Origin of the sequence: Roseovarius sp. MMSF_3359 (assembly GCF_030733385.1) — a bacterium.
Classification (GTDB): domain Bacteria; phylum Pseudomonadota; class Alphaproteobacteria; order Rhodobacterales; family Rhodobacteraceae; genus Roseovarius.
In genome coordinates, this window is the sequence record NZ_JASHJC010000019.1 from 1 (window position 1) to 55,861 (window position 55,861).

53 protein-coding genes are annotated in these 55,861 nt (G+C 62.2%); 20 read left to right on the plus strand and 33 right to left on the minus strand.

Going from position 1 to position 55,861, the window contains the following annotated elements; genetic code table 11:
• Nucleotides 1–75 precede the first annotated feature (75 nt).
• Nucleotides 76–1,302: an OmpA family protein gene (locus RBB29_RS19985; RefSeq protein ID WP_306116744.1), complete on the minus strand. Its 1,227-nt coding sequence runs from the start codon at nt 1,300–1,302 to the stop codon at nt 76–78.
• 208 nt (nt 1,303–1,510) lie between these two features.
• On the opposite strand from RBB29_RS19985, the gene RBB29_RS19990 reads away from it, so the two are divergent.
• The 3 genes from RBB29_RS19990 to RBB29_RS20000 all read left to right on the plus strand — a co-directional run bounded on the left by RBB29_RS19990 (nt 1,511) and on the right by RBB29_RS20000 (nt 4,606).
• Nucleotides 1,511–3,313, plus strand: coding sequence for an aminopeptidase P family protein (locus RBB29_RS19990; protein WP_306116743.1), 1,803 nt, complete (start codon nt 1,511–1,513; stop codon nt 3,311–3,313).
• A gap of 57 nt (nt 3,314–3,370) precedes the next feature.
• The gene (locus RBB29_RS19995) at nt 3,371–3,712 is read left to right on the plus strand and encodes a DUF427 domain-containing protein (protein ID WP_306116742.1); all 342 of its coding nucleotides are present in this window, start codon (nt 3,371–3,373) and stop codon (nt 3,710–3,712) included.
• A 123-nt stretch (nt 3,713–3,835) separates the two neighbouring features.
• The gene (locus tag RBB29_RS20000; RefSeq protein WP_306116741.1) at nt 3,836–4,606 is read left to right on the plus strand and encodes a DUF1194 domain-containing protein; all 771 of its coding nucleotides are present in this window, start codon (nt 3,836–3,838) and stop codon (nt 4,604–4,606) included.
• 16 nt (nt 4,607–4,622) lie between these two features.
• Here RBB29_RS20000 and RBB29_RS20005 read toward each other — a convergent pair whose 3' ends face one another.
• Nucleotides 4,623–6,311: a chloride channel protein gene (locus tag RBB29_RS20005; RefSeq protein WP_306116740.1), complete on the minus strand. Its 1,689-nt coding sequence runs from the start codon at nt 6,309–6,311 to the stop codon at nt 4,623–4,625.
• A gap of 87 nt (nt 6,312–6,398) precedes the next feature.
• Here RBB29_RS20005 and RBB29_RS20010 point away from each other — a divergent pair, with 87 nt between their 5' ends.
• Nucleotides 6,399–7,775 (plus strand): FAD-binding oxidoreductase, encoded by a 1,377-nt coding sequence (locus tag RBB29_RS20010; protein WP_306116739.1) that lies wholly within the window; start codon nt 6,399–6,401, stop codon nt 7,773–7,775.
• 62 nt (nt 7,776–7,837) lie between these two features.
• Here the strand turns inward: RBB29_RS20010 and RBB29_RS20015 are convergent, their stop codons facing one another.
• The 15 genes from RBB29_RS20015 to ftsW all read right to left on the minus strand — a co-directional run bounded on the left by RBB29_RS20015 (nt 7,838) and on the right by ftsW (nt 22,832).
• A complete protein-coding gene (locus RBB29_RS20015) occupies nt 7,838–8,179 on the minus strand; it encodes a hypothetical protein (protein WP_306116738.1) in 342 nt (113 codons plus the stop codon).
• Nucleotides 8,180–8,344: 165 nt separating this feature from the next.
• Nucleotides 8,345–9,994, minus strand: coding sequence for a DNA repair protein RecN (recN, locus tag RBB29_RS20020; RefSeq protein ID WP_306116737.1), 1,650 nt, complete (start codon nt 9,992–9,994; stop codon nt 8,345–8,347).
• Between the two features lie 22 nt (nt 9,995–10,016).
• On the minus strand, nt 10,017–10,868 hold the full coding sequence (locus RBB29_RS20025) for an outer membrane protein assembly factor BamD (RefSeq protein ID WP_306116736.1): 852 nt from the start codon (nt 10,866–10,868) through the stop codon (nt 10,017–10,019).
• A gap of 112 nt (nt 10,869–10,980) precedes the next feature.
• On the minus strand, nt 10,981–11,901 hold the full coding sequence (lpxC, locus tag RBB29_RS20030) for a UDP-3-O-acyl-N-acetylglucosamine deacetylase (RefSeq protein ID WP_306116735.1): 921 nt from the start codon (nt 11,899–11,901) through the stop codon (nt 10,981–10,983).
• 227 nt (nt 11,902–12,128) lie between these two features.
• Complete coding sequence (gene ftsZ / locus RBB29_RS20035; protein WP_306116734.1) at nt 12,129–13,745, minus strand: cell division protein FtsZ; 1,617 nt, start codon at nt 13,743–13,745, stop codon at nt 12,129–12,131.
• A gap of 454 nt (nt 13,746–14,199) precedes the next feature.
• Nucleotides 14,200–15,534, minus strand: a complete 1,335-nt coding sequence (ftsA, locus tag RBB29_RS20040) for a cell division protein FtsA (protein WP_306116733.1) — start codon at nt 15,532–15,534, stop codon at nt 14,200–14,202.
• The gene (locus RBB29_RS20045) at nt 15,534–16,406 is read right to left on the minus strand and encodes a cell division protein FtsQ/DivIB (RefSeq protein WP_306116732.1); all 873 of its coding nucleotides are present in this window, start codon (nt 16,404–16,406) and stop codon (nt 15,534–15,536) included. Before RBB29_RS20045 ends, ftsA begins: the two co-directional genes overlap by 1 nt.
• Nucleotides 16,394–17,272, minus strand: a complete 879-nt coding sequence (locus RBB29_RS20050; RefSeq protein WP_371931530.1) for a D-alanine--D-alanine ligase — start codon at nt 17,270–17,272, stop codon at nt 16,394–16,396. Before RBB29_RS20050 ends, RBB29_RS20045 begins: the two co-directional genes overlap by 13 nt.
• 105 nt (nt 17,273–17,377) lie before the next feature.
• Nucleotides 17,378–18,292 carry a UDP-N-acetylmuramate dehydrogenase gene (murB, locus tag RBB29_RS20055; protein WP_371931531.1) on the minus strand — a complete coding sequence of 305 codons (915 nt, stop codon included), beginning with the start codon at nt 18,290–18,292 and terminating at the stop codon, nt 17,378–17,380.
• Between the two features lie 68 nt (nt 18,293–18,360).
• On the minus strand, nt 18,361–18,621 hold the full coding sequence (locus tag RBB29_RS20060; RefSeq protein ID WP_306116729.1) for a hypothetical protein: 261 nt from the start codon (nt 18,619–18,621) through the stop codon (nt 18,361–18,363).
• A gap of 18 nt (nt 18,622–18,639) precedes the next feature.
• Nucleotides 18,640–18,903 carry a DUF2484 family protein gene (locus RBB29_RS20065; protein WP_306116728.1) on the minus strand — a complete coding sequence of 88 codons (264 nt, stop codon included), beginning with the start codon at nt 18,901–18,903 and terminating at the stop codon, nt 18,640–18,642.
• A complete protein-coding gene (locus tag RBB29_RS20070; RefSeq protein ID WP_306116727.1) occupies nt 18,900–19,151 on the minus strand; it encodes a DUF2484 family protein in 252 nt (83 codons plus the stop codon). The genes RBB29_RS20065 and RBB29_RS20070 overlap by 4 nt, the downstream gene beginning before the upstream one ends.
• Entirely contained in the window at nt 19,148–20,554 is a 1,407-nt protein-coding gene (murC, locus tag RBB29_RS20075; protein WP_306116726.1) for a UDP-N-acetylmuramate--L-alanine ligase, read from the minus strand. The genes RBB29_RS20070 and murC overlap by 4 nt, the downstream gene beginning before the upstream one ends.
• Nucleotides 20,551–21,669, minus strand: a complete 1,119-nt coding sequence (locus RBB29_RS20080) for a glycosyltransferase (RefSeq protein ID WP_306116725.1) — start codon at nt 21,667–21,669, stop codon at nt 20,551–20,553. Before RBB29_RS20080 ends, murC begins: the two co-directional genes overlap by 4 nt.
• Nucleotides 21,666–22,832, minus strand: coding sequence for a putative lipid II flippase FtsW (gene ftsW / locus RBB29_RS20085; protein WP_306116724.1), 1,167 nt, complete (start codon nt 22,830–22,832; stop codon nt 21,666–21,668). The genes RBB29_RS20080 and ftsW overlap by 4 nt, the downstream gene beginning before the upstream one ends.
• A 205-nt stretch (nt 22,833–23,037) precedes the next feature.
• Here ftsW and RBB29_RS20090 point away from each other — a divergent pair, with 205 nt between their 5' ends.
• A complete protein-coding gene (locus tag RBB29_RS20090; RefSeq protein ID WP_306116723.1) occupies nt 23,038–24,216 on the plus strand; it encodes an NAD(P)/FAD-dependent oxidoreductase in 1,179 nt (392 codons plus the stop codon).
• A gap of 35 nt (nt 24,217–24,251) precedes the next feature.
• Here RBB29_RS20090 and RBB29_RS20095 read toward each other — a convergent pair whose 3' ends face one another.
• The 3 genes from RBB29_RS20095 to RBB29_RS20105 are packed head-to-tail and all read right to left on the minus strand — an operon-like array spanning nt 24,252 to nt 27,753.
• The gene (locus RBB29_RS20095) at nt 24,252–24,680 is read right to left on the minus strand and encodes a diol dehydratase small subunit (RefSeq protein WP_306116722.1); all 429 of its coding nucleotides are present in this window, start codon (nt 24,678–24,680) and stop codon (nt 24,252–24,254) included.
• Nucleotides 24,680–26,953, minus strand: a complete 2,274-nt coding sequence (locus RBB29_RS20100) for a propanediol/glycerol family dehydratase large subunit (protein WP_306116721.1) — start codon at nt 26,951–26,953, stop codon at nt 24,680–24,682. The genes RBB29_RS20095 and RBB29_RS20100 overlap by 1 nt, the downstream gene beginning before the upstream one ends.
• A gap of 23 nt (nt 26,954–26,976) precedes the next feature.
• Nucleotides 26,977–27,753 carry a DeoR/GlpR family DNA-binding transcription regulator gene (locus RBB29_RS20105; protein ID WP_306116720.1) on the minus strand — a complete coding sequence of 259 codons (777 nt, stop codon included), beginning with the start codon at nt 27,751–27,753 and terminating at the stop codon, nt 26,977–26,979.
• A gap of 188 nt (nt 27,754–27,941) precedes the next feature.
• Between RBB29_RS20105 and RBB29_RS20110 the strand changes: the two genes are divergently transcribed.
• The 14 genes from RBB29_RS20110 to RBB29_RS20175 all read left to right on the plus strand — a co-directional run bounded on the left by RBB29_RS20110 (nt 27,942) and on the right by RBB29_RS20175 (nt 39,470).
• Nucleotides 27,942–29,177 carry an aspartate aminotransferase family protein gene (locus tag RBB29_RS20110; RefSeq protein ID WP_306121210.1) on the plus strand — a complete coding sequence of 412 codons (1,236 nt, stop codon included), beginning with the start codon at nt 27,942–27,944 and terminating at the stop codon, nt 29,175–29,177.
• Nucleotides 29,174–30,703: an aldehyde dehydrogenase family protein gene (locus RBB29_RS20115; protein ID WP_306116718.1), complete on the plus strand. Its 1,530-nt coding sequence runs from the start codon at nt 29,174–29,176 to the stop codon at nt 30,701–30,703. Before RBB29_RS20110 ends, RBB29_RS20115 begins: the two co-directional genes overlap by 4 nt.
• Nucleotides 30,703–31,314, plus strand: coding sequence for a BMC domain-containing protein (locus tag RBB29_RS20120; protein ID WP_306116717.1), 612 nt, complete (start codon nt 30,703–30,705; stop codon nt 31,312–31,314). Before RBB29_RS20115 ends, RBB29_RS20120 begins: the two co-directional genes overlap by 1 nt.
• Nucleotides 31,314–31,739 (plus strand): hypothetical protein, encoded by a 426-nt coding sequence (locus RBB29_RS20125; protein ID WP_306116716.1) that lies wholly within the window; start codon nt 31,314–31,316, stop codon nt 31,737–31,739. The genes RBB29_RS20120 and RBB29_RS20125 overlap by 1 nt, the downstream gene beginning before the upstream one ends.
• Nucleotides 31,736–32,002 (plus strand): EutN/CcmL family microcompartment protein, encoded by a 267-nt coding sequence (locus tag RBB29_RS20130; protein WP_306116715.1) that lies wholly within the window; start codon nt 31,736–31,738, stop codon nt 32,000–32,002. Before RBB29_RS20125 ends, RBB29_RS20130 begins: the two co-directional genes overlap by 4 nt.
• A gap of 12 nt (nt 32,003–32,014) precedes the next feature.
• Entirely contained in the window at nt 32,015–32,299 is a 285-nt protein-coding gene (locus tag RBB29_RS20135) for a BMC domain-containing protein (protein ID WP_306116714.1), read from the plus strand.
• Nucleotides 32,300–32,333: 34 nt separating this feature from the next.
• Entirely contained in the window at nt 32,334–32,963 is a 630-nt protein-coding gene (locus RBB29_RS20140; protein ID WP_306116713.1) for a hypothetical protein, read from the plus strand.
• 56 nt (nt 32,964–33,019) lie between these two features.
• Nucleotides 33,020–34,156 (plus strand): PotD/PotF family extracellular solute-binding protein, encoded by a 1,137-nt coding sequence (locus RBB29_RS20145; RefSeq protein WP_306116712.1) that lies wholly within the window; start codon nt 33,020–33,022, stop codon nt 34,154–34,156.
• A gap of 70 nt (nt 34,157–34,226) precedes the next feature.
• Entirely contained in the window at nt 34,227–35,300 is a 1,074-nt protein-coding gene (locus tag RBB29_RS20150) for an ABC transporter ATP-binding protein (RefSeq protein WP_306116711.1), read from the plus strand.
• Nucleotides 35,297–36,151, plus strand: coding sequence for an ABC transporter permease (locus tag RBB29_RS20155; protein WP_306116710.1), 855 nt, complete (start codon nt 35,297–35,299; stop codon nt 36,149–36,151). Before RBB29_RS20150 ends, RBB29_RS20155 begins: the two co-directional genes overlap by 4 nt.
• Nucleotides 36,151–36,963 carry an ABC transporter permease gene (locus RBB29_RS20160; RefSeq protein ID WP_306116709.1) on the plus strand — a complete coding sequence of 271 codons (813 nt, stop codon included), beginning with the start codon at nt 36,151–36,153 and terminating at the stop codon, nt 36,961–36,963. Before RBB29_RS20155 ends, RBB29_RS20160 begins: the two co-directional genes overlap by 1 nt.
• Before the next feature lie 20 nt (nt 36,964–36,983).
• Nucleotides 36,984–37,754: a 3-oxoacyl-ACP reductase FabG gene (fabG, locus tag RBB29_RS20165; RefSeq protein WP_306116708.1), complete on the plus strand. Its 771-nt coding sequence runs from the start codon at nt 36,984–36,986 to the stop codon at nt 37,752–37,754.
• A 21-nt stretch (nt 37,755–37,775) separates the two neighbouring features.
• Nucleotides 37,776–38,783 (plus strand): phosphotransferase enzyme family protein, encoded by a 1,008-nt coding sequence (locus tag RBB29_RS20170; RefSeq protein WP_306116707.1) that lies wholly within the window; start codon nt 37,776–37,778, stop codon nt 38,781–38,783.
• A gap of 9 nt (nt 38,784–38,792) precedes the next feature.
• Nucleotides 38,793–39,470, plus strand: coding sequence for a cysteine hydrolase family protein (locus tag RBB29_RS20175; protein ID WP_306116706.1), 678 nt, complete (start codon nt 38,793–38,795; stop codon nt 39,468–39,470).
• Nucleotides 39,471–39,571: 101 nt separating this feature from the next.
• Here RBB29_RS20175 and murD read toward each other — a convergent pair whose 3' ends face one another.
• The 13 genes from murD to RBB29_RS20240 all read right to left on the minus strand — a co-directional run bounded on the left by murD (nt 39,572) and on the right by RBB29_RS20240 (nt 53,950).
• The gene (gene murD / locus RBB29_RS20180) at nt 39,572–40,969 is read right to left on the minus strand and encodes a UDP-N-acetylmuramoyl-L-alanine--D-glutamate ligase (protein WP_306116705.1); all 1,398 of its coding nucleotides are present in this window, start codon (nt 40,967–40,969) and stop codon (nt 39,572–39,574) included.
• Nucleotides 40,970–41,008: 39 nt separating this feature from the next.
• Entirely contained in the window at nt 41,009–41,413 is a 405-nt protein-coding gene (locus RBB29_RS20185) for an ACT domain-containing protein (RefSeq protein ID WP_306116704.1), read from the minus strand.
• Nucleotides 41,413–42,495 (minus strand): phospho-N-acetylmuramoyl-pentapeptide-transferase, encoded by a 1,083-nt coding sequence (gene mraY, locus RBB29_RS20190; RefSeq protein WP_306116703.1) that lies wholly within the window; start codon nt 42,493–42,495, stop codon nt 41,413–41,415. The genes RBB29_RS20185 and mraY overlap by 1 nt, the downstream gene beginning before the upstream one ends.
• Nucleotides 42,496–43,935 carry a UDP-N-acetylmuramoyl-tripeptide--D-alanyl-D-alanine ligase gene (gene murF, locus RBB29_RS20195; protein ID WP_306116702.1) on the minus strand — a complete coding sequence of 480 codons (1,440 nt, stop codon included), beginning with the start codon at nt 43,933–43,935 and terminating at the stop codon, nt 42,496–42,498.
• Nucleotides 43,932–45,416, minus strand: coding sequence for a UDP-N-acetylmuramoyl-L-alanyl-D-glutamate--2,6-diaminopimelate ligase (locus tag RBB29_RS20200; RefSeq protein ID WP_371931532.1), 1,485 nt, complete (start codon nt 45,414–45,416; stop codon nt 43,932–43,934). The genes murF and RBB29_RS20200 overlap by 4 nt, the downstream gene beginning before the upstream one ends.
• Nucleotides 45,417–45,437: 21 nt before the next feature.
• Complete coding sequence (locus tag RBB29_RS20205; protein WP_306116700.1) at nt 45,438–47,222, minus strand: penicillin-binding protein 2; 1,785 nt, start codon at nt 47,220–47,222, stop codon at nt 45,438–45,440.
• Complete coding sequence (locus RBB29_RS20210; RefSeq protein ID WP_306116699.1) at nt 47,219–47,563, minus strand: cell division protein FtsL; 345 nt, start codon at nt 47,561–47,563, stop codon at nt 47,219–47,221. The genes RBB29_RS20205 and RBB29_RS20210 overlap by 4 nt, the downstream gene beginning before the upstream one ends.
• On the minus strand, nt 47,563–48,546 hold the full coding sequence (gene rsmH, locus RBB29_RS20215; RefSeq protein ID WP_306116698.1) for a 16S rRNA (cytosine(1402)-N(4))-methyltransferase RsmH: 984 nt from the start codon (nt 48,544–48,546) through the stop codon (nt 47,563–47,565). The genes RBB29_RS20210 and rsmH overlap by 1 nt, the downstream gene beginning before the upstream one ends.
• 3 nt (nt 48,547–48,549) lie before the next feature.
• Complete coding sequence (locus RBB29_RS20220; protein WP_371931533.1) at nt 48,550–48,999, minus strand: division/cell wall cluster transcriptional repressor MraZ; 450 nt, start codon at nt 48,997–48,999, stop codon at nt 48,550–48,552.
• Between the two features lie 693 nt (nt 49,000–49,692).
• Nucleotides 49,693–50,472, minus strand: a complete 780-nt coding sequence (locus tag RBB29_RS20225) for an IclR family transcriptional regulator (protein WP_306116696.1) — start codon at nt 50,470–50,472, stop codon at nt 49,693–49,695.
• Nucleotides 50,473–50,487: 15 nt separating this feature from the next.
• Nucleotides 50,488–51,843 (minus strand): TRAP transporter large permease, encoded by a 1,356-nt coding sequence (locus RBB29_RS20230; RefSeq protein ID WP_306116695.1) that lies wholly within the window; start codon nt 51,841–51,843, stop codon nt 50,488–50,490.
• Nucleotides 51,843–52,514 carry a TRAP transporter small permease gene (locus RBB29_RS20235; RefSeq protein ID WP_306116694.1) on the minus strand — a complete coding sequence of 224 codons (672 nt, stop codon included), beginning with the start codon at nt 52,512–52,514 and terminating at the stop codon, nt 51,843–51,845. Before RBB29_RS20235 ends, RBB29_RS20230 begins: the two co-directional genes overlap by 1 nt.
• Before the next feature lie 203 nt (nt 52,515–52,717).
• Nucleotides 52,718–53,950 carry a TRAP transporter substrate-binding protein gene (locus RBB29_RS20240; protein WP_306116693.1) on the minus strand — a complete coding sequence of 411 codons (1,233 nt, stop codon included), beginning with the start codon at nt 53,948–53,950 and terminating at the stop codon, nt 52,718–52,720.
• A 115-nt stretch (nt 53,951–54,065) separates the two neighbouring features.
• Between RBB29_RS20240 and RBB29_RS20245 the strand changes: the two genes are divergently transcribed.
• Nucleotides 54,066–55,661, plus strand: coding sequence for a GMC family oxidoreductase (locus RBB29_RS20245; protein ID WP_306116692.1), 1,596 nt, complete (start codon nt 54,066–54,068; stop codon nt 55,659–55,661).
• Nucleotides 55,662–55,861 lie beyond the last annotated feature (200 nt).

Genomic DNA, 55,861 nt, shown 5'->3' on the forward strand with positions numbered 1-55,861 from the left:
GGGGGCTTTGCCCCCACCCCGGTCGGGCGCTGCCCTATGCGATCACGCCCTTAGCGCGGATCAAAGGACCATCATTTAACCCGCACATCTCACTTCGACCCGCCGGTTGAGCGACCGGCCCGCCTCATCTTCATTGCTGGCAATCGGCTCCTCCTCGCCCCGACCGCTGGCCGAAATCCGGGCCACATCAAGCCCGAGGCCCACCAGCGCATCGACAACCGATTGCGCCCGGCGCTGCGACAGGTCGCGGTTATAGTCCGCGGCGCCCTCACTGGAAGAATGACCGACGATCTCGATCCCGCTGCTGCTTTCTGCGGAAAGCCCGTCAAAGAGGGAGGCGATAATCACCTGCGATTCAGGACGGATCACATCGGAATCGTAACCAAACCCGATCCCGTGCAGGACCGCGCCACACCCCAGGCTAGGCGGTTCCGGCGCTTCGCAGACCGTCTTGTCCGATGCCGCGCCATCATAGGGTTTGAACGGTGCGCCATTGGTGGACCTCAGCCCGTGCAGCGCCCCATCTTCGCCGGCGATCAGGATGAATTGCGACGCGATCCCCGCCTCGTTCCGACCAAGCGCGCGCAGGACATTCCCCGACACGGTACCGGCAAGTTTGCCATCGGTGTCGTAACACCCGGTCACGGTGGCGGCCTCCTGCGACAACTCGATCTTCACGCCGCGCCCCTTCCAGTTGCCGCTAAATCCCTCGGAAAGCGCCGAGGCCTGCTGCGTGCCGTTGCCGATGATCTCGGAGAACTCGAAGAACGTCTGATCCCGCTCCACGCTGATCCCGCCCGAAAGGCGCAGCTTGACCCAGGACACTTCGGGCTGATCCGACGCGAGCGGCACCTCCGTTTCCATGCCCTTTTCGGCATGGACGCCCAACGCTCCATCGGCCAGCGGCACATATGGCCCGTCGACCGAGGCGCTGGCGCCCGAAATCTCGACCCGGCGAAAGAATGTCTGCGACGGGCTGGGCGTCTCGAAAATGCCGGGCACGGCGAACCGGGTGAACCGCGTCGGCGCGGGCAAGGCATAGATGACCTCGACCGCATCCCCGTCCGCCCCGGGTTTCTTGGTCACGATGAAGCCCACCGGATTGCCGTCAATCGCCGAAATCGCCGCTTCCGGTTTTGGCGCCATCGCCTCGTTGCTTGTCGTGATCGACACCGGCAGAACACCATTGGCAAAGGACAAAAGATCCGGCGCGGGGTCGGCCTGCGCCTTGGCCTGCGGCGCCGGGAACAGGCCCGCAACAAGCACCACAAGTGTCTGAACAAGAAATCGGTGAATATACATACCGGCCCCCCAACGAAACAAAATTAATATATGCCATTCTGAGCAGTTGGCGCGATGACATGCAAGGATCATGGCAAATGGCGGGCCTTGTGGTTCCGTCACCTACCGAGCCGCTGAGGGGAAAGTCAGGTCAGTGGCGCCATCCCCTCTGGTCATTTTCCGCGCGGTAAGAGAGAGTTGCGCCAACACCACTGCACGGGATGCCGCCATGTTCCAATCCTTCGATGACACCGCCAACCCCGAGGACGGCCCCGCGCGGCTCAGCGCGTTGCGCGAGGTGATGACCGCCGAGGGTCTCGCCGGGTTCATGGTCCCGCGCGCGGATGCGCATCAGGGGGAGTATGTCGCGGAGCGCGACGCGCGGCTGGCCTGGCTCACCGGGTTCACCGGGTCCGCGGGGTTCTGCATCGCGCTGCCCGACATCGCGGGTGTCTTTGTCGATGGGCGCTACCGGGTGCAGGTCAAGGTGCAGGTCGATACCGGACATTTCACACCGGTGGACTGGCCCGAAACGAAACCCGCCGATTGGCTGAAAGAGCACCTGCCGCGCGGTGGAACCGTCGGGTTTGATCCGTGGCTCTACACCGCTGAGCAGATCGAGACCCTGGAAAAGGGACTTGAGGGGAGCGGGATTACGCTGCGCCCCTGCGCCAACCTCATCGACCGCATCTGGCCCGATCAACCGGCGGCGCCTCAGGGCCCCGTTTCCCCCTACCCGCTTGAATTTGCGGGCCGCGATCATGGCGACAAACTCAATGAGATGGCCGAAGGGCTGCGCCAATCCGGCCACCGCGCCGCCGTCATCACCCTGCCCGACTCGATTGCCTGGGCGCTCAACATCCGTGGCCGCGATATCCCGCGTAATCCGGTCGCCCACGGGTTTGCCATCCTGCATGACAGCGGCGAGATGACCCTTTTCATCGACCCGGCGAAGCTCGATGACGCAGTGCGCGCGCATCTGGGTGGGGATGTGGCCTGCGAACCGGTCGGCACCTTTGGCGCGGCGCTGCGTGGCCTCACCGGGCCGGTGCGGCTCGACAAATCCTGGGTGCCGGTCTGGGTTGTGCAGCAGCTCGACGAAGCGGGCGTGAGCTATCAATGGGGGGACGAGCCGCCGATCCTGCCCAAGGCCTGCAAACACGCAGCCGAGATCGCAGCAACACGCGAGGCGCATTTGCGCGACGGCGCGGCGCTCTGCGAATTCCTAACCTGGTTCGACGCGCAGCCCCCCGGCACATTGTCCGAGATCGACGTGGTTACCAAGCTCGAAACCTGCCGCGCCGCCACGGGCAAGCTGCTCGATATCAGCTTCGACACCATCGCTGGCAGCGGCCCCCATGGCGCATTGGCCCATTACCGGGTCACGCACAAGACCAACCGGACGCTGGTTGACGGTGATCTGCTGGTGCTGGATGGGGGGGGTCAATACCTCGACGGGACGACCGATATCACCCGCACCCTGCCCGTTGGCACCGTCGGCGACGACGAACGTGCGGCCTTCACCCGGGTGCTGCAGGGCATGATCGCGATCAGCCGCCTGCGCTGGCCCGCGGGGCTGGCCGGGCGGGACCTGGACGCCATCGCGCGTTATCCGCTTTGGCTGGCCGATCAGGATTACAACCACGGCACCGGCCATGGCGTGGGGGTGCATCTTTGCGTTCATGAGGGGCCACAGCGCCTTTCGCGGATCAGTCACGTGCCATTCAAACCCGGTATGATCGTCTCGAACGAGCCGGGATATTACCGCGAGGGGGCCTTTGGCATCCGCATCGAAAACCTCGTGGTGGTGACCAAAGCGGAACCGATTGCCGGGGGGGATCAGACCGGCAAGCTCTGTTTCGAGACGCTGAACTGGGTGCCGATCGACCGGCGCCTAATTGATGTGGCGATGCTCAGCGCGCCGGAACGCGCATGGCTCGATGACTATCACGCCACCTGCCGCGCCAAGATCGAGGGGCGGTTGTCGACGGATGCGGCGAAATGGCTGGCCCGGGCCACTGCCCCTTTGTGACATATTCGTGTAACACTGCACGCCGAAGATAAGAAAACCGAACGGGAGGGATAGAGAATGACGGAAATCCGGATACGCAAGGCCGATGGCACATGGACCGTGCGCGCAGGCGGAGCCGTACTGGCTGAAAGCAAGAACGCACTCGAGTTGAGCGAAGGCGATTATCCGGCCGTGATCTATTTTCCCCGTAACGATATCGCGATGGCTTTCCTCGACGAGACCGACCATAGCACCCATTGCCCACACAAAGGCGACGCAAGCTATTTCTCGATTATCACCAAAAGCCAAACGCTTGAAAACGCCGCCTGGAGCTATGAAGATCCCAAGGACGATGTGGCGCGGATCAAGAATCACCTGGCGTTCTATGCCTCCGACACCGTCGCGGTGGAGCAGATCTAGGCAGTCCCCGGGTCGGCACTTTGTGATTTGCGCAAGCCCGGCATCCAGCTACGGTTAAGCGATGATCGTGGATTTCGAGGACCGGAGAGACCGCAGGATGGTACCGGACGGCATTGGCACATCATGACAAGGCTGGCGGTTGCGCTCGTCACTCTCTGGCTGGGCATCATGCCTCAGATTGCTGCGGCTCAATCCTGTCGGCTTGCTTTGGTGCTTGGGCTCGATGTGTCGCTTTCGGTCAACACCTTCGATTTCGATCTGCAACGCGGCGGGCTTGCCGGCGCCCTGACCGATGACGCGGTGACCGACGCGATCCTGGGGACGCCCGGTCACCATATCGAACTGGCGGTTTTCGAATGGAGCGGACAGTATAATCAAAACCTGCTGCTTGACTGGACCATCGTCGAGACACGGCAACAGCTTGACCGGATCGCCCGCACGTTGCGATCAGAGCCGCAGGGCCTCAGGTCCGGGCGCACGGCCATTGGCGCCGCGATGCTCTATGCCCGCAACAAGTTGCGCGAGCGCCCCCATTGCGCCAGTTGGACCCTGGATATCTCTGGCGATGGACCAAACAACAACGGGACCGCGCCCGAAGATCTTCGGGCAAAGATGCACGCCGCGGGCATCATCGTGAATGGGTTGGTCATCGAGCCCGAACAGCGGCCGCAGGAGGCAAGCTACGAAGGCAGCCTGAGCGATTATTTCCGTGCCAATGTCATCGTCGGCCCCGCATCTTTCGTGCAGACGATCACCGGGTTCAAGGCGTATAAGGAGGCCATCACCCGAAAGCTGTTGCGCGAGTTGCTGCCAGCAATTGCCCAGGACACGCCCGCTCTGCGCCCCGGCCCAACGGTCGATACTGCCCCCTACCGGCCACGGCCCAGGGGGTGATCCGGGGGGGCTTCGTCTAGCTGTGCTCTTCCTCGGACACTGCCGCAAGGGCGCGGTTATAGGCCTTGAGCGCGTCGACATGAAAGATCGCCCCGAGGAGTTCGGGCGGCTGATCTTCTCCGCCGAGCGTGACCACCGGGATGAACCGCGTGCCGACGCGGTCAAAGACCGGCATGGCGAACTCCAGCGTCGCATTCGCGTCGATATAGACGCCGTTTTCGATCAGCTCCCAGCATTCGGCTTCGGATGCGGCCCGTTCGTGATCGGGCGCGCGCATCAGCTTGGTGACCCGGAACATGGCCAGCAGATAGGCCTGCGGTCCCGCGGCGAGGCGGATGTTGCGCCGATCAAGCTGCGTGAGGAAAAACGACCGCCGCACCAGGCGCGATCCAAGCGCCGTGGAGATCGACACCGCGACCATCACCGCGATCCCGGTCTGCCAGTCGCCGGTGAGTTCGAATACGATCAGTGTGGTCGAAATCGGCGCGCCCAGCACTGCCGCGGCCACCGCGCCCATCCCCGCCAGCGCATAGAGCGTGACCGAGCCCGATACGTCCGGCAGGATCGCCGTGGCGATCAGGCCAAAGGCCAGGCCGGTCAGCGCGCCCAGCATCAGCGAGGGCGAAAACACCCCGCCCCCCATGCGCCCCCCAAAGGTGATGGCGACGGCCACAACCTTGAGCACGGCAAAGACAACCGCCTCGTGGAAAAGCAACTCGCCCGATAGCGCCGCCGTGGTGGTCTCATACCCCACACCGATGATGTGCGGAAACCAGATCGCCAGGAGGCCCAGAAGCGCGCCCGATACCGCCGGGCGCAACCACCGCGGCATGCGGGTTCGCCGCTGCACATGGGTGGCCAGATCCTCGGCGAAAAAGATCGCGTGCATCAGCGCCGTGGCCACCAACCCGCAGATCAGCCCGAGGATCAGGAAGGCGGGCAGTTCCACGTAGAATTCCAGCGCCGAGGATTGCAGCAGGTTGAATTCGGTAATGTCCCCGAATTCGAGCCGGCTGATGACCGTGCCGGCGACGGAGGCGATGACGATAGGTGCAAAGGCGTGGACGGCGAAATGACGCAACACGACTTCAAGCGCGAAGAGCGCCCCCGCAATCGGCGCGTTGAACGAGGCCGATACGGCAGCGGCCACGGCGCAGCCAAGCAGGTCACGCCCGGTGATGCCGTTTGCGTTGATACGGTTGCTGACCCAGCTCGAGATGACCCCCGCCATGTGCACGACCGGCCCTTCGCGTCCGGTCGAGCCGCCCGTGCCGAGCGTAATGAGCGAGGCGAAGACAGACGCGATGCCAGCGCGTTTTTCCACCCGGCCTTCGTTGAGCGCCGCGCCCTCGATCACATCGGCAACAGACCGCGCCCGCGCATCGGGGGTGAAATGATGCAGGATGAGACCCACGGCCAGCCCGCCCAGGATCGGCACAATCAGGACCCAATACCAGGGCAGTGAAGCGGCATGGCTATGGATCCTTGCCATATCTTCTGTCCCATAGGCCAGGTATTGCAAGGCGTTGATCCCCTTGCGGAAAAGCAAGGCAGCGAACCCCGCCGCGATTCCGATGATCAGCGCGATGATCCAGAACTGGAACTGGCTGGGCCCGCGGGTGCGCAAGACGTTCCACGCCTTTTGCAACGAGGCGATGGCGGCGCGGCGTTTTTCCGTCCAGATCGAGGTTTCTGGTTCTGACATCCGCCGTTTCTTTCCTGACCCACCGTCCTTCTTCCCCCCGGCCCGCAACTCCCCTAGACTGCAATGAAATCGTCAGAGAGGCCGCCGATGGGTATAGAGACCGTCATTACCGAGTTGACTTCGTTTCTAGGACAACGGCTGAGCCGGTCCAAGTCTGATCTGGAATTACACGGTCAAAGTGAAACCCATTTCCCACTGATGCCGCCGGATGCCGTGGCCTATCCCGAAAACACCCAGGAAGTGGCCGAAATCGTGCGGATTTGCGCCCGCAATCAGGTGCCCGTGATCGGCTGGGGCGTCGGCACATCGCTTGAGGGTCAGGCGCAGGCACCGTCAGGTGGCATCTGCGTCGATTTCGTCCGGATGAATCGCATTCGCAAGATCCGCCAGGCGGATATGGACGTCACGGTCGAACCCGGCGTCACCCGCGAGGCGCTGAACGAAGAACTTCGCGCCACCGGCCTTTTCTTTCCGGTCGACCCCGGTGCCAACGCGACGCTTGGCGGGATGGCCTCGACCCGGGCGAGCGGAACGACCACCGTCCGGTATGGCGGTATGCGGCAGAATGTGCTTGCCTTGGAGGTCGTGACCGCCGATGGCGAGATCATCCGCACCGGCAGCCGGGCGCGCAAGACCTCGTCGGGCTACGACCTGACGGGCCTTTTCATCGGCGCGGAGGGGACGTTGGGCCTTATCACCGAATTGACCCTGCGCCTGCAGGGACAGCCCGAGGCGGTCGCAAGCGCCGTCTGCGCTTTTCCCAGCATCAAACACGCCGTCGCGGCGGTGATCGACACGATCCAGATGGGCATCCCGATGGCGCGGATCGAACTGGTCGATGTGGCAACGGTGCAGGCCGTCAACGCCTATTCAGGCAGCGAGCTTGCCGAGGCCCCTCACCTTCTGCTGGAGTTTCACGGCTCGGACTCCGGTGTTGCCGAGCAATCGCAGAGTTTCGGAGAGATCGCCGAAAGCCATGGCGGTGCGGGGTTCGATTGGGCCACGAAGGCCGAGGACCGGAATGCCCTTTGGGCCATGCGTCACAACGCTTATCACGCGATCAAGGCCACCCGCCCCGGCGCCCAGGTGCTGGTGACCGATGTCTGCGTGCCGATCTCGAAACTGGCCGATGTGATCGAGGAAACCCTGGCGGATATCGAGAATGCGGGCATCTATGCACCGCTTGTGGGCCATGTGGGCGACGGCAATTTCCACACGTCCATGATGTGGGAGAAAGGCGATGACGACCAACTCGCCACGATCGAAGCCGCCTCGCACCGGATGGTAGAGCGCGCCCTGGCCAATGGCGGCACGGCCACGGGGGAACATGGCGTGGGCCTTGGCAAGAAACGCTACATGGATCGCGAACACGGTCCGGGATGGGCCGTGATGGGCGCGATCAAACAGGCGCTCGACCCCGATAACATCATGAACCCGGGCAAGCTGGTGCCGCCCCGAAACTAAGCGCCCGGCGCAGCCAAGATAAGATGAGGATGGGGGCGTAACCCGTTGTTACGCCTCAACAGTCAGCAGGATTCGTATTTGCCGCCGGTGCAGATATCATCCGAAATCACGAAGCCCGTGGGCGCCTGATTTGTCTGCGCACGTGTCACAAGTTCGTCGTTGCTGCCGGTGAAGACGCCATCGTCACGGCCGCCACGGTCACCGGGACCACCGTTGTTGCCGCCACCGCCAGCGTTACCGCCGGAATTGCCGCCGCCGCTATTGCCGCCCGAGTTGCCGCCACTGTTACCGCCGCCAGACGACAACGCCTGCGCGTCAGTGACCCAAAGCGCGAACACCGCGATCAAAATAAGAGAGAGGAAAGTGCGCACCACATTGGCCGCTTTTCTGCTTACAGCAGTCATTTTGGTAACCCCCAAATACTCGTTACAAGCCCGCATCTACCACAGATTTAGGCTAATTCAAGGCAAATTTACACCAATTACGGCACAAATGGGGCGAAATGTGGCAAAATGGTTAACCCCCATGATGCGCAAGTCATCGGGAAAATAGTTATGTTTTTCCGGGGTTTAGCTTGTCAGAAGTGCCTTTGCCGCGCTGCGTGCCTCGGGGGTGATTGTGTCGCCGGACAGCATCCGCGCGATTTCATCCACACGGTCATCGCTTTGCAGTTCGGTGACCGTCGACAGGGTCTGGTTGCGCGAGACCCGCTTTTCCACCCGCCAGTGATGCGCGGCAAGGGCTGCGACCTGGGGTGAATGGGTGACGACCAACACCTGCCCGCCCGCCGCCAATTGCGCCAACCGACGCCCAACGGCATCCGCCGTGGCGCCGCCGACCCCTCGGTCGATCTCATCGAAAATCAGGGTCAGGCCGCTTTCGCTGCCGGTCAGGCACACCTTGAGCGCCAGTAGGAACCGGCTGAGTTCGCCCCCCGAAGCGATGCGCGCCAGCGGCCCCGATGGCGCGCCGGGATTGGTAGCCACGGTAAACACCGCCTCGTCCCGCCCCGTCGGGCCGGGCTCCGCCGGGGTGATTGCCGTCTCGAACACGGCGCGGTCCATCTTGAGGGGCGCGAGTTCGGCCATCACGGCCTTGTCGAGCCGTTTCGCCGCCTTGATCCGCGCATCGCTCAGGGCTTGAGCCGCCTTGTCATACGCCGCCTCGGCATCCGCCACCTCTTGTCGCAGCGCGCGGAGATCGGCATCGCCCTGATCCAAAGCCGCCAGCTTGCCGCGCAATTCGTCGGCCAGGGCGCCAAGATCGTCAGGGGCCACGTCATGTTTGCGCGCGAGCGCCCGGATCGCGAACAGGCGCTCTTCGACCTGCTCCAACTCCAACGGGTTGTAGCTCAGCGTCTCAAGACAGCGGGTCACACCGGTCGCCGCCTCGTCCAATTCGACCAAGGCACGGCCCAGAGCGGCAATCGGTTCGTCCAATCGCCCCTCCGCATCGCCCGCCGCATCCTCGAGCCAGCGCAGCGCATCCCCCGCGCGGCCCTCGGCCCCTTCCGAGCCAAGCGCCTGCGCCGCCTTGGCGATGTCTTCGCGGATCCGCTCCGCCCCCTGCATCAGCCGCCGACGCCCGTCAAGCTCCGCATCCTCCTGCGGCTGCGGGTCAAGCGCATCGAGCTCCGCCACCGCATGGCGCAGAAACTCTTCTTCGGCCCGCACCTGCTCCAGCGCCGCCTCTGCCTGCTCTAGCGATTTGCGGGCCTGCGCGACGGCGCGCCAATGCCCACGGACCTTGTCGCGCTTGTCCTCCAGCCCGCCGAAATCATCGAGCAACCCGCGATGCCCCTTGGGGTCAAGAAGCCCGCGATCATCATGTTGCCCGTGCAGTTCGATCAACGTCTCGGAGAGCCGCCGCAGGACCTCGCCCGAGCAGCGGCGATCGTTGACCCATGCCGTCTTGCGCCCGTCGGCCGTGTTGATGCGGCGCAGGATCAGCTCATCCTCGTCCGGCAACCCGGCGTCCTGCAGAACCTCATGCGCCGGATGGCCGGGCGGCAGATCAAAAACCGCCTGCACCTCGCCCTGATCGGCACCGCTGCGAACCAGTTCGGCCCGCCCGCGCCAACCCAGCACGAAGCCCAGGGAATCAAGCAGGATGGACTTGCCCGCGCCGGTCTCGCCAGTGAGCACGTTCAATCCCGGCTGAAACGACAGTTCCAGCCGGTCGATGATGAGCATGTCGCGAATGTCGAGAGCCCTGAGCACCCTGCCCCCCTTAGGCGTGGATCTAGAGCCAGCGCCCCTGGATCATCTGACGATAGATCTGGCGCAGCCAACTGTCGCCCGCGGCCTCAAGTTCCAGCCCGCGTCCGGTCAGCAGCTTGTAACTGTCCTCGTACCACTCCGTGGACCGGAAATTGTGGCCCAGGATCGCCCCCGCGGTCTGTGCCTCTTTCGTCAGCCCAAGGGAAAGATAGGCTTCGACCAGACGATGCAGCGCCTCGGCGGTATGGGTGGTGGTCTGGAAATCCTCGACCACGACGCGGAACCGGTTGATCGCGGCACCAAAATGGTCGCGGCGCAGGTAATACCGGCCGATTTCCATTTCTTTCGCGGCCAGGTGATCGAAGGCAAGGTCGAATTTCAGCACCGCAGAACTGGCATATTCACTATCGGGATAGCGTTCGATCACTTCGCGCAGCGATTGCAGCGCCTGGAAGGTCAGCCCCTGATCGCGGCCGACCTCGTCAATCTGGTCGTAATAGCTGAGCGCCAGCAGATATTGCGCATAGGCCGCGTCTTCATCCGAGGGATAGAAATCAATGAACCGTTGGGCGGCAGAGCGGCTGTTTTCGTAATCTTTGTCCTGGTGATAGGCAAAGGCCTGCATGATGACCGCGCGCTTGGCCCATTCCGAATAGGGATAAAGCCGCTCGACCTCAGCGAAATGCTGCGCCGCCAGATCGGCGTCGTTGCGCGCCAAGTCATACTCGGCACGCTCGAAAATCTGCTTGGCAGTGAAGTTCTCAAAGTCAACGTCGCCGCGGTCGATCTTGCCCCTGATTCCGCCACATCCCGCGACGATCAAAGCAATTGCCAACGCACCTACCCACTGTGCCCGGAACTTGCGGACTGTCATTTATGAACTCACTTCTGTTGCGCCTTCACGGGTATCTACCCCACTCTTGCCCATGGTCCTAGCACAGAATTTTCCGGGGCAAAACGCCTTTGGCACAATTGCGCGCGAGAGTTCAGGCGACGTCGGGAATTTCGCCCCAATGCACGCCGGCACCCGGCAGGCGCGCGGCCATATCCGGATCGCATTCGACGATCTCATAGGCGCTCTGATCCGCGAAAAGGGCATGCAAAAGGTCGTTGGTCAGCGAGTGGCCTGCACGGAACCCGTGGTAGTGGCCCAGGATCGGCATGCCAGCCAGCCCCAGATCGCCCACCGCATCAAGCATCTTGTGGCGCACTGCTTCGTCCTGATGGCGCAACCCGCCAGGGCTCAGGACATGGGCACCGTCCACGACAACCGCGTTCTCCAGCGTCCCGCCAAGGGCAAGTCCGTTGGCGCGCATCTGATCCACATCCGCCTTGCGGCAGAAGGTGCGGCTGTTCGACAACTCGCGCACGAAGCTGCCGTTGGACATGTTCAGGGTCTTTTTCTGTTCGCCAATCGCGGCGTCTTCGAATTCAATGTTAAATTCGATCAGCAGCGTCTCATGCGGTGTCAGGCGCGCTGTGGCCTGACCCTTGCGCACTTCGACCGGCTTCAGGACGCGGAGCGCGCGGACCGGCACATCCTGCCGTTCGATGCCAATGCCCAGGATACCGCGCACGAAAACAGCCGAGCTACCATCGAGGATCGGCACTTCGGGGCCGTCCACCTCAACCACCGCATTGTGAATGCCGCAACCGACAAGCGCCGCCATGATATGTTCAACGGTCGAGATGGAGACGCCATCATCGTTCACCAGGCGGGTGCAGAGGGGGGATTGACGTACATTGTGCCACAGCGCCGGGATGGTGCTGCAGGAATCGGCCACATCAATACGACGGAAAACCACACCGTGCGATGCCGGTGCAGGCAATACCGTCAGACGGGTCGGCGCGCCCGAATGCAGGCCTACCCCATCGAAGGAGAGTGGTGATTTGATCGTATTCTGCAAGTTTGCCCTCAAGTATCCCCGCGCAAAGAGTGGCTTGCGCTTGGTCACCGGACTTAATGCTGCACCTGCAAATGCTCAACTCAAACTTTGCAACGGACTGAAACATGCCGTATCAGCACGGTGGCGATTATCCGCCGACACGGTTTTTTTCACCCCTAACCTGTTGAATGCAAATGAAAAGGGCCGCCCTTCGGCAGCCCCTTAAAGGTTTCTTAATTGACCGTTAATCAGTTCGCTTGACGGCGCAGGAAGGCAGGAATTTCGATCTGCTCTTCTTCCTCTTCGTAGGATTCCACCGGCGCACGCTGCGCTTGCGGCGCCTGGACCGAGGGTTGCTGCCGAACCGGGCGCGGTGCCGGGGCTGCTTCGTTATCGCCGGACTGACCGGTCATGCGGTTGATAAGCGTGTTGATCCCGAAGCGTGGACGCTCGGCACTTGCGGGCGCCTCTGCGGCCGGGGCGCTGCGGCGCTCCTGCGGGCGGCTGTAGCCCCCTTGCGGCACCTTCGCGACGGCGGCCTGCAGGCGCGCCATGGCATCCGGTGACGGTGTGCCTGCTGCGCGCGGCGCGACGAACTCTTCAAGGTTGCTGTCGTCGTCGCTGGCCGTCGGGTCAAACTCCTCAACGCGCGGCTGATAGGCCGGCGGCGGCACATCGTCTTCGGCCCGTTCGGCACGACGCTCGGCTACCGGCTCGAAGATGTCTTCCATCTGCTCTTCCGCAGCGGCGCGTTCGGCATCCATGTCGTTGAAGAGCGAGGGTTCGTCCTCGGTCCGGGCAACGGCTGCGGGGGCGTCTTCAACTTCTTCCACCTCGGCGGCCGGTTGCAGCGGTTGCGCGAGCGAGCGGCGCGGCACCGGGATGTCGGTGACAACTTCGCTTGCGTCGATGCCGGTGGCAACAACGCTCACGCGCATCGCGCCTTCCATCTCCGTGTCGAGGGTCGAGCCGACGATGATGTTGGCATCGCTGTCCACTTCCTCGCGGATCCGGTTGGCCGCCTCGTCCAGTTCGAACAGGGTGAGATCGTGACCGCCGGTGATGTTGATGAGGACACCTTTCGCACCGCGCAGGCTGATCTCGTCCAGAAGCGGGTTCGCGATGGCCTTCTCGGCGGCTTGGATCGCGCGGTCTTCGCCCGCATCCTCGCCGGTGCCCATCATTGCCTTGCCCATCTCGTCCATCACCGCGCGGACATCGGCGAAGTCGAGGTTGATAAGACCAGGGCGCACCATCAGGTCGGTGACACCTTTGACGCCTTGATAAAGGACGTCATCAGCCATCGAAAACGCTTCGGTAAAGGTGGTTTTCTCGTTCGCCAGACGGAACAGGTTCTGGTTCGGAATGATGATCAGCGTATCGACCATTTTCTGAAGGGATTCAACACCTTCCTCGGCTTGCCTCATGCGCTTGGCGCCTTCGAACTGGAACGGCTTTGTCACCACGCCGACGGTCAGGACACCCAGCTCACGCGCGGCCTGCGCGATGATCGGTGCCGCACCGGTGCCGGTGCCGCCGCCCATGCCAGCGGTGATGAAGCACATATGCGCGCCCGCCAGGTGATCGACGATCTGTTCAATGCTCTCTTCGGCGGCCGCGGCGCCCACACTCGGGCGGGCCCCTGCGCCCAGGCCTTCGGTGACTTTCACGCCCAGCTGGACCCGGTTATCCGCGTCGCTCTGGCTCAGTGCCTGCGCGTCGGTATTGGCCACGACGAAATCAACACCATCGAGCTGTTTCTCGATCATGTTGTTCACGGCGTTGCCGCCTGCGCCGCCCACACCAAATACGGTAATCCTGGGTTTTAACTCTTCATGTCCTGGCATTGTCAGGTTCAATGTCATTTTGTGTTCCGCCTGCTGTTAAGCCTGCCCGCGCAGGCCGATGTTCCGCTTAATGAGGGGTATCATTACCCGTCGTTAACAATTCAGTCACGAAAAAACCACCCTTCAGACACAAAATATGGGTCGTTTCTTGTGATTTACCGCGTTATTTCGCCATTTCGGCCAGATTTCGCGGTTCCGGTCTTCGGGTACACAACGGCTCCTCATCTCAGAAAACACGCGACGCGCGTATCTTCGCAACCAATGGATGTAGGGATGTCTGCTCATCCTACGTGTCGGCCTCTACGTGCCTTGGCAAAAATTGTATCACAACAAATGCTTAGGGTCACGCGATTCGTGGAAAACAGGCATAAAACTGCGTTTCCGAATCGGAAACACTGGTTTAGAGACGCGCAACAGCCCGCCCCAGAGCAGATCAGCGCCGGGAAATGTGCAATTCAGGCGTGTATTTGGCCTACCAGTTGTCCTTGAACCACTTGACCGCCCGCCGCAGCGAGCGTGCCGGGTACCGGTCGACCGGGATTTCGAAATCCCACCATTCATCCTGCGGGTTGGCGGCAAAAAGGCACATGCCGACGGCACTGGCAAAGCCCGGTCCGGTCGCCGCCTGCGGCAGGCCATGCACCCGCAGCGGACGGCCAAGGCGGACCTGCTGGCCCAATATCTTGCTCGCCAGACCATCCAGCCCCGGGATCTGACTGCCGCCCCCGGTCAGCACGATCTGCTGGCTCGGCAGATGTTCAAAACCGGCGGCATCCAGCCGCGCGCGCACCTCTTCCAATATCTCTTCGACCCGTGGCCGCATGATACCGATCAACTCCGCGCGGCTGACCGTGCGGCGGTCATGTTCATAATCGCCCGTATCGCCGCCGATCTCGATCATTTCGCGGTCGTCCATGCCGGTGGCCACAACGCCGCCATAGAATGTCTTGATCCGCTCGGCGGTCGCAGTAGGCACCTGCAGGCCCATCGAAATATCCCCGGTGACGTGATCGCCCCCCATGCGGACACTGTCGGCATAGATCATGTGCTTTTTCATGAAGATCGACACGCCCGCCGATCCCCCGCCCAGATCAACGCAGGCGGCACCGAGCTCCTGCTCGTCCTCCACCAGCGAGGCGATGCCGGCCACATAGGCGGAACTGGCCAGCCCTGCGAGTTCGAGGTCGCAGCGTTTGACGCAATGGGCCAGGTTCTGCACCGCGATCTCATCGACGGTCAGCATGTGCATATCGGTCGAAAGCACCTGCCCCAACTGCCCACGCGGATCAATCAGGCCAGAGCGGTGATCCAGCGCGAAATTCACCGGCTGCGCATGTAGTACCTCGCGCCCCTCGCCATAATCCGGCACATCGCAGGCGCTGAGCACACGGCTCACGTCCTGTTCATCGACGGTTTCGCCCTCAAGGTCGATTGACCCGGCCAACCCGTAGGATCGCGGCTGCGCCCCCGAGAAACAGGCAATCACATGATCGACGCGGATGTTGGCCATCTTCTGCGCCGCCTGAAGCGCGGTGCGAATGGCGCGCTCGGTCTCCTGCATCGCTTCGATCTCGCCGAAGCGGACGCCACGGGACCGGGTCGTTGCGGCGCCGATCACCCGGAACCCCGCCTGCCCCGCCATGGCGCCGATCCCCTCGGCCTCGGCCAGGCGGTCAGTGCCGTCAAACCGCAACACCAGGCAGGCGATCTTCGACGTCCCCACGTCGAGAACCGCTACGACGCCACGCTGCATCGCGGCCTTTCGCATGTTGCGCATCGCGCGCTGTGTTTCATAAAGCTCGATCATTACCCGTCATCCCCTGCCGTATAATTCGTGACGCGCCACCATTCTTCGACGGCCCGCGCGTTCATTCTTATGGTTGGCCGCGCCCCGAGCCGCATATCGACGGCCACGAGGTCACGCTCCAGCATGTCCTGCACATCGCCCAGGACGATGACCCGCTCGATCGCCCGGACGGGGGTGCGCTCGGGCAGCAGGATGCGCTGATCCCGGTCAAGGACCAGGTCCCACCGCCGTTCACCGATGCGGACGATGCCCCGCACACGCCCCTCAAGCGGTGCAGCCGCTGCCAGAATATTGAGCGCCTCGGGGATCGCCTGATCCGCACCCTTGCCCGCCACCACCGGCAGGTCGGGCCGCGCCGTGCGGCTTTCAATTGCGGCGATCCGGACCCCTTCGAGGTCAACAACCGACAGGCCGTCACGTGTCCGCCAAAGGGCGACCGGCTGGCGCTCAGTCACTTCGGCCACCAACACGCCGCCATTGCGGATCCGCACATCGACATCGGCCACCGCGGGCAGCGCCTTGATCGTCTGGCGCACGTCGTTGAGGTCGAGATCAAAGGAACTGACCGGGAATTCGATCGGAAACACTTCGCGTATCTCCCCGGCCACGGCGGTACTGGCCCCCTCGACCGCCAGCAGGTTCACCATGAATTCCGGGCGCGTTTCGATCTGGTGGCGGATGTCGGCATAGGTCAGCAACACCTGCTCGCGCCGCGCCTCGTCCGAAAGATAGGCCGTGGCCAGACCAAAACTCAGGCCAAACGGCACACCCACCCGCAAAACCTTGCGGAAGAGCGGGGTCAGCATCAACCGCTGATACCGGTAGGACCAGCGCGAGGGGGCGGGATCATTGCGGGGCGTCATCGGTCGCATGAGGCATCCTCGATCATCCAGCGGCACAGCTCGGGAAAAGACATGCCCAATTGCTCCGCCTGCTCGGGGCTGAGCGATGTGGGGGTCATGCCGGGTTGTGTATTGGTCTCCAGCAGGATGAGGCCCTCAATCCCGCGCGCCTCGTCCCACCGGAAATCCGTCCGGCTCAGCCCGCGACAGCCCAGCACCTGATGCGCGCGCAGGGCATAATCGAGGCAGGCATCGAAAATCTCTTGCGGGACCTGCGCCGGCACCTCATGGCGCGACCCGCCCTCGGCGTATTTGGCGTGATAGTCGTACCAGCCATCGGTGATGATATCGGTGACGGTCAGCGCCTTATCGCCCATCACTGTCGCGGTCAATTCACGCCCGGGCACGAAAGCCTCGACCATGACGGTTTGCGGCATCTCCTCGGACAATTGCGGCGGTGAATTCGCCGCTTCGTTGACGATGTAGACGCCAACCGACGACCCCTCGTTATAAGGCTTCACGACATAAGGCGGGGCCATCACGTGACGCGCGGCGACCTCCTCCTTGTCGGCCAGAAGACTATCGACCACTGGCAATCCCGCGGCGCGATAGGCGGCCTTGGTCTTTTCCTTGTCCATAGCCAAGGCCGAGGCCAGAACCCCGGAATGGGTATAAGGGATGCGCAGCCACTCCAGCACGCCCTGCACGCAGCCATCCTCGCCCCAGCGGCCGTGAAGCGCATTGAAAACCACATCCGGAGAAAGATCGGCAAGTTGCATGGCAAGGTCGTGGCCCGCATCGACCTCAACCACCTCATACCCTGCTTCCCGCAATGCGGCGGCGCATTCGCGCCCTGACGACAGTGACACCTCGCGTTCAGCCGAGGGGCCACCCATTATCACCGCCACTTTCGGGTTTGTTCTGCTCGAACGAACCACCTTGTGCCTCAAATTCCCGGGCCTGTTTTGCGGCCCTTGTTTTTGTTAACTGCCTAACTGACTTTACGGGGCCGTTTCGCCGACCCTCATGATTTCCCAATGTAACTCTATTCCACTGGTTTGGAAAACCTTTTTTCGTACTTCTTCGCCCAAACCTTCGAGGTCGGCGGCAGTGGCGTCGCCGGTGTTGACGAGGAAGTTCGAATGCTTGGGGCTCATCTGCGCGCCGCCCCGCGTGGCCCCGCGCATGCCCGCGTCGTCGATCACCTTCCACGCCTTGAGATCATGCACATCATCGTCCCGACCCGTGGAGCTGAACCCCGCCGGATTGCGGAAGGTGCTGCCCGCGGTACGATCCTTGGTGGGCTGCGTCTCGTCGCGCTTTTTCAACTGCGCCTCCATGCGGGCATGAAGCGTCGCGGGATCAGCGGCCGCGCCTTCGAACGTGGCCTCGGTGATGACCCACCCCTCTGGCAGCTCTGTCTGACGGTATTGAAAGCGCAGGTCTTCGGGGGTGAGCGTCACCATCTCTCCCGCCCGCGTGACCGCCTTGGCCGCGACCAGATGATCCGCCGTATAGCTGCCATAGCAGCCCGCATTCATCCGCACCGCGCCACCAATGGCCCCGGGGATCGTGCGTAGGAAGGTCAGGTCGATGCCCGCATCGGCGGCCTTGCGGGCCACATGGGCATCAAGCGCCGCCGCGCCTGCCGTCACACGGTTACCGTCCAACTCGATCCCGTTGAAACCACGCCCCAGCCGGATCACCACCGCACGCAAGCCCCCGTCGCGCACAATGAGGTTCGACCCAACACCCATCGGGAAAACGGGAACCGCCGGGTCGAGCTTTGCGAGGAAATTCGCCAGGTCCTCAACATCCGCCGGTTGGAACAACCAATCCGCAGGCCCGCCCACGCGCAGCCAGGTGAGGTCGTCCAAGGGGCGGTGTTCGGTGAGTTTGCCGCGTGTGTCAGGCATATTCTGGGTCATGACCGGGCTTTTGCCTGCAGACGCAGCCAAGGTAAAGCCCTGCCGTTCACTCCCCCCTAGGCGCGCGCGCGAGTCAGGCCCCAAATAGCACCAACAATCAAGCCAAGCAATGTAGGCAGGCCGATGAGATTGGACAGGATCATGTATCCAAAGGCGTCCCATCCCTGCGACTGAGATCCTTGGAAAATTCCCCATACGGTCAATCCGAACAGGCAGAGGACGACGATCCAGACAGCTCTGTCTTTGTGGTACTTGATGGCAAACCGGGCGGCGATGAGGGACAGGATGAAACAGGTGAGCGGGAGGACATAGACCATGACCCGCCCCGCCCGCGATCAGGCGCCCGCGCCGCGGCGGGTGAAGAGGCCCTTGATCCAGCGGCCCAGATAGATCACCGGCCAGCGCAACATGCTCATGCCCGCAACCAGCACCGCGAAGCCCATGATCGGGCCGTTTTCATAAGTCACATAGCCAAGGATCGGCACGCCGACAGCGATCAGGAAATAGGCGCGGCGCCAGTGGTTGTCCCCCGACGGGATCATGGCCAGGACATTGGCAATCAGGGCCCAGATACAGGCAAGAATCAGCGACACACTCATTTCGGCACCTCCACCGGCAGGCCCATAGCCCGACGCGCGAAATAGCGCAATGGTTTCCGGAACATGGAAAGAAAAGCTAACCCCGCGGCAATCCCCGCCCAGAGCGCCACTTCGCGCCCGATCAGGTAGATCAGGACCGGCGCGGCCAGAAGCAGGACGATCCCCGGCGCGTATTGGTACCGCATCGGCAGGAATGCCACGAAGGTCGCGGCCAAAACGCATCCGCAGGAGGCGAGCAAAAGCGTCATGCGGCGCCTTTCATCAGACGGGCCGGCAAACCGTTGGCCCAGGCGCTGATCGTCCCGGCGCCAAGGCATACCACGAGGTCACCCGATTTGGCCTGCTCGCGCACCAGCCGTTCAAGATCATCTTCGTTCTGGATCGCACGGGCGTGGCGATGCCCGTGGCGAATGAGCCCCGCCACCAGATCATCGCGGCTTGCGCCCTCAATCGGGTCTTCACCGGCGGCAAAGACCTCGGCGATGGCCACAACGTCCGCCTCGTTGAAACAGGCGCAGAAATCTTCGAAATGATGGCTGAGGCGGGTGTAGCGGTGCGGTTGGTGCACGGCAATCACGCGCCCCTCGGTCGCCTGCCGGGCGGCCTTGAGCACGGCGGCAATTTCCACCGGGTGATGGCCGTAATCGTCGATAATGGTCACGCCGCCAACTTCACCGACGCGGGTAAACCGCCGGTTAACGCCGCCGAAAGCCGCAAGCCCTTCGCGAATCTCGTCGCGCTTCATGCCCAGATGGCGGGCGACCGCCACCGCCGACAGCGCGTTGGAAACGTTGTGATCGCCGGGCATCGGCAGGGTGCAGCCTTCGATCAGCATCCCCTCGGCCTGCAACACGATGTCGAAATGCGCGATGCCTTTTTCGTATCTCAGATTGACCGCACGCACATCGGCCTGCGCGTTGAATCCATAGGTCACGATGCGCCGGTCACTGATCTTGCCCACCAGGGTCTGCACATCCGGGTCATCGGTGCAGCAGACCGCAACGCCGTAGAACGGGATGTTGGAGACAAAATCCAGAAACCCCTGGTGCAGCGCCTCTTCGGTACCCCAGTGCTCCATATGCTCGGGGTCGATATTGGTCACGATCGCAATCGTCGCAGGCAACCGGTTGAAGGTGCCGTCGCTTTCATCGGCCTCGACCACCATCCATTCGCCGTCCCCCACCCGGGCGTTAGAATCGTAGGCGTGGATGATGCCGCCATTGACCACCGTCGGGTCAAACTGCCCGTGGTCGAGAAGCGCCGCGACCATCGTGGTCGTCGTCGTCTTGCCATGGGTGCCGGCCACCGCGACGTTGGATTTCAATCGCATCAGCTCGGCCAGCATCTCGGCCCGGCGCACCACCGGCAGGCCGCGCGCACGCGCCTCATCCAGCTCTGGATTGCCGGGTTTGATCGCAGAGGAAATCACCACCACCTCGGCATTTTCGAGGTTCTCGGCGCGCTGCCCTTCAAAAATCGTCGCCCCCGCCTTTTCAAGCCGGTCGGTGAGTTTGGAGCGTTTCAGGTCCGACCCCTGCACCGTGTAGCCGTGATTGAGCAGCACCTCGGCGATGCCCGACATGCCGATGCCGCCGATGCCGACAAAATGGATCGGGCCGACATCGCCGGGAAGTTTGGTTGCCGCATTCATGTCTCTGCCCTCGTTTCTGCTCTCTGGCCCGCCAGATCTTCGACCATGTTCGCCAGTGTCTCCGGCGCATCGGTCATGGCGCAGGAAAACGCCGCCCGTGCCATGCGCGAAGACCCGTCGGGATGTTCGATCACGTTGGATATCTGCGCGGCCAGCGCCTCGACCTGAAGCCGCTTTTCGGGGATCAGGATCGCGGCACCTGCATCGACAAGCCCGCGCGCATTGGCGGTTTGGTGATCGCCCGTGGCCGCCGCAAGGGGGATCAGGATCGACGGGCGTCCAATCACGCTGATATCCGCCACCGACGAGGCGCCCGAGCGGCTGATGACCAGTTGCGCCTCGCTCATCCGTCGAGGCACATCGCGGAAAAACGGCTGCACATCGGCGTTGATGTCATGATCGGCATAGAATTGCGCCACGCGGTGGCCATCCTCGTCGCGGGCCTGATGGCTGACGCGGATGTTGCGCAGCACGTCCATCGGCAGCGCCGCAATCGCAGGCGGCACCACGTCCGACAGGATACGCGCGCCCTGACTGCCGCCGATGACCAGGATCGACATCGGGTAATCACCGGGGCTGATGTAAGGGGAATTGGCCCGGTCGAGCACCGCAGAGCGCACCGGGTTGCCGACATGCACCCCCTCCACCCCGTCGGGCAATTGCGTGGGCCATGTCCCGCAGGCAACGCGATCGACACGGGAGGCGAAGAACGTGTTCACCTTGCCGAGGATGCCGTTTTGTTCGTGAATCATGGTCGGGCGGCGAAGGATGCGGGCGGCGGCGAGTGCGGGAATGGTCGGATAGCCGCCAAAACCTACCACCACGGTGGGGCGTTGCGACATCATCTGCATCGTGGCGCGGATGATGCCGCCCACGATCATGAAGGGTGCCGTCAGTTTCGACAGGATGCCACCCCGGGCGAATGTCGCGCTGGAGATCTGCTCGATCTCGACCGTGTGGGGAAAGCCGCCGGTATAGCGCGCGCCGCGGGCATCGGTTGACAGTTTGACCCGCCAGCCTCGGTTGAGCATCACTTCGGCCAGGGCCTGCGCGGGAAACATGTGACCGCCGGTCCCCCCCGCTGCGATCACCAGCAGCGGCGCGTTGTCGCTCATCTGACCCGCCCCCGCAGGATATCACCGATCTCGCCCTGTGGCCGCGACCGGGTGAAGGCAAAGAGCATGCCGACCGCAATGCCCGTCGCAATGAGCGATGAGCCGCCGTAGCTCACGAAGGGAAGCGTCATGCCCTTGGCGGGCAGGAGGCGCACGGCAACGCCCATGTTGATCATCGCCTGCACGCCGAAGGTGGCAACCAACCCGGTCCCGGCAAGGCGAATGAACGGATCGCGTTCCCGCATCAGCCGCGTCAGCGAACGAAGCACGATCACCGTGTAGAGCGCGATGATGCAAAGCACGAGGATGAGGCCGTATTCCTCGGCCGCGACCGCGATGATGAAATCCGTATGCGCGTCCGGCAGCGACCATTTCACCTGCCCCTCGCCCACGCCCACGCCAAAGAAACCGCCTTCGCGGATGGCGTTGGTGGCAAAGCCAAGCTGCGTGTTGGGATCGACATCGGCACTCAGGAAGCCGTCAATGCGGCGGGCGAAGTGTTCGGAATTCGAATAGGCAAAGCTGCCGGCCAGCACCACAAGCCCCGCCATGATCATCAGCAGAAGGATCGGCGCACCGGCCACGAAATACATCACACCCCAGCCGAAAAGCACCAGGCAGGCCTGCCCGAAATCCGGTTGCAGCGCCAGGAGCGTCACGATCACGATCGCCAGAAGGAACGACATTCGAAGGCCGGGCGGGCCGTTGATCTCCTGGCTGGCGGCCATCATCCAGGCGGCGATCACAACGAACCCGGGCTTGAGAAACTCGGATGGTTGGATACTGGCGAAGCCCAGTGAATACCAACGCACCGCGCCCTTGCCGAAGTCCGTTCCGAAAAATGGTAGCAAAAGCAGGGAGATAAACGCCGCAATGAAACCAACCACCGCAAGGCGCCGGACCAGTTGCGGGTTCATCATCGAGGTCAGCATCATCGCGAGAAGGGCAAGGCAGCCGAAAAACGCTTGTCGCTGGACGTAGTGGAAGGGTTGAAATCCGTTCTTTTCGGCCAGGGGCGGAGACGCCGCCAACCCAAGAAGGATACCGATACCGAAAAGGATCAACACGCAGGAGACCGACCATTTATCGATCGTCCGCCACCATTTCGGCAGAATGGGCTCTCCGTCCCGCACCGGGACCGCCCCATACACCATCTCTGTCATCTGTACCGCCTAGAGCCTCGGGTTGCGCCCCGTTTTCGGGGTCGTTATCGGCACCATAGCAGGACGGGGTCTTTTTGGGAAGGGTTTCAGGGCGGTTTTCATGCCGGTTTCAGTCAGGTCAACAAGGGGTTAGGCGCGGCACTTGACACATTGCATGCCTGCGGGGTGCTTGACGGCGCGAACGCTCTCAGGCAGGGCTGCGGCCATGCAGGTGGAAACGCTGATATTGGGCGCCGGAGCGGCGGGAATGATGTGCGCGGCCCATGCCGGTCCGGGCGTCCTCATCATCGACCACGCCAAATCCCCAGGCGAGAAAATCCGCATCTCGGGCGGCGGACGCTGCAATTTCACCAATCTTCACGCCGGACCGGCGAATTTCATCTCGGAAAACCCGCATTTCTGCAAATCCGCGCTGAGCCGCTATACCCAGTGGGATTTCATCGACCTCTTGGCGCAACATGGCGTCACCTGGCATGAAAAGACGCTGGGGCAGCTCTTTTGCGATGGAAAATCGCCTCAGATCATCGCTCTTCTGCGCGATGAGATGGCACGCGCCGGGGCGGAACTTTGGCTAGAGACGTCCCTGTCGGATTTCTCCCATGACGGCGGCAGGTTCAACGCGCGTCTCGACCGCGGCGGCAACGAGACCACCGTCAGCGCCCGTAACCTCGTGGTGGCGACCGGTGGCAAATCCATTCCCAAGATGGGCGCAACCGGGCTGGCCTATGACATTGCAGGTCGGTTCGGCCACCGCGTCACAGACACCCGCCCTGCCCTTGTGCCACTGATGTTTTCCGACAATCCCTTTGCCGGGCTTTCCGGCGTCGCAACGCCTGCGCATGTGTCGAACATCCGTGCGGGCTTTGACGAGGCGGTGCTTTTCACCCATCGCGGCCTTTCCGGCCCCGCGATCCTGCAAATCTCGTCCTACTGGCGCGAGGGCGAGGAGATCACGCTCGACCTGCTGCCGGGCGTGGCGCTCTTTGAGCAGTTGCGCGCGCAGCGGCAAAGCGCCGGGCGCCGGCACCTGACCTCGGAACTCGCGCAGCACCTGCCCGCGCGCCTCGTCGATCACCTGGCACCGCAATTGGCGCTGACGGGCAATCTTGCGGACCAATCGGACAAAAGACTGCAAGAGCTTGAGGCTGCGTTGCGGCAGATGACCCTGAAACCCACCGGTTCCGAAGGTTACCGCACGGCCGAGGTCACCCTGGGCGGGATCGACACCGATGGGCTGTCGTCGCGGACCATGATGTCGAAAACCGTGCCGGGGCTTTATTTCGTCGGCGAGGCCGTGGATGTGACCGGCTGGCTCGGCGGGTACAATTTCCAATGGGCGTGGAGCTCGGGCTGGGCCGCCGGACAGGCCATCCAGGGCGCCTGAGCACCCCCACACCACCTTGGGATCCCTTTCGACCGCTAGAAGCGTTTGCGAAATAGTCCACGTTTTTCATAAAACTCGGCGGCTTCTTCGATGAACGCCGCCAATTGCTGCGCATCGTATTCTGCGCGGATCCTGTTGGCCGCCTCGACAAGTGTCTCCTTGGACGCCGCCCGCCCGGGACGCAGGATTTCGTAGATGGCCATCACCTCGTCCTGCGGCAGCCGGGTCATCTCCGCTGCCCGCTCAAGGTTGCCCGCGAGTGTTGCACGGCCAACCGATCGGGAAATCTGCGCCTGCTGCAAAAGCGCCTGTGGCGTGATCCGCAGATCCTCCATCTCCACGTCACCGGCAATGACCGCGTCCAGCGTCAGGGCCGAAAGCGGTTTGCCGCGGCCGCCGACCACCTGTTCGGGGCGGGTCTCTGCGGTGGGATAATCCTTGGCGTTCAGGGGCTTGTCAGTCATCAACTTGGGTCCAGAAAGGTTACTTCCAAATCTTCGGGCGTGGCATCGTCCTCAGTCATCGCGGTTTCGATCGCATAGGTCAGCGCCACGCGGGCGTGGAACCGCGCGCCCAATGCCTCCCCCTTGGTCGGCACGACGACCGGTTCCGGCAAATCGCCCTTCGCATAGACCGTCGCGTTGAACCCCATTTCTTCGTAATGCGCGAGCGTCGTGATCGGCGCGTTCGAGAAAAGCTCCAGGTTGTTATGCGGCAGCCGGTCCTTGTGATGAATGACCGCGGTGCCTTTGGACTGAATGCCGATCCCGAGGCCCGAGCCGGAGAGCCGCGCCGCACTGAGGCCCAGGAAAGATGTATCCGCCGTGTGCCAGAACCGCACCAGCCGCATGGTGCCGCCGCCGCGTTCGATCCCCGATTGCAGGGCGCGCAGAACGGCGCTCAGCTTGTGGCCCGCGAGGGTCCGGAAAATCCTGGAGCCAAAGCCGGGGCTGAGGCCAACAACGATCTCCGTCGGATCGGTGCCCGGGTCCGCCGCGCCCATCGTCTGATACCGGATTGCCTTTGCCTCGCTCATCTCGCTCGCGGCCTCCGCACGCAGCACCTCGTCGCGGTCCAGGACGTCGCGGATGGCGGCAAGCTCCTTGCGGCGCGCCTCGGTCAGGCGGTGGCCCGTGCCGGGGCCGCGATACTCATTGGGATCATTGATCGCGCTGATCACACGTCCCTCGCGCACCACCGCAGAGGTTTGCAGGTAGTCCCCCGAGACCCGCAGTTTGACCAGGAAGAGCAGGTTTTCCGCCTCGTCGCGGAACCCGCCGCGTTGGAGCGACCGGATGACGTCGAGGACCGTGACACCATTGTCCGCGATCTTGTCGCTGATCCGGGCCACGTCGCGCGGGGCGAAACTCGCCGTGTCGTTGGACCCGGAGGCGACGGCCACGGAGCGTTTCATCACCTCGGTCGCCTCGGCCAGCCCGAGATCCTTAAGCACATGGGAGAGCGCATCAATCGCCCGGCGGCGCAGGTCGAGGGCGCGGGCATCTTCGACCGCGGTCAACCCGCCATCGGCCTCGAAATCCCGTTGCAGAACAAGGAATTCCTCGAGTTCTTCGCCGTTGAAGGACGACGGATTGAACGAGTTGTCGTATTTCAGGATCGACCCGAAACCCGAGCAAATGAGGTCTGAGCCGCCGATCAGGTAGGGCAAGACCTTGGCCGCAACGCGCATGTCCGATTCCGAATGGCGCGCGTCATTGCCCGAGGCGCATTCCAGATCAAGCCAGACCGCGATGAGGTTCTCGGCCAGGATTTCACGCACCCCGCCTGGTACCGATGCCGCAAGCGGTGCACCGTCGATGCCGCCATTTTGCGTACCCTGCGATCCCATGCCCCGCTGCAGGCAGAGGCAGCGCGCTTCGAGATAGAGCAGCGATTTGGCCTCGTGAAATCCCATCAGCAGTTCTGCCGCGGCGCCCGAAGTGCAGCGCATCTTGATCCCGCGCGAGGCATAGGCGGCCGCAAGCCACGCCTTGGACCAGGGCGTGTCGTCCCCGTCGATAAACGCGCTTTCGGTGCCATAGACCGAGACGGTTTCGGCATAGGAGGTGAAACCCGCCATGCCGATCTCAAGCTCCTCGGCCTCTTCACTTGAGCACTGGAAAAGGGTCCCTGCCCGGCCAACAGCGGAGCCCACGCAACAGGCCAGCGCGTTGGACCAGGAATTGCGCGCCACCCGCATGGTGGTTTCGATCTCATCAAACCCGAGGGCCACGGCAACCGCCGCATCGGCGGCCAGTTGCAGCGGATCATCCTTGGCATTTGTCACATGTGCCTGGTTGCCGGGGGTCTGCCGCGCGCGCATCTTGGAATAGGCAAAGGCGATTTCCATCGCGTTGAGCTGTGCCACCGCCTCGGCCAGCTTGGCGGGTGTGAGGCCCCGCGCCAGCCGCGTCAACTCGGTGCGCGGGACGTTCATGTCGACCAGCATCCGGGCGAGCTCTTCCGAGGGGATCGCCATGGCCTCTTCCGCGATGGCCGGGTCGATGTGATAGGTCGCAATGAAGGCGTCGATCAGGTCGAAATCCTGGGCCACCACGCCATCCATCGCCATCACCCTGCCGTCCTTTACCGACAGGCCAGGCTTGGGATCCGCGGCACCGTGAAAGGCGGAAAAACCGTTTTCGGGATCCTCGACCGCAAATTTATCCAGCCTCAGCGCCCGTGCATCCCAATCGTCGAAACGCTTCCAACGGTTTGCGTCATAGCTCTGGCTCATGGGCGGGGGCTCCTGTCAGGCGGTCATGGCGACGCGGCAGTGGCGTCGAACAAAAGCTCGGCACCGCTCCGCTCGATCGCCTCGACCATCAGCGCGTCGGGCGCTTTTTCCGTGATGATACTCAGGTTTTTCCGCAAGGCGGTGATCTGCTGCAGCGACCGTGAGCCGAATTTGGAATTATCCGCGAGCACCAGCGTTTCATCCGCGTTGTCGACCATCGCCGAATAGACCTGCGCCGCGTTGAGCAAGGCTTCGCTGACCCCCTGGTTGTCGATGGCCGACGCCCCGACCACGGCCAGGGGCGTCCTGAACTTGGCAATGCAGTCAAGCGTCTCACCGCCTGAGACCATCCCCTCATTCGGATCGACGATGCCGGGCAGTGACATCACCTCGATAAGCGGATTTCGGGACAGCTCCGTCGCGATTGAAAAGGCCGGCGTCAGGACGGTGATCTTGCGGTCGATCTGCCGCAGGGCGCGCGCGAAATGCAGAAGTGTCGCCCCGCCGCCGATGAAAAGGCTGTTGGCGTCGCCAATCCGCTCGACGGCAAGCTGCGCGATGGCCTCTCTGGCTTCGATATGCAGTTTGGAGCGTTCCGCCAGCGCCGGCTCGAAGGTCTTGGTCAGGACCGCACCGCCATAGGTGCGCTTGATCCGGCCGGTATCGTCCAGCTCCGACAGGTCGCGCCGCACGGTTTCCGTGGACACGCCCAACTCCCCGGCAAGTTCGTTCACGCGAATCGACGGATTGACGTCCAGCACGCTCAAAATCCGGTCATGGCGTTGTGTTTTCTTGGACATTTTCGCTCTCAAAAGGCCTCTTTTGTGGGCAAGTATATCAATATTTACGGCAGTTTCGACAATATTTTGACCGAAGTCCCACAAAAAATGTTGTAAGGCAAAAATTTTTGGATAGCATTTGAGCAACTTCAAAGGGGAATCAGGTGTTCAACTACGGTTACTTTTCCTTCGATTCGAAAGAGTCGTTGATGCAGAAGGCGGCGGAATATTGGAATCCCGGGAAGGTCAGTTTCTGGACCGAGGCGGGGACGCCGATGGTGATCGACCGGCGCGAGGGATATTTCCTCTATGACATGTCCGGCAAACGGCTGATCGACCTGCATCTGAACGGCGGCACCTATAATTTTGGCCACCGCCACCCGGAGTTGGTCGAGGTGCTGAAATCCGGGCTCGATTACTTCGACATGGGCAATCACTGGTTCCCATCCGTCGCAAGAGCCGCCTTTGCCGAGCAACTGGTCAAGACCGCGCCACATACGCGGTACGCCATCTTTGGCGCGGGCGGGGCCGAGGCGGTGGAGATCGCGCTCAAAACCGCGCGGTATGCCACCAAACGCAAGAAGATCGTGTCGATCATCAAGGGCTATCACGGCCATTCCGGCCTGTCGGTGGCCACGGGCGATGAACGGTTTTCCAAGATTTTCCTGGCCGACAAGCCGGATGAGTTCGTGCAGGTGCCGTTCAACGATGCCGATGCGTTGGAAGATGTCCTCAAGGGTGGCGATGTGGCGGCCTTCATCATCGAAACGATCCCGGCCACCTACGGCTTCCCCCTGCCCGACGACGGGTACCTCAAGACCTGTCAGGATCTCTGCCACAAATACGGCGCCAAGTTCATCTCGGACGAGGTACAGACCGGGTTGATGCGCACGGGCGTGATGTGGGGCTGGCAGGGCTACGGGCTGAAACCCGACATCTTTGTCTGCGGCAAGGGCCTTGGTGGCGGCATCTACCCGATCAGCGCGTGCCTTGTAACCGAAGAATGCGGCCAATGGCTGATCGAAGATGGGGCCGCGCATATCTCGACCGCAGGCGGCTCCGAGCTTGGCTGTCTTGTGGGGCATCACGTCATGGAGATGTTGCAGCGCCCCGAAGTGATCTCGAACGTGCAATTCGTGGCAGAGTATTTTGCCCAAAGCATGAAAGAGATGATGGCGCGGCATTCGGATATCTTCGTGGGTGTGCGACAGCGTGGGGTCGTGCTGGGTCTTGAATTTGACCATCCCGAGGGGGCCGTGGCGGTCTCCCGCGCGCTTTATGAAAACGGGGTCTGGGCGATCTTCTCCTCGCTCGACAAGCGCGTATTGCAGTTCAAGCCGGGCGTGGTTCTCGATGTGGACACCTGCCAGGAAATCATGGACCGGTTTGACGCCGCCATGCCGCGCGCGCGCCAACTCCTCAAATCAGGGCGGCGCGCGGCATGAGCGAACATCAGACATTCGACACACCACGCCTCGCGGTTCCGGACCGGGCCTTGTCACGCGCCCGGATGAAAGTGGGTCGGGCGGCCTGGGCCGCGCGGTATTACAAGAGCTTCAGTCGCGAAGCGGTGATGGCCATTGCCGAGGCTATGGCCAAAGCGGGACATGACCGTGCGGCGGAATTCGCCGATCTTGCCGTCAGCGAGACCGGATATGGCGTGGTCGAACACAAGGCGCTGAAGAACCGGCTTTGCACTCACGAGTTGCTCGATCACTACCGCGATCTGGATCTGGTCACGCCGCGGGTGGACACAGAGCGCAAGATCATCGAACTGCCCAAACCCGCTGGCGTGATCTTTGCCCTTGCCCCGGCAACCAACCCGGTTGCGACAGTGTACTACAAGGCGATGCTGGCCGTTTTGAGCCGGAACGCCATTGTCATCAGCCCGCATCCGGCGGCCAAGAAGGTCTCGGCACAGGCGGCCCGGCACCTGGCCGAAGCAGCCGAAGCCGCAGGCGCGCCCGCAGGCCTGATCCAATGTGTCGAAGAGCCGTCGATTCCGCTCGTGCAGGACATCATGGCGTCGGATCGCATCAACGTCATCATCGCCACCGGCGGCACCGCCATGGTCCGCGCGGCTTATTCCTCGGGCAATCCGGCATTGGGCGTCGGCCCGGGCAATGCGGTTGCGTATGTTGATCCGTCGGCCAGTGTCGATGCCGCAGCGCGTTGCCTTGTCGAGAGCAAGAGTTTCGACAATTCGGTGCTCTGCACCAACGAAAGTGTGGTTGTCACGCTCGACGGAAATCGCAGCAATCTCGAACGCGCGCTGCGCTCTGCCGGGGCGCATCTGTGCAACGAGACGGACACCGACAAGCTGCGGCAGTACCTCTTTGGCGGTGAGGGCTTCACGCTGGAGGCGATCGGCAAAAGCGCACAATGGATTGCCGAACGCGCGGGCATTCGCGTCAGCCCGTCGACCAAAATCCTGGTGCCCGTCGTGGTGACACCGGGGCAGGATGACCTTCTTTTCCGCGAAAAACTCTGTCCGGTGCTGACGCTCACCGCCGCGGTTGATTTCGAACAGGCGGTGACATTTGCCAAACATACCACCCGTCGCGGGGCCGGCCATTCGGCGGCGTTCCACGGTGACGACAGCGACCGGCTGGTTGCCTTTTCGCAGGACATGCCGGTCTACCGCGTCGTGGTGAACGCGCCCTGTTCACAAGGGGCTGCGGGGTTTGCCACGCATCTGCCGCCGACCTTCACCATTGGCACCGGGTTCGCCGGGCGTTCGTCCGTCGGGGAAAATGTCGGGCCGCAGCACCTGGTGCATTGGACGCGGATTGCCTACGCCAAGGATCTGCCTGCCGATCTTGCGGGCGTGGACCTGAGCCATGTGTCGTCAGACCGGCCAAAGATGGCGGTGCCTGCGCCAACCGCGCCTGAACCTGCGGGTGACGTCTCGCGTGACGAGCTCAGGCGCCTGATCCTCGAAGAACTGCGCAGCCTGAAAGGAGACGTCTGATGACCGATCTCCGGGCGTCGATCTTCATTGATCAGCTACAGCCGCAAACCCTGGCCTATATCGCGACCTGGATGCGCGGCACCCTGCCCCGCCTGCGCATGGCCGCGCAGATCGTCGAGATTGCACCGGGGCTGGATGTGGAGGCGCTGACCGACACGGTGCTCAAAAGCGCCGAGGTGCGCGCGGGCCTTCTGGTGGTCGAGCGTCAGTTCGGCACGTTGCAGTTCCATTCCCATTCCACCGCGGAGGTGCATTCCGGTGCGGCGGCCATTCTTGAGACCCTGGGCAAGACGATGGACGATGTCGCCCCGCCCAAGATCCTCGCGTCGAAACTGGTCACCAATGTGGATGACCAGCACGCATTCCTGATGAACCGCAACAAGCTGGGCTCGATGGTTCTGGGCGGTGACAGCATCTACCTGCTGGAATGCCAGTCCGCCGCCTACGCCATCCTTGCCAGCAACGAGGCTGAAAAAGAGGCAGATGTGAAATTGATCGACATGCGCATGATCGGTGCCAACGGGCGGCTCTATCTGGCCGGGACCGAGGCCGATGTGCGAAATGCCAGAGAGGCCGCCGAAGGCGCGCTCCGTGATGCAGGGGCGGCGTGATGTCAGGCCTGCGGGACGAAATTCGCGCCATTTTGCGCGAGGAAATTGCTGCGCTCACGACAGGTGCGCAGGTGGCGCCCGTGCCCGCGCGGGAACGGGTGCAGATTGCCACAAGCGCCGATCTCAACCGGTTCGCGCAGGATCTTGTTGCGCGGGCAGCGATGCCGGGGTTTGCCGAGCAGGTCGCGCGGGGCGAGATCAGTTTCGAACTGGCCGCGCAAAGACCTGTTGGCGGCCCGATCGTACGTGGCGTGCCGAAAGCCGCACCGGATGTGCTCGACAAGCCGTTGGTGACCGAGCGCGATATCGCGGCCCTTTCGCGGGGCGCACGCACGCTCAGACTGGGCAAGTCATCCCGGCTGACGCCTCTGGCGCGCGACGAGGCGCGGCGCAGGGGCATACGGATCGAAAGGAGTGAGACATGATTAGAGGTCGTGTCATCGGCAAGATCTGGTCGTCGCGCAGGGTCGATGCGATGCCGAGCGGTGCATTGCTCAACGTGGAGCTGGACGGCGGCGGGAACCTGATCGCGTTCGACCCGCTCGGCTGCAACACCGGCGAGGCGGTCCTGATCACCCAAGGGTCGGTCGCCGCGGGGTACTTCACCGGCCGGACCGCACCCATCGACGCGCTCATCATCGGCTCCATCGACGAAGAAACACCAAGCAAAACCCGAAAGAAATCATGAAGGAAGATACTCATGGCTAATCAAGCAATCGGAATGATCGAAACCAAGGGATACGTGCCCGCGCTATCGGCGGCGGATGCCATGGTCAAGGCGGCGAATGTCGAGATCGTGTCGCGTAACGAGGTGGGCGGCGGCCTCGTCTCGGTCATCGTCAAGGGCGATGTGGGCGCGGTCAAGGCCGCGACAGAGGCCGGTGCCGAGGCTGGCAGCCAGGTGGGCGAAGTGACCGCCGTGCATGTCATTCCGCGGCCGCATGCCGATCTGGGCAAGCATTTCTCAGCGGCGGCGGTGAAGTGACACAGGCCGCAAGCAGGTGGGAGATGCGCGCGATATGACGGAACTGAGGGTCTATCTGCCGATCGAGGATTTGCAGCCGCAATTCGCGGCCTGGCTGTCCTCGCCCACCCGCGCGCGCGCCTATCCGCCGTTTCGGGGGCAGAACTCGCTTATCATCGAGGTGGCACCGGCCCTGTCGATCCACCGGATCACCGATCTGGCGCTCAAGGTGGCGCCGGATATGGAGCCGGGCATTCTCTTTACCGAGCGGCAATTCGGGCTCTTGGAGCTTCATGCCGATGACATGGCCGACCTGGACGCCGCCGGAAAGGCGATCCTCAAGGGGATCAAGGCCAAGGCCGGCGATCAACTCGCGCCCAAGATCCTTTTTCACGACATCATCGAGGATCTCTCGGATCAGCACGCGATCATCCTGAACCGGTCGCGCGACGGGTCGATCCTCGTGCCGGGTGTGGCGCTCTTGATTTACGAAATGACCCCGGCGCTTTTTGCCTGCGTTGCGGCGAACGAGGCCGAAAAGGCCGCGCCGGATGCCACGATCAACGATGTGCAGATGATGGGCGCCTCGGGCCGGATCTTCATGTCCGGCTCGGTGAAAGACATGGAAATTGCAAGGGACAGGATCACAGAAGTTCTGACCGGAATCAAAGGACGCTCTGCCTGAACGGGGCGCAGAACTTTAAGGGGGATGATCCCCCGATAACACGACAGGAGGATATGATGACTTCAAGACTGAACAGACGGCAATTTGTGGGCCGTACCGCGGCGCTGGCGGGCCTTGCCGCCGCCGGACCGCTGAGCCCGGCATTTGCCATGCGGGCCGACCGGATGAACATCCTGTGCTGGGAAGGGTACAACTCGGACGAGGTGCTTGGCCCCTTCCGCGATGCCAATCCTGACGCCACGGTGCGCGCCGAAAGCGGCACGTCCGATCCGGACATGATCAACAAGCTGCGGGCGGGGGAAACATCCGTTTGGGACCTGATCAACGTGAACCAGCCCTGGGCGCGCGATCAGCTTTATCCCGAAGGGCTGATCAAGCCGCTGAACAAAGACCGGTTCATGCCGTACTTTGAAAAGATGCTGCCGGAATTTGCGAATTATTCGTTGTCCTTTGCCGATGATGGCGAATTGATCGGCCTGCCGCAGCGGTATGGCCCGTTCAGCTTCGTGGTGAATACCGACAAGATCAGCCGCGAGATGGCCGAAGATCAGGGCTGGAACCTGTTCCTCGACCCGGCGATGAAGGATCGTTACGGCGTTCTGACCTATGACAACTGGAACGTCATCCACATGTGCCTGACCGCCGGGCTGAACCCCTTCGCGCCGGTCGAAGGCGACGATATCGGCAAGTTCACCGAGACGGCGAATGCGATCTTCGGCGGGGCGAAACTCCTGACCGATGATCTGGTGGCGATGAACACCGCGCTCATCAATGGCGAGATTGACGCCTATTTCACCGGCGGCACCTACACGGCCTCGCCCGCGCGCTATGACGGCGCGACGAATGTGCGGGGCATCACGCCCAAGTCCGGCCCGGTCGATGGCAAGGGCGGTGTGGTCTGGGTCGAGCTGACCTCGGTCGTCAACAACCCCGACCCAAGCAGCCTGGCCGAGGATTTCCTCGAATTCGTGCAGGATCCGGAGATTTCCAAGGCGGTGGCCTTCACCGAAGGCACCTATAACCCGGTCACCCAGATGGGCGATCCCGCGGTGATGGGCAAGTTCGACGAGGAGGAACTCGACGCCATCCAGATGGATAGCCTTGCCGATGAAATGGCCCGCTCGCTCGATTATCAGGTCGTCGCCTCATACGACACGCTGATCGACATTTACACGCAAGCGCGCCGCTCCTAAGGCCGATGGCTCCGGGGCGTAGATGCGCCGGGGCCATCCAACCAAAACCTTGAAGCCACTGGGGATGGGTATGTCAGGACAGGCACTTTTGCGCCTTGAGGGTATTGTCAAGAAATTTGGCGACTTTACCGCGCTTGATGGCATTGATCTGGATATCAATGAAGGCGAGTTCTTCACCATTGTCGGCCCGTCGGGCAGCGGCAAATCCACGCTGATCCGGCTGCTGGTCGGGATGGATGATGTGACGTCGGGCGAGATCCGCCTCAATGGTGCGCGGATCGACCAGACCCCGGCCAACCTGCGCCCGACCTGCATGGTGTTCCAGTCGCTCGCGCTCTTCCCGCATATGTCCGTGGGGCAGAACATCGAATTCCCGCTCAAGCTGCGCAAGGAAGACCCCGCCGCCCGCCGCACCCGCGCGCTTGAGCTTCTCGACCTCCTGCGCCTGCCGCGGGACTATTATGACAAACGCATTTCGCAATGTTCCGGCGGCGAGCGGCAGCGCGTGGCGCTGGCCCGCGCACTGGCGTTTGATCCCGAAATCCTGTTTTTTGACGAACCTCTCTCGGCCCTTGACTACCGGCTGCGCAAGACGTTGGAGAAGGAACTGAAAGACCTGCACGCCCGCACTGGCAAGACCTTTGTCTACATTACCCATTCGCTGGAAGAGGCGATGGTGATGTCGGATCGGATTGCCATCATGAAGGACGGGCGCTTTGAACAGATTGCCGTGGCGGATGAAATCTATGGCCAGCCCGTCAGCCGCTTCGTGGCCGAATTCATGGGCGAGGTGAACCTTTTCGCCCTCGACACCGGCACCGACGGGACATTGTCCAGCGATATCCTGTCGATCCGCGAGGGTGCGCGGCTATCGGCGGTCACGCCGGGCGCAAGCGGCCTGCTGATGGTGCGGCCCGAATACGTGCGCTTTGCCGAAACCGGGGAAAGCTATGATTTTACCCTTTCGGGCAAACTGCATGGCGAATACGCGCTCGGGTCCCGCATCCAGTACGAGCTTGAAACGCCGGCCGGCATGGTCACCGTGGAGAAACTGCGCGAGGATCGGCTGAGCGCCCGCGAAGGCGACGACATTGCCATCGGGTTCAACGCGGATGTCACCCATTTTATCGGGGACACGCCATGAACACGCTTGATCGCAAACTCGGGTTCCTGTCCTCCCTGCCGCTGACGGTGGTGCTGTTGGCCTCGTTCCTGGCGCCGATGGTGGTGGTGGCGCTCTTTTCGATCATGCCGGCCAAGGTGTTTTCGCTGGCCAACATGCCGGATTTCTCGGCCTATTCCGTGTTCTTCAGCCAGGGCTATTACAAGTCACTGCTGTGGTCGCTCGGTATGGCATTGGCCTCGACCGCGATCCTTCTGTTGGTCTGCTGGCCGCTGGCCTATGGCATGGCCAAGGTGTTCGGCCGCTTCACGCTGGTCCTGACGATCGCCGTGGTGATGAGCCTTTTCGTGTCGGAAAACATCCGCCTTTTCGGCTGGGTGCTGACCCTGATGAAAGGCGGGTTGATCGAAGGCCATTTCCGCGCCTTCACCGGTGTCGGCTTCGAAAGCCCGCTTTACGGCGTCGGAATCATCGTCTTCGGGCTGGTTTATGTCTACCTGCCCTTCATGTTGTTTCCGCTGGCGCAGGGCATCGCCATGGTGCCCGACGACACGCGGCAAGCGGCCTATGACCTTGGCGCGACCCGTTGGCAGGTGCTCTGGCAGATCGAGGTACCGCTGGCGGCCCCCGGCATTGTCGTGGGCTCGCTTCTGAGTTTCGTGCTGGCCGCGGGGGCCCTGGCCGAATCCAAGATCCTCGGTGGCCAGGCGGTGATTGCCATTGCCGATGATATAGAAACCGCCTTCACCTTCGGTCAAAACTGGCCCTTGGGTTCGGCCCTGTCGATGATCCTGATCGTCATCATCGGGGGGCTGGCGCTCTTCGGGGTGAGCAAGGTTGATCTCGATGCGATCATGGGGAGGAAACGCTGATGCCGGCCTCCCGCTCCACCCGCATTGCGCTTTACGTCTATGGCGTGCTGGTCATTTTCTTCCTCTACCTGCCGCTGGTCTCGGTGGCCTTCGCGTCGGTTTCGCGCGCCCGCTACCTCAGCTTTCCCATCAAACGCTATTCGACCAAATGGTATGGCGAGGCGCTTGAAAGCAGCACGGTAAGCGACCTGCTGACCACGTCGCTCTCGGTTGCGGTTCTCGTCACCGTCATCTCGGTCGTGATCGCGTTCTTCGGCGCGCTGGCCTTTGCCCGGTATCAATGGCGCTACCGCACGACGTTCCAGAAACTGATCCTGCTGCCGATTTTCTTTCCGCAGACCGTGCTGGGCCTAGCCCTGCTGATGTGGTTCAACTCCCTTGGTGTGATCCCAAGCTGGAAAACCGCGGTGGTCGCGCATCTGGTCTGGATCGCGCCGATTGCCACGCTCATCGTCGCCATCCGCGCCTACAGCTTCGATCCCGCCCTCGAAGAGGCCGCGCGCGACATGGGGGCTGGCACCTGGACGATCCTGCGCGAGATCACCCTGCCCTTGCTGATGCCGGGGCTGGTTTCAGCCGGTCTTTTCGCCTTCCTGCTGAGCTGGGGCAATTTCCCGCTCTCGCTCTTCACCACCGGGGCCGACAGCACCCTGCCGGAATGGCTCTATGCCAAGATGGTCTCGGGCTATTCACCACTGGTACCCACGCTCGGCGTCATGTCGGTGGTAGGCTCGTTCCTGCTTATTCTCACCGCGCTGGCCGTGGCCTGGCTGATCCGGGCCAATCGCGAGGCCCGCGCGGCACAAAACTGAAAAACTCGGAGGATTTCATCATGCTCACATCTCTCAAAGGCAAAAGCGTCATCGTCACCGGCGGCTCCAAAGGTATCGGCCGCGGCATCGCGCAGGTGTTTGCGCGACAAGGTGCCAAGGTCACCATCGCCGCCCGGAACGAGGCCGACCTCAAATCCGCCGCCAGCGAGATCGAGGGCGATGTACGCTACGAGACCTGCGATGTGGCCGATTGGGCCTCGGTCAAGGCCATGGTCGACAGCACTGTCGCGGCACAGGGCGGGCTTGATGTGATGTGCGCCAATGCCGGGGCCTTCCCGCAGACCAAGATGGTGGATATGGACCCCGCCGAATGGGATCAGGTGATGGCGACCAACCTCAAATCCTCGTTTCTCTGCGTCAAGGCGTCGATCCCCCATTTCGAGAGGGTCGGCAAGGGCCGCGTCGTGCTGACCTCATCCATCACCGGGCCGGTTACGGGTTTCCCCGGCTGGTCGCATTACGGCGCTTCGAAATCCGGACAGCTTGGGTTCCTCAAGACCGCCGCGATGGAACTGTCGCGCTACAACACCACGATCAACGCGGTGATGCCCGGCAATATCTATACCGAAGGGCTGCAGGATCTAGGGCAGGACTACCTTGATACCATGGCCGCTTCGATCCCGCTCAAACGTCTGGGCGCGGTCGAGGATATCGGCAATGCCGCGCTCTTCTTTGCCTCGGACGAAGCTGCCTATATCACCGGTCAGCAGATCGTTGTCGATGGCGGGCAGATCATCCCGGAATCGCTCGAAGCGATCGAGGAAATCTGAAGACCAGCGCAGGAGAAGACCATGGCCGGAACAGACATGCCATTGGAGGAATTGCTGGGGTATCTGGAGAGGCTGGCAAACCAGTCCCTGTCGCTCTGGGATGTCCCCGAGGGCGCGAAGGCGCGGCTCATCAACGTGTCGGAAAACGCGACCTACCTGGTCGAGGCACCGGGCGGGTACAAATCCATCCTCCGGGTACACCGCGAGAACTATCATTCGCATCGCGCCATCGAATGCGAACTGGCCTGGCTTGAGGCGCTTGATGCCGAAAAGGTCGTGATCACGCCCGGCTACTACGTCGGCAAGAATGGCGATCCGATCCAACAGGCCCGTGTCGAGGGGCTTGCCGATCCGCGTTACCTGGTTCTGTTCCATTTCGTCGAAGGCGAAGCACCGAATGAGAGCGGCGACATGACCGGCGGCTACGAAGAACTGGGCGCGATTGCCGCACGGTGCCACGACCATGTGCTCGGCTGGCAGAAGCCGGATGATTTCGAACGCCTCACCTGGGATGTGGATGCGGTCTTCGGCGACAATCCAACCTGGGGCAATTGGCGCGATGCGCCAGAGGTGGATGAGACGGTCAGCCCCACGCTCGAGAAGGTCGAAGCCACCATCCGCGCGCGCTTGGGTGCGTTCGGCAAGGCGCCCGACCGGTTCAACCTCATTCACGCGGACATGCGGCTCGCCAACCTGCTGGTGGATGGCTCCCGCACCCGGCTGATTGACTTCGACGATTGCGGTTGGGGCTGGTTTCTATATGATTTTGCTGCCGCGATCAGCTTCATCGAAGATGATCCGCGCATCCCCGATCTCAAGGCGGCCTGGGTGCGCGGCTATCGTTCCGTCCGCGAGATTAGCGCGGAGGAGGAAGCGGAAATAGATACGTTCATGATGCTGCGGCGCATGGCGTTGCTGGCCTGGATCGGCAGCCATATCGAGGCGCCCGAACCCCAGGAACTGGCCCCCGGCTTCGCCGCAACCACGGCCCGTCTTGGCCAGGCATGGATGGATCGCATCGGCGCATAGGAGGCGATGATGAGTAATTGGAAAAAAGCGTTTCGCAGTTTCTACTACGAGACCGCCGAAGACCCCGAAGACATCACTCTCGACCCCAAACGCACGGCGCTTCTGGTGATCGACATTCAGAATACGTATCTCGAACCTGACGACGACCCCGAAGAGGCCGCCCGCTGGCAACCCTTCTACGACCGGATGAACAATGTCGTTATTCCCAACAACGCTAAACTGCTCGACTGGGCGCGCGCGGAGGGGATCGAGGTGATCTTTGCCCGCATCGCCTGCCAGACCGAAGATGGGCGCGACCGGTCGCTCAGCCAGAAAAAGCCCGGGTTCAACTACCTGCTTCTGCCCAAGGATCGAGAAGACAGCCAGGTGGTGCCGCAACTCTCGCCGCAGGGCGACGAGATCGTGGTGACCAAGACCACCGACAGCGCGCTCACCGGCACCAACCTGCGCCTGATCCTGCACAATATCGGGATCACCGACGTGATCGTGTCGGGTATTTTCACCGATCAATGCGTCAGTTCGAGCGTGCGGTCACTGGCCGATGAGAGCTTTGGTGTGGTGCTGGTTCACGATGCCTGCGCGGCGGCGACGATGGAGCTGCATGACAGAGAGCTTGAGATCATCAACATGATCTATTGCCATGTGGTGTCGATGGACGACCTGCCCGGATTTATCGCGCGGGATTGATCGGGCGCTTTCCACCCAACCCGACGTTCTCTCACAAACTGGCCAGTCATTGAGGGCTGACTTTCGCGCGGCGCACGTCGGCGCTTCTAATTGTCAACGGTCTAAAGCTGCGCCTGCACCTGCGTGATGAAATCCTCACCGCGTTTTTCGAAACTATCATACTGGTCGAAGCTGGCGGCGGCGGGGGCCAACAGGACCGTATCGCCCGCCTCGGCATCCGCGTAGGCGCGCGTGACGGCCTCTTCCATCGTGGTGCAGATCTCGGTCTCGACCCCGTCGAGCTGCAGCGCAAACGCCGCCGCCTCACGTCCGATCACATAGGCCTTGAGGACGTTCTCGAAACCCGGCGCCAGCGCCGCCAAACCACCCTCTTTCTCCAGCCCGCCGCAGATCCAGCGGATCTTGCGGAAGGCCTTTAGCGCCTGCAAGGCACTGTCGACATTGGTGGCCTTGCTATCGTTGACGTAGGTCACGCCATCGGCCTCGGCGATGATCTGACTGCGATGCGGCAGGCCCCCGAAACTGCGGAACCCGGCCTCGATCGCCTTGGGCGCAAGGCCCAAGGTCCGGCAGGCGGCATAGGCGGCGCAGGCGTTTTGATGGTTATGGGCGCCCGGCAACCCCTTGATCGCGCGCAGGTCGATCGACCCGGCCTGACGCCCCTTGCGGTATTCGCTCAGGAACCCCTTGCGCGCAAAGACGGACCAGCCCGGCCCCGACAGTTTCCGCGCAACCGACACGCGGATCACCCGATCATCCCCCGGCCCTTCCGAGAGCTGCCCGGCCAGAAATGCCCCCTCATCCTCGTCCACGCCGATCACCGCACGATCCGGCCCGCCCTCGGCAAAAAGCCGTCGCTTGGCCGCGAAATACCCGCCGACCCCGGCGTGACGGTCCAGGTGATCGGGGCTGAGATTGGTGAAGATCGCCACATCGGGGGTGAGCGCACGGGCCAGCTCGGTCTGGTAGCTGCTGAGTTCCAGCACGACCACGCCGCCATCCTCGGGCGGGTCGATATCCAGCACGCCGCGGCCGATATTCCCGGCCAGTTGCGCGGGCTTCCCGGCCTCACAGAGCACATGATGAATGAGCGCGGAGGTGGTCGATTTGCCATTGCTCCCGGTCACGGCGATGACCTTGGGCGGCTGCTCCATCTGGTGCCAGTCGCCATTGCCGAGCGAGCGGAAGAAAAGCCCGATGTCATTATCGACCGGCACACCCGCCGCATTGCCCGCCGCCACGATCCGGTTGGGGGCGGGGTAAAGATGCGGGATGCCGGGGCTGACGATCAGGCTGGCCACCTCGTCAAAACCACCCGGCTTCGACAGATCGCGAAGCGCGAACCCCTCGTCTTCGGCCGCAGCGCGCGTGTCCGGGTTGTCGTCCCAGGCCAGCACATGCGCACCGCCTGCGCGCAATGCCCGCGCGGCGCTTAACCCCGAGCGACCAAGGCCAAGCACGGCCACGCTTTTGCCTTCAAACCCTCTGACCGGTATCACCGCCCTCTTCCCTTCACCCTGCCATCACCCGGGGGCGGCCTAACTGCGCGCGGCCAGCCCCGTCAAGATTTCCATCGCGCGCGGCGCATCAACGGCAGGCACGAAGGCATGATCGTGATGGTACGCGGCCACCATGTTGCATGCGATCCCCTGCTCTGCCAAGACCCCGGCCACCGCCGCGGTCAGCCCGACCCCATCCAGCGCGGAATAGACGTTGAGCGTGATGCGCTGCATCGGCAGGTCGCTTGCAACACCCAATGCCCGCGCGGCCTCGTCAGGCAGCACGAGGGATATCCCCTCGGCCTCGGTAAAACTGGCGATGGCGTGGTCGCTTGCGGCTTTGGCGACCTCTGCGTCCGCGAAGGTACAGAAATGGTAGATCACCGGATCAAGCTCGGGCGACATGCCCGAAATCATCGCGCGCCTGTCGCGGACGGGCGGCATCAGCGAACCTTGAGCGTGGCGAGACCGATCATCGCGAGGATCAGCGCGATGATCCAGAAGCGGATCACGATCTGCGGCTCGGCCCAGCCCTTTTTCTCATAGTGGTGATGGATGGGCGCCATGAGGAACACGCGCTTGCCGGTACGTTTGAAATAGATCACCTGAATAATGACGCTAAGCGCCTCAACGACGAAGAGCCCCCCAACGATGCCCAGGACGATCTCGTGTTTCGAAGCCACCGCGATGGCCCCTAGAGCACCGCCAAGGGCCAGCGACCCGGTATCGCCCATGAAAACCGCCGCGGGCGGTGCGTTGTACCACAGGAAACCAAGCCCGCCGCCGCAGAGCCCCGCCACAAAAACCAGGATCTCCCCGGTACCCGGCACGTAGTGGACGTCGAGATATTCGGTGAAGTCGACCCGCCCCACCGCATAGGCAATCAGCCCAAGCGTCCCGGCGGCGATCATCACCGGCATGATGGCCAGCCCGTCAAGGCCATCGGTCAGGTTGACCGAGTTCGCCGCGCCCACGATGACGAACATCGCGAAGGGGATGAAAAGGAAGCCCATGTTGATGAGCGTGTCCTTGAAGACCGGCAGGGCGAGCTTGTATTGCAGCGCGTCGGGATGGGCGAGCGTGGCCCAGTAGGCCGCAATCCCCGCGATCAGGAACCCAAGCGCCAGGCGCAGCTTGCCCGGCACGCCCGAAGAGGTCTGTTTCGAGACCTTGGCGTGATCGTCGAGATAGCCGATCATACCAAAGGACATGGTCACGAAAAGCACCAGCCAGACAAACGTGTTGTCGAGCCGCGCCCATAAAAGCGTCGAGGTGAGCAGCGCACCCACGATCAGCAGCCCACCCATGGTCGGCGTGCCCGCCTTGGCAAAATGCCCCTCGGGGCCGTCATCGCGGATCGGTTGGCCCTTGCCCTGCTTGCGCCTGAGCACGTTGATGAGCGGCTTGCCAAAGAGAAAGCCGAACACAAGCGCCGTCAGGAACGCACCGCCAGACCGGAAAGTGATGTAGCGGAAGAGGTTGAAGAAATCCCCGCCATCTGACCACAAGGTCAACCAATAGAGCATTTACGCGTCCCCTCTCTGGGCATCCATCACCCGGCCTGCCTTGCGCAGGGCTGTCACCACCTGGCTGACAAAACTACCCTTGGAGCCCTTGACCAGCACGACGTCACCGGCGTCGATGATGCGGTGCGCCTGTTCTGCCAATTCCTGCGCGGAGTCAACATGCCTGCCGCGCTTTGGCTCCGGCAGTGCGTCCCAAAGGTGACGCATCCGGGGGCCGACGCAGTGAATGACGTGCAGATCGGCGATAAAGGGGAGCTCGGCAATCTCGGTATGAAGCGCCTCTTCGTCCGGGCCGAGTTCGAGCATATCGCCCAGAATGGCGACCCGGCGCCCTTTCGAGACGCGGCCGATCCCGTCACGTGGTTGGGCGGCGGCCAGCACTTCAAGTGCCGCGGCCATCGAGGTCGGGTTGGCATTGAAGGCGTCGTCGATCAGGTCAAAGCTCAGATCTTCATCGGCGTTGTCCAACGATACGACCTCCCGCGTGCCCCGCCCGGACGGCGGCATCCAACCCGCGATATCCATCGCCGCCATGCCCGCATCCGCGCCCAGGGCGTCAACCGCTGCCAGGACACCCAGACCATTCATCGCGAAATGCCGTCCGGCGCTGCTTATCTTGAAAACGACTTTCTCGCCTCCGATCGTGGCCTGCACGATGGTCTTGTCATCGCTGAGGCTCACGCGGGCAAGCGTGCAATCGGGGCTGGCCTCGCCAAAGCCGATGATCTCTGCTTCGACCGAACGGGCCTTGTCCAACAAGATCGGCGTCGTCGGCAGGTCCATGTTGACAATGGCGGTGCCAACCGGCTCCAGCCCGTCAAAGATCGCCGCCTTTTCATGGGCGATCCCCTCGATATTCTCGAAGGCTTCGAGATGCGCCGCCGCCACGGTTGTGATCATCGCCACATGGGGCCGTGCCATGCGGGCAAGCGGTGCGATTTCCCCGGGATGGTTCATGCCGATCTCGATCACGGCAAACTCGGTATCCGCCGGCATCCGCGCAAGCGTCAGCGGCACACCCCAATGGTTGTTGTAACTGGCCTCAGCCGCGTGGGTTTTGCCTTGTGTGCTCAGCACATCGCGCAGCATTTCCTTGGTCGAGGTCTTGCCAACCGATCCGGTCACAGCAACCACCTTTGCACCGGTCCGCGCCCGCGCCGCCTGCCCCAGCCTTTCCAGCGCGGGCAAGACATCATCAACGATCAAAAGCGGTGCGTCGGGATCTACGCCTTCAGGGATATGGCTCACCATCGCCGCCGCCGCGCCTTTTTCCAACGCCTGCTCCACGAATTCATGCCCGTCGCGAATGTCTTTGAGCGCCACGAAGAGGTCGCCCGGGGCAATCGTGCGGGTGTCGATGGAAACACCGGTGGCCTGCCAATCGCCCTGCGCCGTGCCGCCGGTGGCCACCGCCGCCTCGCTGGCGGTCCAAAGGCTCATGCGAGGCCCCCGTCAAGCGCCGCCACGGCCACGCTGGCCTGTTCGCTATCATCGAAGGGCAGCACGTCATCGCCGACGATCTGCCCGGTCTCATGCCCCTTGCCCGAAATGAGCAGCGCATCGCCAGGGCCAAGCGCGTCGACCCCGCGCAGGATTGCCTCGGCCCGGTCGCCTACATTAGTGGCCTCAGGGCAGCCCTCCATCACCGCCGCACGGATCGTCGCGGGGTCTTCGGAGCGCGGGTTGTCATCGGTCACGATCACCAGATCGGCGTTCTCCGCCGCCGCCTGCCCCATCAGGGGCCGCTTGCCCGGATCACGGTCACCGCCCGCGCCGACGATGGCAATCATCCGGCCCATCACATGCGGGCGCAGCGCCTTGAGCGCGGTCGCGACCGCATCGGGCGTGTGCGCGTAGTCGACAAACACCGCTGCGCCGTTTTCGCGTGTCGCGGCAAGCTGCATCCGCCCCCGCACCGTTTTCATATGCGGCAAGGTCTCGAACACGCGGTCCGGGTCGGCCCCGGCTCCGATACAGATCCCGGCCGCAAGCAGAAGGTTTTCCCCCTGGAACCCGCCGATCAGGTCGAGCTTGACCTGGTGCACTTCGCCCAGCCAGGAAAAGCGCAGCCGTTGCCCCGTCGCCTCGAACCGCTGCCCCTCAAGATGCAAGTCGGCACCGTCGCTGCGGCCCACGGTGATGATGTTCTGCCCTCGCGCCCGGGCGATGGCCAGAACGTCGGTGCCGCGGGCATCATCCATGTTGATGACCGCCGTGCCGTCTTCGGGCAGGACACGGGCGAACAAACCAGCCTTGGCGGCGAAATATTCTTCGAAATCAGCGTGGTAGTCGAGGTGATCCTGCGTGAAATTGGCAAACCCGGCCACCGCCACCCTCACCCCGTCAAGCCGCCGCTGCGCCAGCCCGTGGCTTGACGCCTCCATCGCCGCATGGGTGATGCCCGCCGCCTCGGCCTCGGCCAGGACGCGGTGCAGGGTGATAGGTTCGGGCGTGGTATGGGCCAGGGGCGCGGTAAATGCGCCCTCGACGCCCGTGGTGCCCAGATTGATCGCTTCAAGCCCCAGTTCGATCCAGATCTGGCGCGTGAAACTCGCAACGGAGGTTTTGCCGTTGGTGCCGGTCACGGCGGTCACGATCTCGGGCTGCGCGCCAAACCAGAGGGCCGACGCATAGGCCAAAGTCTGGCGCGGGTCTTCGGCCACGATCAGGGCCACGTCGCGCTCGGCCAGTTCCTCATGCGCAATCCGCGCGCCCATCGTGTCGGTCAGGACCGCCGCCGCGCCCATGCGCAGGGCATATTGGATGAATTCGCCGCCGTGAACGCGCGTACCGGGCAGTGCCGCAAAAAGGAAACCGTCCTTGACCTCGCGACTGTCCACGGCAAGCCCGGTGATCTCGGCCTTGCGCCCACCTTGCGCCGTCAGGCCCAACTCGTCGAGTGATTTGATCTGCCCCACCACCGTTGCCCCCTTATCCCCGGGTCAATTGGATGTAAGGGTTATACCGCTTAACTCGGCAGGTTCAATCTCTGGCCTCAGCCCCAGAAGCGGTGCGACGCGGCGGGTGATCTCGGCCGCGACCGGCACGGCGGTCCACCCGGCGGTGCGGCGCGGCTCCTTGCCCGAAGTCTCGACCGGTTCGTCAAGCGTCACCACCAGCACATATTGCGGGTCATGGGCCGGGAAGAAACTGGCGAAAGTGGCGATTACCTTGTCCTTATAATAGCCGCCCCCGCGTTCCTTGGGCTTGTCGGCGGTCCCGGTCTTGCCCGCCACCGCATAGCCTTTCACCTCGGCAAAGCTCGCGGTGCCTTCGGTCACCACCTCGCGCAGCATCTTGCGCGCCGCCGCCGCCGAGCGTTCCGACATGACCCGTGGCCCCAATTGCGCGCGCGGTTGCCGCAGGAGCGTTGGCGTGACCAGCGTCCCGCCATTGGCAATGGTCGCGTATCCCGCGGCGAGGTGCAGCGGGCTTGACGAAAGCCCATGGCCGTAAGAGATCGTCATTGTCGAAATCTCCGACCAATTCCGCGGCAGGAGCGGCTTGCCACCCTTTGCCTCAACAATCTCAAGCGGTGTCGGGTCGAAAAAGCCAAGGCTGCGCAGGAATTCCTGCTGCCGCTTGGCCCCGATCATCTGCGCAATCCGCGCGGTGCCGATATTCGACGATTTGATGATGACGCCGCTGACGCTTAACTCCTTGCCATAGTTGTGAAAATCACGGATGCGATGTTTGCCCCACACCAACGGCCCCTTGATGTCGATGATGGTTGACGGGTTCACAAGGCCAAGCTCCATCGCCTGCGCCACCGCGAAAATCTTGAAGGTACTGCCCAGCTCATAGACACCCTGCACCGCGCGGTTGAAAAGCGGGCTGTCCGACGGGCTACCCTCCACCGGCGGCTGCGGGCGATTGTTGGGGTCAAAGTCCGGCAGGGAGGCCAGAGCGATGACCTCGCCGGTCTTGATATCCATGAGAACAGCGGCGGCCCCCTTGGCGTTCATCAGCTTCATGCCACCGTAAAGCACCCGTTCGGTCGCCGACTGGATCGACAAATCAAGCGACAGACGCAGCGGTTCATGCCCGCGCGCCGGATCGCGCAGGCGCTCATCGAACTGCTTTTCGATACCCGCCACGCCGATCACCTCGGCCGCATGCACACCCTCGCGGCCAAAACTCGCCCCGCCCAACACATGCGCGGCAAGACTTCCGTTGGGATAGAGCCGCATTTCGCGCGGCCCAAAAAGCAACCCCGGCTCGCCCAATTCGTGCACTGCCTGCATCTGCTCCGGGCTGATTTTCTTCTTGATCCACAGGAACTTGCGCTTTCCGGTGAAATCCTTGACCAGCCGGTCGTGATCGAGATCCGGGAAGATTTCGGCCAGCCGTTCTGCCGCCTTGAGCGGTTCGATCATCTGCTGCGGCTGCGCGTAAAGGCTGTGCGTCTGGAAGTTGGTCGCGAGAATGCGGCCCTTGCGGTCGACGATATCGGCGCGCTCCGCAATGATGCTGGCCCCCGCGATGGAACTGCGCGGCTCTGTCGGCTCGGACGAGGCCAGAACGCCCATGCGTCCGCCCACCACGGCAAAGGCGCAGAAGAACATCGCCCCCATGACCAGAAGCCGCCCCTCGGCGCGGGTGCGGGCGCGGTCACGCATCTCTTCGTGGCGCAGGCGGATATTTTCACGCTCGATCGCGTCGGGGTTTTCGCCCTTGTTGCGGGCGTCGAGAATGCGGGCCAGCGGGCGAAGCGGCGTGCGGATCATTCGGCAAGCTCCAGGTTGATGACGTCCACGGGATCGGTGATCGGAAGCAGGTCTTCGGGCGGATAGGCCACCTGATCGACCTTGCCGAACTGGTAGGGTTGCAGCGGCAGAAGGCCCAGCTTGTCAAAATTGATCTCGGCCAGATCGCGCAGTCGATCTGGGCGGTTGAGATAGGCCCATTCGGCATTGAGCACTCTAAGCCGCTGACGTGCCTGGGAAATATCGCGTTGCAGCTTCTCCGCCTTGCTGAGCGCCTCCTGCGTCTCGTAATTCTCGTGATAAGCCCAGAATGCGAGGCCAATCACGGTCAAAGCGGTCATCACATAGAAGAAACTACGCATCAGATCTCCCCTTTTAGAAGTGGCATGCCGATGGATTTGCGGTCGGTCTTGCCCGGTGCAGCGTCGGTGCGGATGGCGACGCGCAGCTTGGCGCTGCGGGCGCGTGGATTTGCGGCCAACTCGTCCGCATCCGGGCCAATGGCCTTGCGGCTTTTGAGCGTGAATTGCGGCTCGGCCGCTTTTGTCTCGGGCGCATGGCGGCTACCGCGCCCACCCCCGCCGGAGCGGGCCTGGAAAAAGCGTTTGACCATGCGGTCTTCGATCGAATGGAAGGTCACGACCGCAAGCTGCCCGCCGGGTTTCAACGCCCGTTCCGCCGCCTCCAGCCCGCCCAGAAGCTCGCCATACTCATCGTTGACGGCGATGCGGATCGCCTGGAAGCTGCGTGTCGCGGGATGCGCCTGACCGGGCTTGGCGCGCGGCAGGCATTTCTCAACGATATCCGCAAGTTGCAGCGTGGTCGTAATGCGCCCCTCGCCCCGGGTCTTTACGATGGCGCGGGCAATCCGACGGCTGGCGCGCTCCTCGCCATAGAGGTAGAGGATGTCGGCCAGGTCAGCCTCGGACGCATCACTTACAAGGTCGGCGGCGGATGGCCCTGCCTGGCTCATCCGCATGTCGAGCGGCCCGTCTTTCATGAAGGAAAACCCGCGATCCGCCTGGTCGAGCTGCATGGAACTGACCCCCAGATCGAGCACTACGCCATCAAGATCACTGGCGTAGTCATCAAGCTCGGAAAAGACCCCCTGCACCAGCTTGAGCCGTTCGCCATACTCACCGGCCCAGCCCCCCGCCATTTCAAGCGCCAGCGGGTCACGGTCCACACCGATCACCCGATCCGCGCCAGCCTCAAGCAGTGAACGCGCGTAGCCGCCCGCGCCAAACGTGCCGTCAAGCCAGGTTCCTCCAATCGGGGAACACGCGGCGATCAGGGGGGCGATCAGCACCGGAATGTGGGGGATATCGGCGGCAGCACTCCCCATGGATCAATCCCCGCCGGGGGGGCTGATCAGGGAGAGAGGATCGTAATCCTCGGGCATGTTTTCGAGCCAGGCATTGGTCTCTGCCGCCTCGACCTCTTCATAGGTCTGGGCATTCCAGATCTCGAAATAGTCACCCATCGCGACCATTACCGCTTCGCGCTCAAGTCCGATCTGCTGCCGCAGCCGCTGCGGCAGAACGATGCGACCGTCCTTTTCAATCTCCGTGTCCCAGGATTTCCCGAGGATCAGGCGACTGGCGCGCTTGCGCTCAGCAGAGCCGCGCGGCAAACGGCGAATGCCATCTTCGATTTCAGCCATGGCATCAATGGTATAGGCGTGGAGACACCCCTTCAGGTGGGGGCCGTGCAGCACGACAAGGCGGGGGAGCGGATTTTCCGGGCATCGCGGGTCACCATCGGCCAGCACAGCGCGAAAATCAGCAGGGATCGACATGCGACCCTTGCTGTCAACCTTCTGGTTGAACTCGCCTCTGAAGCTGAGAACCACTGTCCCGTTTGCCTCTCTCCCCCCAACGAACCTCTTAAACACGAAACGGCGGATTGAGCTGCTGCCACTGCCCAATCCGCCGCCCTCGTCCCGCTATGCGGGGTGTGTCCAGCTGCGCGCGCCACCTGGGGGGATGTCTGCTCGCCCGCGCGCCGGATCCTTAATTTCGATGAAAGCGGGTGCCTGTATGAAACCTGACTTGGGAGTTTTGTTTCGGGGTTCTTTAGTTGCCCCTTGTCTTCCCGTCCTCATCTTGAATACAGGGATGCCATGGGAATTCATGGAAATCAATAAAAATATGCGCCTTATGAACACATCATCTTGTTTCACACACCCTTCCAAAACAACATAATGTGGGTGAAATTTCCAAAATACCGCACTACCTGGTGCTCCAGATCACCTAAAATACTATATATAGATCTTTTCGAAGCCAACTTGGCAGTGAAAATTTTTCCCGCGAATTCCCAAATTTTTTCCACTGTTAGCTCAATTGACGAATAAAACCCAGGCAAAACGGATCAAGTTTCGGGAAAACCTGGTGAATCACCGCGCAACTAACGCCCTGATTCGATACATTGCGGGACACGGCTCAGGCTTTGGCCCGAAAATCCCATGAAATCCCGAAAGCGATTGCGGTGGTTATTCGACGTTCAGCTTGGAGAGCTTTTCCGCCCCGGCCTTCAGCACCGGTAGCGCCGTCAGAAGATCTTCGAGGGTGCGCCTTGGCACCGGCACGTGAACCGACAGCGTGGCGACCAGCCTGCCCTGCCCGTCCGTAACCGGCACCGCCGTGGCGGTCATCCCGGTCATGAATTCCTCGTTGTCGATGGAGTAGCCACGCTCCCGCGTCAGATCAAGCTCACTGCGCAGCGCATCCGGTGTGGTGATCGTGCGTTCCGTGAGCGCCTCCAGCGGGTCCGCCGCCAGGTATCCCTCCAGCATCGAGGGTTTGAGCGACGACAAGTACATCTTGCCGCTGGCGGTGCAGTGAAACGGCACCTGCGTCCCGACGGGTAATTGGATTCTGAGCGGCCAATGGGTTTCAACCCGGTCGAGATAGACCATCCCTTCCCGATCCGGCGTGGCGAGGTTGCATGTCTCACCGACCTCTTCGGCCACGGATTTGAGGATCGCCAGGCGCGCGGTGCGCATATGCTGCGACGACATGACGTTGACCGACAGATCCCGGAGCCGTGGCCCGGGACCGTAGGACCGCCCGTCCAGATCACGCTGCAGGAAGCCTTCGGCCTCGGCGGTCTGAAACAGGCGGTGCACGGTGGGCTTGGGCAGGCCAATCAGCTTGCCGATCATCGCCGGTTTGACCGGCACCCCTGCCCGAGCGACTTCTTCCAGGATCATGAGCAATCTCAAATTGGTTGGGATCTGCTCGTCTTTACCTTTCAGATCGTCGTCGGGCATGGGCAATTCACTTCATCAGTTGGGCAACAGGAACAATGCGAGTTGCGGCGTCAGTGCGACAATGATCCACACAAAGATCAGTGAGAACAAGTACATCGTCGAGTAACGCAACAACCGGAAATATGGAACACCTGTTACACCGGATGCCACATAAAGGTTAAGCCCATATGGAGGCGTGATAAAGCCGATGGATGCCCCCACGAGGAAGATCACCGAGAAGTGGATCGGATCAACACCGACCGATGCGGCAATCGGGGCCAGGATCGGCGCCATGATGATCGTGACAGGCAGACTTTCGAGAATCATGCCGGCCACGAAGACCATCGCCATCGACGTGAAGAGCACCGGATAGTAGCCGCCCATGCTGGTCACGAAACCGCCGATCGTTTCCTGTGCGCCGAGCAGCGACAGGATCTGCTGCATCACGACCGACACGGCAATGAGCGGTGCAAGAATACCGGTGATCTGTGCCGAGCGCACCACGATGGAGGGGATCTCGGGCAAGGTGAAGCCTTCGACCACGAACATCGAGGAAATCGACTTCTGATCAATCGGCGTGTTGGAATCCGAGCCCATGAGCTTGTTCAGCGGATAACTGACAAGGCCCACGATGATGCCAAAACCAACCGTCACACCCGCCGCTTCGGTGGGAGAGAACTTGCCGGTGTAGATACCCCAGAGCACGAGGCCGATGGCGAAGAAGCCCAACCAGGCCCCAATCGCGGTCTTGACGATCCGCGTCGGGCTGATGCTGATCAGGATACCCCATTTATTGAGCGTGCAGACAACAAAGCAGACCGCCATCATCGCCATGACCATCAGGACACCCGGAATGATACCGGCGAGGAAGAGCTGACCCACCTCAAGGTTCATCAGGAAGCCATAGACAATGAAGATGATCGACGGCGGGATGATGATCCCGACGGTGCCGCCCGCCGCGGCGGTGGCCGCTGAGAAGCGTTCGTCATAGCCGCCTTTGACCATTTCAGGGTGCAGCATCGAGCCGATCGTTGCGGTGGTGGCCGAGTTCGACCCCGAGATCGCGGCGAAGAGGCCGCAGGCCCCGATGGAGGCCATCGCAAGACCGCCGCGCAGCCAACCCAGACAGGCATAGGCATAATCGGACAATCGTTTTGCGATCCCTGACTTGTTGATCAAGTCACCGGTCAGGATAAAGAGCGGCATGGCGAGAAGCGCAAACCCGTCCTTGAAGACGTTGAGCATCTCGGCCCCGGTATTGTCCAGCGTCAGATCGAGGACAAAGCTACAGCCGATCACCCAATAGAAGATGATGAGCAGTACCGGCGTGCCAAGCATGAAAAGAAAGGTCACGCCGAGCGAGATAAGTGTGATCCATGTTCCGTCAGACATCAGACATCCCCCCCGATGACAGCTTGTTCAATAAGCGGTTTGCCCTGGCGGAAGTTCGACAGGTCTTCGAGCGTGTTTTCGACAACCCGGCCCGCCATCAGGATGAAGCAGACGGGCATCGTCACAAGGAACCACCAACGCATCACGTTGTCTGTCCCCAGCACGATGGCGAAGTTATCGTAGGTATTGACGGTGACGCGCGCCGTGGTTGTCACGACGATGATGCAGAAGACAAACCACAACAGGTTGTCCAGCATCAGGCAGGTCAACTGCCCGGAGCGGCCCATCTTGGTGCGGAACTCGTTGAAACTCAGATGCGTCCGCAGTTTGACGTTATAGGAACAGCCATACCACGCCATGATCATGAACAAGAGCGGCGGGATCGTTGTGGACCAGGGAACCTGAGACGCAAAGACGAATCGCTGAATCACACCGACAAAGATGATGAGCGCGATGATGATGTAGGTATAAACGATAACGGAACGTTCGAAATTCCGATCAATCCACGGCACTTTCTTGTAAAGGAAGTACGTCAGAATAGCGCCGATGACGGTCAAAGGACCAAATACAAACCAGGCGGCCTCGGACCGATACGCCTGCACAACCTTGAAATCAATATCTCCACTCAGCGTCGCTGTAACGATTGTGACCATATCCGACCAAATCGACATGTCGCGCCCCTCCCTATGTTTCCTCACCTCATCCTGCTCAAAGAGCGTTGGCGGATCAAAGCAATTTCAGCTTTGGCAACGGGTTTTGTCTTGCTCCTCCGCATGGACAAAACACCGCAACAACGCCTCAGCCTACCTGAAAGCGATAAAAACAAGCCGGTTCGCGAGAAACGAACCGGCTCATTTTAACTGTTAAGCCGGTATCAGGCTTTCCACCAGCGACGTGGCTCGACGTTCTCTGGCAGCGTATCTTCTTCGATCTCACGCGCGATGTCGTAGATCTCCTGATACGTATCCAGACCGCCGGACCAGCCGTTAAGACGCGAGCGCCATTCTTCCCACAGTTGGGGCTGGAACTCGGGCGAGCACATCTCTTCGGCCTTGCGGCGCTCTTCCTTGGACAGGAAGGCATTGCGCACGTTGTTCTGGGCGAAGATGGTGTTCGGCAGCTGCGGATCGGACAGACCAACCGTTTTGACCAGTGCCGCTTCGTTCGCTGCCTGCACGTGGGTTTGCGCCCAGTAGGAGCTTTCGAGAACAGCGTCCTGCAACTCGCCGCCAAGGCTGTCGAAGACGCCGGCGTTCATCGCCGTGTGCTCGGTGCCGCAGAAGAAGTCGAGATGCACGGATTGGGACACAACCGGTGACATGTTGGCGTAGGCCACGGCCGATGCCCATGTTTCCGCCCCGTCGATCAGGCCCTGCTTGAGGCCGTCGAGGGTTTCTTCCCACGCAACCGGAACCGGGTTCAGGTTCAGCGCGGTCATCGCGATCCGGCCAAGCTGCGTGCCCGTGACGCGGTTCTTGGTGCCGAACAGTTGCTCGATGCTGGTGACGGTTTCCTTGTCTTCCCACGCGAGGCCCAGCTGGATGCCGCGCAGTTCAGCGTGCGAGAACAGGAACTTCAGGCCATGACGCTTTTCATAGGGGTCACGCAGCAGTTCCACCGACTTCGGGTGGTAGAGGAAGTGGTACTGGTCCGCACGGCTCCGGAACATGAACGCGTAGTCCAGAACGTTCAGATAGGGCGCACCACCGGCAGAGTTCTGCGTGGAGGCGGCATAGATGTCGACAATGCCCTGCTGCGCCTTCTCAACGCAGGAAACCTGACCACAAATCTGGTTGTCGCCGATGAACTCAACGCGAATCTCACCGTCTGTGCGGCTTTCCAGGTCGCGGGCGAATTCCAAAGCACCGGCGCGTTCGATCAACAGGTTGCGCGCATTGAAGCCCGCCGCCCCGAACTTCAGCTTGAATTTCGGCTCCTTGGCGAATCGTTTTTCGTAGGTTGATTCGGCCGCTTTCGCCAAGTTGGCCAAGCTCATGGCCCCCCCGAAGGTTCCCGCCGCAAGCAGCGTGGAACTCATCCCGTACTGCCCTGCTAGCTTGAACACATCGCGGCGCGATATGCGGTCTAGTTTATTAAATACACTCATTTGGTTCCTCCCGTGAAGTGTTTCATTGGTTGAGACTTTTAGTTTCAAAAAAGACTAGTATATTTTTTCGAACCTGCCTAGAATTATTTTTGAAAAGATGTGGAGGGCGAGAAAGATGGAGGCAGATTATGTAGTCGTCGGGGCGGGTTCGGCCGGGTGCGTTCTGGCCAATCGTCTCAGCGCCGATCCCAAGAACAGGGTGCTCCTGCTTGAAGCGGGGGGCCGGGACCTCAACCCATGGATACACATTCCTGTCGGGTATTTCAAAACCATTCATAACCCTAAGGTTGATTGGTGTTACAAGACAGAACCCGATCCGGGGCTGAATGGCCGCTCCATCGAATGGCCGCGCGGCAAGGTTTTGGGCGGATCATCCTCGCTCAACGGATTGCTCTATGTGCGCGGACAGCCGCAGGACTACGACCGGTGGCGGCAGATGGGCAATGCTGGCTGGGGATGGGACGATGTGCTACCCCTCTTCAAGCGCGCCGAGAATAACGAACGGGGCGCCGATGAATTTCATGGCGATCAGGGTCCGCTTTCGGTGTCGAACATGCGCATCCAACGGCCCATCACCGATGCCTGGGTCGCGGCGGCGCAGGCGGCGGGATATGCGTTCAACCCCGACTACAACGGCGAAAACCAGGAGGGCGTGGGGTTTTTCCAGCTCACTTCCCGCAATGGCCGCCGGTGCAGCGCGGCGGTGGCTTACCTGAACCCGATCAAGAAGCGCGAAAACCTGCAGATCGTCACCCATGCGCAGGTCGACAAGATCGAAATCCACGGCGGTTGCGCCACCGGTGTGAGCTACAAGGACCGCAGCGGCAAGCTGCAGACCGTGACCGCAAACCGCGAAATCGTGCTCTGTGGCGGGGCCATCAACTCGCCACAACTTCTGATGCTGTCGGGGATCGGCGAGGCGGAACAGCTCGCGGAACATGGCATCCCGGTCATCAAGGACCTCAAGGGCGTCGGCAAGGGCATGCAGGACCACCTGCAGGCGCGGCTTGTCTACAAATGCAACGAGCCGACGCTGAATGACGAGGTCAGCAGCCTGTTTGGCCAGGCCAAGATCGGGTTGAAATACGCCCTCTTCCGCGCCGGGCCGATGACCATGGCCGCAAGCCTTGCGACCGGCTTCCTCAAGACAAACGAGGATCAGGAAACACCGGATATCCAGTTTCATGTGCAGCCGCTCTCGGCAGAAAATCCCGGCAAGGGCGCGGACAAGTTTTCCGCCTTCACCATGTCGGTCTGTCAGCTCCGCCCCGAAAGCCGTGGCGAGATTCGCCTGGCCAGCAGCGATCCGCGCACCTACCCCAAGATCATCCCGAACTACCTGTCGACCGAAACCGATTGTCGGACCATCGTCGAGGGCGTCAAGATCGCCCGCACGATCGCCCGCCACGCGCCGCTGACCTCGAAGATCTCCGAAGAGTTCCGGCCCAATGCCGATCTAGAGATGGATGACTATGACGGCACGCTCGACTGGGCGCGCAACAACACCGCGTCGATCTATCACCCGACGGGGACCTGCAAGATGGGCAATGGCGAGGATGCGGTCGTGGATGCGCGGCTTAGGGTGCACGGCATCCGCGGTCTCCGCGTGGCGGATTGTTCGATCATGCCCGAGATCGTATCGGGCAACACCAACGCACCCGCGATCATGATCGGCGAGAAAGCCAGCGACATGCTCCTTGAGGATCGGTGACGGCGGTAATCCTCCGTCTGCCGGTGCGCCTCATCGCCGCGCCCTGGCCCACCAGCGCCGAGTTTCGTGCTCGAATACAGGCGTTGCGGGGCTAAGCGGTCCGTCAATCGCCATTGCAACAGAGGGCATCGCCCGACCGCGGGTGGGCGCACCCAGGTGGTGCATCGCACTTTATGGTGACGCATACCTCCAACGATGGT

Coding starts and splice junctions, on each gene's coding strand:
- murB (WP_371931531.1), bottom strand. CDS start 18,292: ATGCCTGACACACGCGGCAAACTCACCGAACACCGCCCCTTGGACGAC.
- RBB29_RS20245 (WP_306116692.1), top strand. CDS start 54,066: ATGGAGGCAGATTATGTAGTCGTCGGGGCGGGTTCGGCCGGGTGCGTT.
- RBB29_RS20070 (WP_306116727.1), bottom strand. CDS start 19,151: ATGACGCTTTTGCTCGCCTCCTGCGGATGCGTTTTGGCCGCGACCTTC.
- RBB29_RS19985 (WP_306116744.1), bottom strand. CDS start 1,302: ATGTATATTCACCGATTTCTTGTTCAGACACTTGTGGTGCTTGTTGCG.
- RBB29_RS20240 (WP_306116693.1), bottom strand. CDS start 53,950: ATGAGTGTATTTAATAAACTAGACCGCATATCGCGCCGCGATGTGTTC.
- RBB29_RS20090 (WP_306116723.1), top strand. CDS start 23,038: ATGCAGGTGGAAACGCTGATATTGGGCGCCGGAGCGGCGGGAATGATG.
- ftsW (WP_306116724.1), bottom strand. CDS start 22,832: ATGACAGAGATGGTGTATGGGGCGGTCCCGGTGCGGGACGGAGAGCCC.
- ftsA (WP_306116733.1), bottom strand. CDS start 15,534: ATGATCGAGCTTTATGAAACACAGCGCGCGATGCGCAACATGCGAAAG.
- RBB29_RS20140 (WP_306116713.1), top strand. CDS start 32,334: ATGACGGAACTGAGGGTCTATCTGCCGATCGAGGATTTGCAGCCGCAA.
- RBB29_RS20110 (WP_306121210.1), top strand. CDS start 27,942: ATGCAGAAGGCGGCGGAATATTGGAATCCCGGGAAGGTCAGTTTCTGG.
- mraY (WP_306116703.1), bottom strand. CDS start 42,495: ATGCTCTATTGGTTGACCTTGTGGTCAGATGGCGGGGATTTCTTCAAC.
- RBB29_RS20015 (WP_306116738.1), bottom strand. CDS start 8,179: ATGACTGCTGTAAGCAGAAAAGCGGCCAATGTGGTGCGCACTTTCCTC.
- RBB29_RS20130 (WP_306116715.1), top strand. CDS start 31,736: ATGATTAGAGGTCGTGTCATCGGCAAGATCTGGTCGTCGCGCAGGGTC.
- RBB29_RS19990 (WP_306116743.1), top strand. CDS start 1,511: ATGTTCCAATCCTTCGATGACACCGCCAACCCCGAGGACGGCCCCGCG.
- RBB29_RS20135 (WP_306116714.1), top strand. CDS start 32,015: ATGGCTAATCAAGCAATCGGAATGATCGAAACCAAGGGATACGTGCCC.
- RBB29_RS20220 (WP_371931533.1), bottom strand. CDS start 48,999: ATGTCGATCCCTGCTGATTTTCGCGCTGTGCTGGCCGATGGTGACCCG.
- RBB29_RS20175 (WP_306116706.1), top strand. CDS start 38,793: ATGAGTAATTGGAAAAAAGCGTTTCGCAGTTTCTACTACGAGACCGCC.
- RBB29_RS20105 (WP_306116720.1), bottom strand. CDS start 27,753: ATGTCCAAGAAAACACAACGCCATGACCGGATTTTGAGCGTGCTGGAC.
- murC (WP_306116726.1), bottom strand. CDS start 20,554: ATGAATGCGGCAACCAAACTTCCCGGCGATGTCGGCCCGATCCATTTT.
- RBB29_RS20235 (WP_306116694.1), bottom strand. CDS start 52,514: ATGTCGATTTGGTCGGATATGGTCACAATCGTTACAGCGACGCTGAGT.
- RBB29_RS20005 (WP_306116740.1), bottom strand. CDS start 6,311: ATGTCAGAACCAGAAACCTCGATCTGGACGGAAAAACGCCGCGCCGCC.
- RBB29_RS20095 (WP_306116722.1), bottom strand. CDS start 24,680: ATGACTGACAAGCCCCTGAACGCCAAGGATTATCCCACCGCAGAGACC.
- RBB29_RS20150 (WP_306116711.1), top strand. CDS start 34,227: ATGTCAGGACAGGCACTTTTGCGCCTTGAGGGTATTGTCAAGAAATTT.
- RBB29_RS20210 (WP_306116699.1), bottom strand. CDS start 47,563: ATGCGTAGTTTCTTCTATGTGATGACCGCTTTGACCGTGATTGGCCTC.
- RBB29_RS20155 (WP_306116710.1), top strand. CDS start 35,297: ATGAACACGCTTGATCGCAAACTCGGGTTCCTGTCCTCCCTGCCGCTG.
- RBB29_RS20045 (WP_306116732.1), bottom strand. CDS start 16,406: ATGCGACCGATGACGCCCCGCAATGATCCCGCCCCCTCGCGCTGGTCC.
- RBB29_RS20080 (WP_306116725.1), bottom strand. CDS start 21,669: ATGAGCGACAACGCGCCGCTGCTGGTGATCGCAGCGGGGGGGACCGGC.
- RBB29_RS20125 (WP_306116716.1), top strand. CDS start 31,314: ATGTCAGGCCTGCGGGACGAAATTCGCGCCATTTTGCGCGAGGAAATT.
- RBB29_RS20060 (WP_306116729.1), bottom strand. CDS start 18,621: ATGGTCTATGTCCTCCCGCTCACCTGTTTCATCCTGTCCCTCATCGCC.
- RBB29_RS20025 (WP_306116736.1), bottom strand. CDS start 10,868: ATGACAGTCCGCAAGTTCCGGGCACAGTGGGTAGGTGCGTTGGCAATT.
- RBB29_RS20100 (WP_306116721.1), bottom strand. CDS start 26,953: ATGAGCCAGAGCTATGACGCAAACCGTTGGAAGCGTTTCGACGATTGG.
- RBB29_RS20160 (WP_306116709.1), top strand. CDS start 36,151: ATGCCGGCCTCCCGCTCCACCCGCATTGCGCTTTACGTCTATGGCGTG.
- RBB29_RS20205 (WP_306116700.1), bottom strand. CDS start 47,222: ATGATCCGCACGCCGCTTCGCCCGCTGGCCCGCATTCTCGACGCCCGC.
- RBB29_RS20230 (WP_306116695.1), bottom strand. CDS start 51,843: ATGTCTGACGGAACATGGATCACACTTATCTCGCTCGGCGTGACCTTT.
- RBB29_RS20145 (WP_306116712.1), top strand. CDS start 33,020: ATGACTTCAAGACTGAACAGACGGCAATTTGTGGGCCGTACCGCGGCG.
- RBB29_RS20065 (WP_306116728.1), bottom strand. CDS start 18,903: ATGAGTGTGTCGCTGATTCTTGCCTGTATCTGGGCCCTGATTGCCAAT.
- rsmH (WP_306116698.1), bottom strand. CDS start 48,546: ATGGGGAGTGCTGCCGCCGATATCCCCCACATTCCGGTGCTGATCGCC.
- fabG (WP_306116708.1), top strand. CDS start 36,984: ATGCTCACATCTCTCAAAGGCAAAAGCGTCATCGTCACCGGCGGCTCC.
- RBB29_RS19995 (WP_306116742.1), top strand. CDS start 3,371: ATGACGGAAATCCGGATACGCAAGGCCGATGGCACATGGACCGTGCGC.
- RBB29_RS20010 (WP_306116739.1), top strand. CDS start 6,399: ATGGGTATAGAGACCGTCATTACCGAGTTGACTTCGTTTCTAGGACAA.
- murF (WP_306116702.1), bottom strand. CDS start 43,935: ATGAGCCTTTGGACCGCCAGCGAGGCGGCGGTGGCCACCGGCGGCACG.
- RBB29_RS20120 (WP_306116717.1), top strand. CDS start 30,703: ATGACCGATCTCCGGGCGTCGATCTTCATTGATCAGCTACAGCCGCAA.
- RBB29_RS20170 (WP_306116707.1), top strand. CDS start 37,776: ATGGCCGGAACAGACATGCCATTGGAGGAATTGCTGGGGTATCTGGAG.
- ftsZ (WP_306116734.1), bottom strand. CDS start 13,745: ATGACATTGAACCTGACAATGCCAGGACATGAAGAGTTAAAACCCAGG.
- RBB29_RS20050 (WP_371931530.1), bottom strand. CDS start 17,272: ATGGGTGGCCCCTCGGCTGAACGCGAGGTGTCACTGTCGTCAGGGCGC.
- RBB29_RS20000 (WP_306116741.1), top strand. CDS start 3,836: ATGACAAGGCTGGCGGTTGCGCTCGTCACTCTCTGGCTGGGCATCATG.
- RBB29_RS20115 (WP_306116718.1), top strand. CDS start 29,174: ATGAGCGAACATCAGACATTCGACACACCACGCCTCGCGGTTCCGGAC.
- RBB29_RS20185 (WP_306116704.1), bottom strand. CDS start 41,413: ATGCCGCCCGTCCGCGACAGGCGCGCGATGATTTCGGGCATGTCGCCC.
- RBB29_RS20225 (WP_306116696.1), bottom strand. CDS start 50,472: ATGCCCGACGACGATCTGAAAGGTAAAGACGAGCAGATCCCAACCAAT.